This window comes from Cupriavidus sp. 05T313, assembly GCF_056396665.1.
Map to the genome: position 1 here is coordinate 57672 of NZ_JBFTLX010000008.1, position 53499 is coordinate 111170.

42 protein-coding genes (1 of these 42 cut by a window edge) are annotated in these 53499 nt (G+C 65.2%); 17 read left to right on the plus strand and 25 right to left on the minus strand.

Going from position 1 to position 53499, the window contains the following annotated elements; translation table 11 throughout:
- Nucleotides 1–92, minus strand: partial view of a peptide deformylase gene (def, locus tag AC1DKD_RS03305; protein ID WP_477142929.1) — the 5' end (the start) only. 424 nt of this gene lie to the left of the window's left edge; the window shows 92 of its 516 coding nt (coding positions 1–92); its start codon is at nucleotides 90–92; its stop codon lies beyond the left edge, outside the window.
- Between the two features lie 162 nt (nucleotides 93–254).
- On the opposite strand from def, the gene AC1DKD_RS03310 reads away from it, so the two are divergent.
- The 4 genes from AC1DKD_RS03310 to AC1DKD_RS03325 all read left to right on the plus strand — a co-directional run bounded on the left by AC1DKD_RS03310 (nucleotide 255) and on the right by AC1DKD_RS03325 (nucleotide 5976).
- A complete protein-coding gene (locus tag AC1DKD_RS03310; protein WP_441637274.1) occupies nucleotides 255–1427 on the plus strand; it encodes a LysM peptidoglycan-binding domain-containing protein in 1173 nt (390 codons plus the stop codon).
- The gene (dprA, locus tag AC1DKD_RS03315) at nucleotides 1424–2566 is read left to right on the plus strand and encodes a DNA-processing protein DprA (RefSeq protein ID WP_441637270.1); all 1143 of its coding nucleotides are present in this window, start codon (nucleotides 1424–1426) and stop codon (nucleotides 2564–2566) included. Before AC1DKD_RS03310 ends, dprA begins: the two co-directional genes overlap by 4 nt.
- A gap of 94 nt (nucleotides 2567–2660) precedes the next feature.
- Nucleotides 2661–3077, plus strand: coding sequence for a thioredoxin family protein (locus AC1DKD_RS03320; RefSeq protein WP_441637272.1), 417 nt, complete (start codon nucleotides 2661–2663; stop codon nucleotides 3075–3077).
- A gap of 214 nt (nucleotides 3078–3291) precedes the next feature.
- On the plus strand, nucleotides 3292–5976 hold the full coding sequence (locus AC1DKD_RS03325) for a DNA topoisomerase III (RefSeq protein ID WP_441637268.1): 2685 nt from the start codon (nucleotides 3292–3294) through the stop codon (nucleotides 5974–5976).
- A gap of 63 nt (nucleotides 5977–6039) precedes the next feature.
- On the opposite strand, the gene AC1DKD_RS03330 is transcribed toward AC1DKD_RS03325, so the two are convergent.
- Nucleotides 6040–6942: a LysR family transcriptional regulator gene (locus AC1DKD_RS03330; protein ID WP_045241972.1), complete on the minus strand. Its 903-nt coding sequence runs from the start codon at nucleotides 6940–6942 to the stop codon at nucleotides 6040–6042.
- A 192-nt stretch (nucleotides 6943–7134) separates the two neighbouring features.
- Between AC1DKD_RS03330 and AC1DKD_RS03335 the strand changes: the two genes are divergently transcribed.
- Nucleotides 7135–7440: a hypothetical protein gene (locus AC1DKD_RS03335; protein ID WP_441637266.1), complete on the plus strand. Its 306-nt coding sequence runs from the start codon at nucleotides 7135–7137 to the stop codon at nucleotides 7438–7440.
- Nucleotides 7441–7836: 396 nt separating this feature from the next.
- Here the strand turns inward: AC1DKD_RS03335 and AC1DKD_RS03340 are convergent, their stop codons facing one another.
- The 3 genes from AC1DKD_RS03340 to AC1DKD_RS03350 form a co-directional block, all read right to left on the minus strand.
- Nucleotides 7837–8313 carry a hypothetical protein gene (locus AC1DKD_RS03340; protein ID WP_477103009.1) on the minus strand — a complete coding sequence of 159 codons (477 nt, stop codon included), beginning with the start codon at nucleotides 8311–8313 and terminating at the stop codon, nucleotides 7837–7839.
- A 157-nt stretch (nucleotides 8314–8470) separates the two neighbouring features.
- Nucleotides 8471–8665, minus strand: a complete 195-nt coding sequence (locus tag AC1DKD_RS03345; RefSeq protein ID WP_013958452.1) for a YbdD/YjiX family protein — start codon at nucleotides 8663–8665, stop codon at nucleotides 8471–8473.
- 58 nt (nucleotides 8666–8723) lie between these two features.
- Nucleotides 8724–10796 (minus strand): carbon starvation CstA family protein, encoded by a 2073-nt coding sequence (locus AC1DKD_RS03350; RefSeq protein WP_477142930.1) that lies wholly within the window; start codon nucleotides 10794–10796, stop codon nucleotides 8724–8726.
- Between the two features lie 393 nt (nucleotides 10797–11189).
- Here AC1DKD_RS03350 and AC1DKD_RS03355 point away from each other — a divergent pair, with 393 nt between their 5' ends.
- Complete coding sequence (locus AC1DKD_RS03355) at nucleotides 11190–12596, plus strand: cache domain-containing protein (protein WP_441634303.1); 1407 nt, start codon at nucleotides 11190–11192, stop codon at nucleotides 12594–12596.
- Nucleotides 12593–13255: a response regulator gene (locus AC1DKD_RS03360; protein WP_035865578.1), complete on the plus strand. Its 663-nt coding sequence runs from the start codon at nucleotides 12593–12595 to the stop codon at nucleotides 13253–13255. Before AC1DKD_RS03355 ends, AC1DKD_RS03360 begins: the two co-directional genes overlap by 4 nt.
- Nucleotides 13256–13362: 107 nt before the next feature.
- Here the strand turns inward: AC1DKD_RS03360 and AC1DKD_RS03365 are convergent, their stop codons facing one another.
- Nucleotides 13363–15219, minus strand: coding sequence for a phosphoenolpyruvate carboxykinase (GTP) (locus AC1DKD_RS03365; protein WP_441634305.1), 1857 nt, complete (start codon nucleotides 15217–15219; stop codon nucleotides 13363–13365).
- 565 nt (nucleotides 15220–15784) lie between these two features.
- Here AC1DKD_RS03365 and AC1DKD_RS03370 point away from each other — a divergent pair.
- Entirely contained in the window at nucleotides 15785–16798 is a 1014-nt protein-coding gene (locus AC1DKD_RS03370) for a D-2-hydroxyacid dehydrogenase family protein (protein ID WP_477142931.1), read from the plus strand.
- A gap of 3 nt (nucleotides 16799–16801) precedes the next feature.
- On the opposite strand, the gene AC1DKD_RS03375 is transcribed toward AC1DKD_RS03370, so the two are convergent.
- From AC1DKD_RS03375 to AC1DKD_RS03385, 3 genes are read right to left on the minus strand one after another with little or no spacing between them, the layout of a single operon-like run.
- Nucleotides 16802–18715 carry a hypothetical protein gene (locus tag AC1DKD_RS03375; protein WP_441634307.1) on the minus strand — a complete coding sequence of 638 codons (1914 nt, stop codon included), beginning with the start codon at nucleotides 18713–18715 and terminating at the stop codon, nucleotides 16802–16804.
- A 40-nt stretch (nucleotides 18716–18755) separates the two neighbouring features.
- Nucleotides 18756–19148, minus strand: a complete 393-nt coding sequence (locus AC1DKD_RS03380) for a GtrA family protein (RefSeq protein ID WP_477142932.1) — start codon at nucleotides 19146–19148, stop codon at nucleotides 18756–18758.
- Complete coding sequence (locus AC1DKD_RS03385; protein ID WP_428178334.1) at nucleotides 19145–20140, minus strand: glycosyltransferase; 996 nt, start codon at nucleotides 20138–20140, stop codon at nucleotides 19145–19147. Before AC1DKD_RS03385 ends, AC1DKD_RS03380 begins: the two co-directional genes overlap by 4 nt.
- Before the next feature lie 247 nt (nucleotides 20141–20387).
- On the opposite strand from AC1DKD_RS03385, the gene AC1DKD_RS03390 reads away from it, so the two are divergent.
- From AC1DKD_RS03390 to AC1DKD_RS03405, 4 genes are all read left to right on the plus strand, one after another.
- Nucleotides 20388–21563 carry an MFS transporter gene (locus AC1DKD_RS03390; protein WP_441634311.1) on the plus strand — a complete coding sequence of 392 codons (1176 nt, stop codon included), beginning with the start codon at nucleotides 20388–20390 and terminating at the stop codon, nucleotides 21561–21563.
- A 120-nt stretch (nucleotides 21564–21683) separates the two neighbouring features.
- Nucleotides 21684–22313 carry an MOSC domain-containing protein gene (locus AC1DKD_RS03395; RefSeq protein ID WP_441634313.1) on the plus strand — a complete coding sequence of 210 codons (630 nt, stop codon included), beginning with the start codon at nucleotides 21684–21686 and terminating at the stop codon, nucleotides 22311–22313.
- Between the two features lie 195 nt (nucleotides 22314–22508).
- Nucleotides 22509–23744: an efflux RND transporter periplasmic adaptor subunit gene (locus AC1DKD_RS03400; RefSeq protein WP_477142933.1), complete on the plus strand. Its 1236-nt coding sequence runs from the start codon at nucleotides 22509–22511 to the stop codon at nucleotides 23742–23744.
- A gap of 18 nt (nucleotides 23745–23762) precedes the next feature.
- The gene (locus AC1DKD_RS03405; RefSeq protein ID WP_477142934.1) at nucleotides 23763–26966 is read left to right on the plus strand and encodes an efflux RND transporter permease subunit; all 3204 of its coding nucleotides are present in this window, start codon (nucleotides 23763–23765) and stop codon (nucleotides 26964–26966) included.
- 178 nt (nucleotides 26967–27144) lie between these two features.
- On the opposite strand, the gene AC1DKD_RS03410 is transcribed toward AC1DKD_RS03405, so the two are convergent.
- The 7 genes from AC1DKD_RS03410 to AC1DKD_RS03440 form a co-directional block, all read right to left on the minus strand.
- Complete coding sequence (locus AC1DKD_RS03410) at nucleotides 27145–29223, minus strand: peptidase domain-containing ABC transporter (protein WP_441634319.1); 2079 nt, start codon at nucleotides 29221–29223, stop codon at nucleotides 27145–27147.
- Nucleotides 29220–30737, minus strand: coding sequence for a S41 family peptidase (locus AC1DKD_RS03415; RefSeq protein ID WP_441634321.1), 1518 nt, complete (start codon nucleotides 30735–30737; stop codon nucleotides 29220–29222). Before AC1DKD_RS03415 ends, AC1DKD_RS03410 begins: the two co-directional genes overlap by 4 nt.
- Entirely contained in the window at nucleotides 30737–31681 is a 945-nt protein-coding gene (locus AC1DKD_RS03420) for a cupin domain-containing protein (RefSeq protein WP_441634323.1), read from the minus strand. Before AC1DKD_RS03420 ends, AC1DKD_RS03415 begins: the two co-directional genes overlap by 1 nt.
- Complete coding sequence (locus AC1DKD_RS03425) at nucleotides 31678–32700, minus strand: radical SAM protein (protein WP_477142935.1); 1023 nt, start codon at nucleotides 32698–32700, stop codon at nucleotides 31678–31680. Before AC1DKD_RS03425 ends, AC1DKD_RS03420 begins: the two co-directional genes overlap by 4 nt.
- A 108-nt stretch (nucleotides 32701–32808) precedes the next feature.
- A complete protein-coding gene (locus AC1DKD_RS03430; protein ID WP_441634327.1) occupies nucleotides 32809–33048 on the minus strand; it encodes a hypothetical protein in 240 nt (79 codons plus the stop codon).
- Nucleotides 33049–33168: 120 nt separating this feature from the next.
- Nucleotides 33169–34443, minus strand: a complete 1275-nt coding sequence (locus tag AC1DKD_RS03435) for a beta-barrel domain-containing protein (protein WP_441634329.1) — start codon at nucleotides 34441–34443, stop codon at nucleotides 33169–33171.
- 446 nt (nucleotides 34444–34889) lie between these two features.
- The gene (locus AC1DKD_RS03440; protein WP_441634330.1) at nucleotides 34890–35021 is read right to left on the minus strand and encodes a hypothetical protein; all 132 of its coding nucleotides are present in this window, start codon (nucleotides 35019–35021) and stop codon (nucleotides 34890–34892) included.
- Between AC1DKD_RS03440 and AC1DKD_RS03445 the strand changes: the two genes are divergently transcribed.
- The 5 genes from AC1DKD_RS03445 to AC1DKD_RS03465 all read left to right on the plus strand — a co-directional run bounded on the left by AC1DKD_RS03445 (nucleotide 35020) and on the right by AC1DKD_RS03465 (nucleotide 43149).
- A complete protein-coding gene (locus tag AC1DKD_RS03445; RefSeq protein WP_441634332.1) occupies nucleotides 35020–37296 on the plus strand; it encodes a TonB-dependent hemoglobin/transferrin/lactoferrin family receptor in 2277 nt (758 codons plus the stop codon). The two genes, AC1DKD_RS03440 and AC1DKD_RS03445, sit on opposite strands and share 2 nt — an antisense overlap.
- A gap of 21 nt (nucleotides 37297–37317) precedes the next feature.
- Nucleotides 37318–41367, plus strand: coding sequence for a cobaltochelatase subunit CobN (gene cobN / locus AC1DKD_RS03450; RefSeq protein ID WP_477142936.1), 4050 nt, complete (start codon nucleotides 37318–37320; stop codon nucleotides 41365–41367).
- 6 nt (nucleotides 41368–41373) lie between these two features.
- On the plus strand, nucleotides 41374–41883 hold the full coding sequence (locus AC1DKD_RS03455) for a MotA/TolQ/ExbB proton channel family protein (protein WP_035865554.1): 510 nt from the start codon (nucleotides 41374–41376) through the stop codon (nucleotides 41881–41883).
- The gene (locus tag AC1DKD_RS03460) at nucleotides 41880–42200 is read left to right on the plus strand and encodes a DUF2149 domain-containing protein (RefSeq protein WP_477103012.1); all 321 of its coding nucleotides are present in this window, start codon (nucleotides 41880–41882) and stop codon (nucleotides 42198–42200) included. The genes AC1DKD_RS03455 and AC1DKD_RS03460 overlap by 4 nt, the downstream gene beginning before the upstream one ends.
- Nucleotides 42201–42267: 67 nt before the next feature.
- Nucleotides 42268–43149, plus strand: a complete 882-nt coding sequence (locus AC1DKD_RS03465; protein WP_441636775.1) for a ChaN family lipoprotein — start codon at nucleotides 42268–42270, stop codon at nucleotides 43147–43149.
- 13 nt (nucleotides 43150–43162) lie between these two features.
- Here the strand turns inward: AC1DKD_RS03465 and AC1DKD_RS03470 are convergent, their stop codons facing one another.
- The 9 genes from AC1DKD_RS03470 to AC1DKD_RS03510 all read right to left on the minus strand — a co-directional run bounded on the left by AC1DKD_RS03470 (nucleotide 43163) and on the right by AC1DKD_RS03510 (nucleotide 53140).
- Nucleotides 43163–44656, minus strand: a complete 1494-nt coding sequence (locus AC1DKD_RS03470) for an FAD-dependent oxidoreductase (RefSeq protein WP_441636773.1) — start codon at nucleotides 44654–44656, stop codon at nucleotides 43163–43165.
- Nucleotides 44657–44739: 83 nt separating this feature from the next.
- Complete coding sequence (locus AC1DKD_RS03475) at nucleotides 44740–45672, minus strand: patatin-like phospholipase family protein (protein WP_441636771.1); 933 nt, start codon at nucleotides 45670–45672, stop codon at nucleotides 44740–44742.
- Nucleotides 45673–45702: 30 nt separating this feature from the next.
- Entirely contained in the window at nucleotides 45703–46131 is a 429-nt protein-coding gene (locus tag AC1DKD_RS03480) for a PaaI family thioesterase (protein ID WP_441636769.1), read from the minus strand.
- A 51-nt stretch (nucleotides 46132–46182) separates the two neighbouring features.
- Complete coding sequence (locus tag AC1DKD_RS03485; RefSeq protein WP_441636767.1) at nucleotides 46183–47241, minus strand: AbrB family transcriptional regulator; 1059 nt, start codon at nucleotides 47239–47241, stop codon at nucleotides 46183–46185.
- A gap of 154 nt (nucleotides 47242–47395) precedes the next feature.
- Nucleotides 47396–48910: a tripartite tricarboxylate transporter permease gene (locus AC1DKD_RS03490; protein ID WP_441636765.1), complete on the minus strand. Its 1515-nt coding sequence runs from the start codon at nucleotides 48908–48910 to the stop codon at nucleotides 47396–47398.
- A gap of 13 nt (nucleotides 48911–48923) precedes the next feature.
- A complete protein-coding gene (locus AC1DKD_RS03495; protein WP_035865703.1) occupies nucleotides 48924–49397 on the minus strand; it encodes a tripartite tricarboxylate transporter TctB family protein in 474 nt (157 codons plus the stop codon).
- Nucleotides 49398–49656: 259 nt separating this feature from the next.
- Nucleotides 49657–50625, minus strand: coding sequence for a Bug family tripartite tricarboxylate transporter substrate binding protein (locus AC1DKD_RS03500; RefSeq protein WP_441636762.1), 969 nt, complete (start codon nucleotides 50623–50625; stop codon nucleotides 49657–49659).
- 371 nt (nucleotides 50626–50996) lie between these two features.
- Nucleotides 50997–52466 carry a sensor histidine kinase gene (locus tag AC1DKD_RS03505; protein WP_477103013.1) on the minus strand — a complete coding sequence of 490 codons (1470 nt, stop codon included), beginning with the start codon at nucleotides 52464–52466 and terminating at the stop codon, nucleotides 50997–50999.
- Entirely contained in the window at nucleotides 52466–53140 is a 675-nt protein-coding gene (locus tag AC1DKD_RS03510; RefSeq protein WP_035865540.1) for a response regulator, read from the minus strand. Before AC1DKD_RS03510 ends, AC1DKD_RS03505 begins: the two co-directional genes overlap by 1 nt.
- Nucleotides 53141–53499 lie beyond the last annotated feature (359 nt).

Sequence of the window (53499 nt, forward strand, 5' to 3'; positions counted from 1 at the left end):
AGCTTGCGGATGCGGTCGTCCACCACGGCAACCGGTTTTGCCACGGTATGCAGGCGGGGATCGGGGTAGGTCAGGATATCGAGTTTAGCCATGATGCTGGGGCGCAACGCCTGCCGCTCACACATGTGACCCGCGCGTTGCGGCTACGGGTGTTTACATGCAGAATCGGGGCGCAAGTACAAAAATTCAAGGCGCGCCGCAACAGGCACGCTCTCCAGGGTCAATCCGGCTGTTCTGCCAGCCGGTTCGAGAAAATGCGCGATCTTACCAAAGAACACCAGGCGGCGCCGGGCCGCAGGCTGCACGCGTTTGCCCGATTGATGTTGTGTGCGGCTGGCATCACTGCCGCCGCCGGGGCGCCAGTCCATGCCGCTGAGCTTACCGTCACCCCTGCCCAGCTGGCCCAGGCCACTGTCACCGGGCAGCAAGGCATACCCGCCACCGACCTGGCACCGGACGCGCCACAGCAGTACGTGGTGCGCGGTGGCGACACGCTCTGGGGCATATCGGGCCGCTTCCTGCGCCAGCCCTGGCGCTGGCCCGAGCTGTGGGGCATGAACCGGCAGCAGATCCACAATCCTCACCTGATCTATCCCGGCCAGGTCCTGTACCTGATTCAGCGCGACGGACGCGCCTGGCTCTCGACCAGCCCGGACGCCGGCGGCACGGTGCGCCTCACGCCGGGCGTGCGCGGCGAGGGTGGCCCGGAAGGCGCCATCGCCAGCATTCCCGCCAAGGACATCGAGTCCTTCCTGATCCGCCCGCTGGTGGTGGACCAAGGCACGCTGGAGACCTCGGCGCGCATCTTCGCCCTGCCCGAGTCGCGGGTCTACCTGGCCATGGGCGACATCGCCTATGCGCGCGGCATCGCCCCGCCCGAGGCGGTGATCGGCAGCGACTGGCAGGCCTTCAAGCCGGTCAAGCCGATCAAGGACCCCGTCAGCGGTGTTGTGCTGGGCTACGAGGCCGAATACCAGGGCAATGTCCGCGTGTCGCGCCATCCGGAAGGCTTCGACGCGGTGACCACCATCAAGGTGACACAGGCGCAGCAGGAGATGGGCACCGGCACCTTGCTGATGCCCCAGCCCGCGCGCGAGCCGGTGCGCTATGTGCCCCGCGCCCCGGAAGTCGCGCTCGATGGCCGCATCGCGGCGGTCTATGGCGGCGTGCAGTTTGGCGGCGCCAAGCAGGTGGTGGTGCTCAACCTCGGCACCACCGCGGGCCTTGAGCCAGGCCACGTGGTTGCGCTTTCCCGCGCCGGCCAGTTGGTGCCCGATCGTACCGACGGCAATCGCCCCATCCTGCTGCCCGACGAGCGCTACGGCCTGGCCTTCGTGTTCCGGGTGTTCCCCGGTGTGGCCTATGCCCTGGTCACCGATGCCACGAACGCGATCGAGGTTGGCGACCGCGTGACCTCGCCACGTTGACCAGGCCAGCAGCAGCCTGCGCCGGTCCGGTGCAGGCGCCGGCCACCACGCGCGACGCCGCGGACATCGAGGCGTGGCTGCGGCTGACGGGCGCGCGCGGCCTCGGTACGGGCGCCCTGCGCCAGTTGCTGGCCGTCTTCGGGCTGCCGCGGCAACTGCTGGCGCAGAGCGTCAGCGCGCTGGCGGCGGTCATCCCCGAGAAGCAAGCGAGCGCCTTGCTGGCCCCGCCCGACGCTACCACCATGGCGCTGGTCGAGCGTACCGTGGCCTGGGCCGCCGAGCCCGGCAACCATGTGGTGACGCTGGCCGACGCAGCCTATCCCCGCCCCTTGCTGGACCTTTCCGACCCCCCGCTGGTGCTGTACATCAAAGGCCGGCTGGACGCGCTTGGCGCTCCGGCCGTCGCCATGGTCGGTGCGCGCAGCGCCACGGTGCAGGGCGTGGAAGATGCGCGGCGCTTCGCCCGCGTGCTGTCCGATGCCGGGCTGGCCGTGGTGTCGGGGCTGGCGCTGGGGATCGATGGCGCTGCCCATGACGGCGCGCTGGCGGGCATCGGCGGCACCGTGGCGGTGATCGGCACGGGTGCCGACCTGGTCTATCCCGCCCGCCATCGCGAGCTGGCCCACCGCATTGCCACCCATGGCGCCATCGTCAGCGAGTTTCCGCTCGGCGCGCCGGGGCGCAGTCATCATTTCCCCCAGCGCAACCGCATCATCGCGGCGCTGGCGCGCGGCGTGCTGGTGGTGGAGGCGGCGGCGCGCTCGGGGTCGCTGATCACGGCGCGGCTGGCCGCCGAAATAGGGCGCGAGGTCTACGCCATTCCCGGCTCGATCCATGCGCCGCTGTCCAAGGGCTGCCACCTGCTGATACGCCAGGGCGCCAAGCTGGTGGAAACCGCGCACGATGTGCTGGAGGAACTCGGTTGGGGCGGCGCCGGTGTCCGGACCGTGTTGCCTGCGCCGATGCCGGCACTGGACGATGTCCTCGGCCTCACGCTTACCCACGATCCCGTCACGCTCGATGCACTGTGCGCCCGCACCGCCCTGCCACCCGAGCAGGTGGCAGCCGTCCTGCTGAACCTGGAACTGGCGGGCGCCGTGGAGCGGCTGCCGGGCAATTTCTATCGCCGGGTAAGCTAGTGGGTGCCGCAAGGCCGGTCGAAGCACGGTTTTCCCCGCGACCGCTACAATCAAACGATTTCCCGTGCCTGAAAAGGCTCATGTTTATCCCGCCATGACCGTTTACTTTCCGGAGCAGGACCCGGGCGCGATCGCCCAGGCGCTGGCAGCGCGTCCGCAAGGCCGCCTGGTCGCGTGCCTGTGCGCGGCCTGGTGCGGCACCTGCGAGACCTACCAGGAGGCGTTCACATCCCTGGCGGCGCGCTTTTCCGGCGATTGCTTCGTGTGGATCGATATCGAAACCCATGCCGACCGGCTGGGCGACCTCGACATCGACAACTTTCCCACGGTGCTGGTGCAGCCGGCCGCAGGGGGCCGGCCGCAGTTCTACGGTACGCTGTTGCCGCATATCGAGGTGCTTGAGCGTATGCTGGCGCGCGGCGCCGCCATGCCGGTGGCGGCCGGGGCCGAGGTGCCGGAAGTGCTGGACTGGCTGGCGCAGGGTGCCGGCGACGGCCTGGATTCGCATTGAAAAAAGAACCGACAGCAACCGCACCGGGCCTGGCCCGCATGCTGGCAACGGCTGTTTGACGAAGGCGCCGGCGGCGTGCTTGCTTGCACCGCCGTCGGAACCGCGCTTATTATTGGCGCCTCAAAGCCCCGAGCTCGCTGTTTACATATAGTGCAGAGCCCTTAGTGGCAATAATTCGCAGGCCGCCAGAGTGCGGCCAGCAAGGACCCGATCCATGTCAAAAGCCCTCATCATCGCGGAAAAGCCATCGGTTGCTGCCGATATAGCCCGTGCCCTCGGGGGCTTTACCAAGCATGACGAATACTTCGAAAGTGATGATTACGTACTTTCGTCGGCCGTCGGCCACCTGGTTGAGATTGCCGCCCCGGACGAATACGAGGTCAAGCGAGGCAAGTGGAGCTTCGCCAACCTGCCGGTGATTCCCCCGCACTTCGATTTGCGCCCGATCGCCAAGACCGAATCGCGCCTGAAGGTGCTCAATCGCCTGATCAAGCGCAAGGATGTCACCGCCCTGGTCAACGCCTGCGACGCGGGGCGCGAAGGGGAGCTGATCTTCCGCCTGATCCAGCAGCATGCCAAGGCCAAGCAGCCGGTGCAGCGCCTGTGGCTGCAGTCGATGACGCCGCAGGCAATCCGCGACGGCTTCGCGCGCCTGCGCGACGACGCCGACATGATGCCGCTGGCCGATGCCGCGCGCTGCCGCTCCGAGGCCGACTGGCTGGTGGGTATCAACGGCACGCGCGCCATGACCGCCTTCAACAGCAAGGGCGGCGGCTTCTTCCTGACCACAGTTGGCCGGGTGCAGACCCCTACCCTGTCGATCGTGGTGGAGCGCGAGGAGAAGATCAAGAAGTTTGTCCCGCGCGATTACTGGGAAGTGCGCGCCGAGTTCATCGCCGCCGCCGGCCTGTACGAAGGGCGCTGGTTCGATCCCAAGTTCAAGAAGAACGAGTTCGATCCCGAGGCGCGCGAGTCGCGCCTGTGGAGCGAGGCCGAAGCCAAGAGCATCGTGGCGGCCTGCCGTGACAAGACCGGCACCGTCACCGAAGAGTCCAAGCCTTCCACGCAGCAGTCGCCGGCGCTGTTCGACCTGACCACGCTGCAGCGCGAGGCCAACTCGCGTTTCGGTTTCTCGGCCAAGAACACGCTTGGCCTGGCGCAGGCGCTGTACGAAAAGCACAAGGTGCTGACCTACCCGCGTACCGACGCGCGCGCGCTGCCAGAGGACTACATGGACACGGTCAAGCAGACCATGGACATGCTTGCCGAGAGCTCGCCCAACTACCTGCCGCATGCCAAGAAGGTGCTGGCGAGCGGCTGGGTCAAGCCGAACAAGAAGATCTTCGACAACAGCAAGATCAGCGATCACTTCGCTATCATCCCGACGCTGCAGGCCCCGAAGAACCTCTCGGAGCCGGAGCAGAAGCTGTATGACCTGGTGGTGCGCCGCTTCCTGGCGGTGTTCTTCCCGGCGGCCGAGTTCCAGGTCACCACGCGGATTACCGAAGTGGCCGGCCATCATTTCAAGACCGAGGGCAAGGTCCTGGTCAATCCGGGCTGGCTGGTGGTCTATGGCCGCGAAGCCCAAGGCGACGACGCCAACCTGGTGGCGGTGGCCAAGGACGAGCGCGTCAAGGTCGACAAGGTCGACAGCTTTGGCCTGACCACCAAGCCGCCGGCGCGATACAACGAAGCCACGCTGCTCTCCGCCATGGAAGGCGCAGGCAAGCTGGTGGACGACGACGCGCTGCGCGAGGCCATGGCCGGCAAGGGCCTGGGCACGCCAGCCACGCGCGCGGCCATCATCGAAGGCCTGCTCGCCGAGAAATACCTGGTGCGCGAGGGCCGCGAACTGATCCCCACCGCCAAGGCCTTCCAGCTGATGACGCTGCTGCGAGGCCTGGGCGTGCTCGAACTGACCCAGGCTGAGCTGACCGGTGAATGGGAGCACAAGCTGTCGCAGATCGAGCGCGGCGGCCTCAAGCGCGACGAGTTCATGCGCGAGATCGCGCAGATGACGCAGCAGATTGTCAAGCGCGCCAAGGAGTACGACAGCGACACCATCCCGGGCGACTACGCCACGCTGGCCACGCCGTGCCCGCAGTGCGGCAGCCAGGTCAAGGAGAACTACCGCCGCTTTGCCTGCACCGCTTGCGAGTTCTCGATCAGCAAGATCCCGGGCGGCCGCCAGTTCGAGATCGACGAGGTCGAAGAGCTGCTGCTGAAGAAGGAAATCGGTCCGCTGCAAGGCTTCCGCAGCAAGATGGGCCGGCCCTTCGCCGCCATCCTGAAGCTGGGCAAGGACGACGAAGGCCATTACAAGATGGAATTCGACTTCGGCCAGAACGACGACGATAACGATGGCGAGCCGGTCGATTTCAGCGGCCAGGAACCGGTTGGCACCTGTCCCAAGTGCAGTGGCTCGGTGTTCGAGCATGGCATGAAGTACGTGTGCGAGAACTCGGTTGCCAGTCCCAAGTCTTGCGACTTCACGACTGGCAAGATCATCCTGCAGCAGGAGATCTCGCGCGAGCAGATCGGCAAGCTGCTGGGCGCGGGACGCACGGATTTGCTGACGGGATTCAAGTCATCGCGCACCGGGCGCAATTTCAAGGCCTTCCTGGTCAAGCAGCCTGATGGCAAGATCGGCTTCGAGTTCGAAGCCCGCGAGCCCAAGGCAGGTGCGAAGACGGCTGCCAAGACCGCTTCCGCCAAGGCGGGCGGCGAGGACGTTCAGGACGCTGAAACGGCGAGCAAGGCCAAGGCACCAGCCAAGAAGGCGGCTGCCGTGAAGAAGGCGCCCGCAGCCAAGAAGGCCGCAGCCAAGGCGCCGGCGGCCAAGCGTGCTACCGGCAAGTCGCGCGCCGGCGGCGAGGCCACCGCCGACGCCGAGGAGTGAGCCGCCGCGGAACCGGCTTCGCGCCGGTTCCGCGAATCCTGTCCTTGCGCCAGTCTCGATCCTTTACTGATCGTTGCCGCGGATCTTGCCTTCTTCCAGCAGGAAGTCGATAAAGGCGCGGACCTTGGTCGGCAGGAACTTGCGGCTGGGATAGACCACGCTGACATCGCGCCGAGGCAGTCGGTATTGCTGGAGGATGTGCGTCAACCGCCCTGATTCGATATTCGGCCGCGCCAGATAGGCAGACAGCATCGCCACCCCCATATCGGCCAGCGCCGCCTGGTGCGCCAGCTCGGCATTGCTGCACAGCAGGCCAGGCCGGATCGGCACCGTCACCTCGCCCTCCGGCCCCGACAGCGTCCATTCATGCTCCGCGGTGGGAATCCGCATCGCGATACAGCGGTGGTTGGCCAGTTCGTGCGCGTGGCGCAGCGGCGGGTGCTGGCGCAGATAGCCTGGCGAGGCGCACAGGATGATCTCTGCCGAGATCAGCGGGCGCGCCACCAGGTGCGAGCCCAACCCCAGGTCAGACAACACCACGCCTACGTCGCGGCCCTCTTCCACGATATCGACGATACGGTCCGATAAGAGCACATCGAACACCACTTCGGGGTACAGGGCCTGAAAACGCGCCAGCGTGGCCGGGAGCAGGTGCAGGCCGAACATCACCGGCGCCACCAGCCGCAGTGTGCCCGAGAGCGACTGGCTGCGCGCCGTCACTACCGATTCGGCCTCCTCCACGTCTTCCAGGATCTGCTGGCAACGCTGCAGGTAGGTTTCGCCGGCGTCGGTCAGCGACAGGCTGCGGGTAGTGCGATTGAGCAGCCGGGTGCCCAGGTGGCTCTCCAGGTCGGCCACATAACGCGTCACCACCGCATTGGACATTTCCAGTTGTTGCGCTGCACGAGCAAAGCTGCCCAGCTCGACCACTTTGGAAAAGACGCGCATCGATTGCAGCCGGTCCATGACATAGTCTCCAGTCTTGCCCGCGAACTTTTACGAGAAGTGGGTTATTTATTGTTAAAACTACAACTAATCATTGTCGGGGGCAATCTTTATTCATATCAGGGAAATACCTAATATGGAGCCATCGGATGCCGCATTGCAGCGAAGGCTGCTGAGAAGACAAGGCATCCTGCCTGTGGAAAGGACTCAATCATGAAAAACCAACGTTACGCCCTGATCGCCGCTGCCGCCACGCTCGCCGCTGCCCTGACCGCCGCGCCCGCTTTCGCCAAGACCGGCAAGTTCGACCCCTATACCGATGGCGCCCGCGCCACCCAGACCTCGGTTTACAGCAACGGCGGCAGGGCCGGCAAGTTTGACAGCTTCACCGACGGTGCCCGCGCCGGCAAGTTCGACGCATTCACCGATGGCGCCCGCGCCGGCAAGTTCGACCCGTACACCGACGGCGCCAAGGCCGGCAAGTTCGACGTGTTCAGCGACGGCGCAGCAAGCCTGTAAGGCCGCTGGCCAGCCGGCAGGCATCGTCTCTGCCGGCGGTTTTCACCCCTTTCGGCTGATCTCCACAGGCCGACGGGGAGGGAGCGGAAGCTCTCTCCCCGTACTAACCGGAGGACATGCCCGTACCGCGCCGGTACGGGCATGTTTGTTTTTGGGCACCTCATTGTCCGGCATTGCCCCTGCCCTACTATCCCGTCCGCGTGGTGTCCTGCTACGGACGTAGCCTGCAGGTGATGCATCATACGCCCCGATGCTCATCCCTTGCCTTGTCCTCTTTCCTGAAATCTCTGCTGACGGGCCTCGCGGGCATAAAAAAACGGGCCGCGAATGGCCCGTTTTCCTGCCGGCATTGCACACCGGCCGCCTGCGCGCGGGGCAACGGCCCCACCAGGCCGATCAGTCGTCGTGATCGTGATGGTAGTGGCCACGGCCATGCTTGCGCTTGTAGCCGCTGCGGTAATAGCGGTCGTCGCGATAACCGCGGGCGCGCTCGTCCGCATAGGAGTTGCTGCGCGAGACGTTGCCGCCTAGTGCGGCGCCAGCGCCGCCACCTACCGCGGCACCCAGCAGGCCGCCGGTGCGCCCGCCCATGGCGTTGCCTGCTGCCGTACCCGCGCCGCCGCCCAGCGCGCCACCGATGATGGCACCGGTGCGCTCGCGCCGGTTGGAGGTGACCGCGCCGCCAGCGCCGCCGCCTACCGCGCCGCCGATCACGGCACCGGTCGAGCCGCCAAGCGCGCCGCCCACCGCCGCCCCGGCGACACCGCCGAGCGCGCCGCCGAGGGCATTGTTCATATCGCCCGCGAACACCGGCAGCGCGGATGCCGCCAGGGCGATGGCCAGGGTGAAACTGCGAACGGTGTGGCGAGACATGTTCTTTTTCCTTGGGTTAGCAACGATGGCGCAAGTGTAGAGAAGTCGCTCCGGACTTGCTGTAACCACGTGTAAGGCCCTGTAACCCCTGGGGAAACGTAAAACGGGCCGCCTTTTGGGGCGGCCCGTCCACGATGTTACGTGGATATCATGCGGTTCAGCAGCACTTGCCCTGCCCGCCGCCGTAACGCGCTTCCTGGCGTTCGCGGAAGAATGCCTCGTAGCTCATGGGCTCGCGGTCGGGGTGGGTTGACTCCATATGGGCCACATAGGTCTGGTAGTCCGGCAAACCCACCATCAGGCGCAGGGACTGGCCCAGGTAGCGTCCCATGGTTCCAAGTTGCTCAAGCATGCTGGATCTCCTGTTTCCAAATATCGGGTTTGCGCTTGCCAGTGGCTGCCGCGCGAACTCAGGACTGCGCCGAGGCCGAAGCCGGCATCGGTTCGAACGGCGTCTCGCGGTCGGTCGGGCGGTTCACCGCGCGGGCCTTCATGGCGGTCTTGAAACCGTAGAACACGATCGACAGCACCACGAACATGAACAGCGCGCACAGGCCGGCGTCCAGGTAATCGTTGAAGACGATTCGGTGCATCTGCTCCATCGACTTGGCCGGCGCCAGTACCTTGCCCTGGGCGATGGCGTCGCTGAACTTGGCCGCGTGGGTCAGGAAGCTGACCTTGGGATCGGCGTCGAACAGCTTTTGCCAGCCGGCGGTCAGCGTGCAGATCAGTAGCCAGATGGTGGGCACCAGGGTAACCCAGGCGTACTGCCCGCGCTTCATCTTCACCAGCACGCAGGTACCGAGCACCAGCGCCACCGCGGCCAGCATCTGGTTGGAGATGCCGAACAGCGGCCACAACGTGTTGATCCCGCCCAGCGGGTCAACCACGCCCTGGTACAGGAAGTAGCCCCAGAACGACACGGTCAGCGCCGTGGCGATCAGGTTGGCCGGCAGCGAGTCGGTGCGGCGGAACGAGGGCACGAAGCTGCCCAGCAGGTCCTGCAGCATGAAACGGCCGGCACGGGTGCCCGCATCCACCGCGGTCAGGATGAASAGCGCCTCGAACAKGATGGCGAAGTGGTACCAGAASGCCATCATGGCCTGGCCGCCCACCACCTGGTGCAGGATGTGGGCGATGCCCACCGCCAGCGTCGGCGCACCGCCGGCACGCGAGATGATGGTGTTTTCGCCGACATCCTTGGCGGTCTGGATCAGCACGTCCGGGGTGATGACGAAGCCCCAGCCAGATACCACCTGGGCCACGGATTCCGGCGAGGTGCCGATCACGGCCGCCGGGCTGTTCATGGCGAAGTACACGCCCGGTTCGATCACCGAGGCGGCCACCAGCGCCATGATGGCGACGAAGGACTCGGCCAGCATCGCGCCGTACCCGATAAAGCGCATATGCGCTTCGCTTTCCAGCAGCTTGGGCGTGGTGCCCGACGAGAYCAGCGCGTGGAAGCCCGATACCGCGCCGCAGGCGATGGTGATGAAGAGGAACGGGAACAGGTTGCCCGACCACACCGGCCCGCCGCCCTTGGCGAACTGCGTGAACGCCGGCATCTTCAGCTCCGGCGCCACGATCAGGATGCCGATGGCCAGCGCGATGATGGTGCCGATTTTCAGGAAGGTGGACAGATAGTCGCGCGGGGCCAGCAGCAGCCACACCGGCAGCACGGCGGCGATAAAACCGTAGATGATCAGCATCCACGTGAGCGCCTTGCCGTCGTAGGTGAACAGCGGCGCCAGCACGGCGCTTTCATGCACATACTGGCCGCCGATGATGGCGAGCATCAGCAGCACGAAACCGATTACCGACACTTCGCCGATGCGGCCCGGGCGGATGTAGCGCGTGTAGATCCCCATGAAAAGGGCGATGGGAATCGTCACCGCCACCGTGAAGGTGCCCCAGGGCGAGTCCGCCAGCGCCTTCACCACGATCAGCGCCAGCACCGCCAGGATGATGATCATGATCATGAAGCAGCCGAACAACGCGATCATGCCGGGTATCGTGCCCATTTCGGACTTGATCAGGTCGCCCAGCGAGCGGCCGTCGCGGCGCGTGGAGATGAACAGCACCATGAAGTCCTGTACCGCGCCGGCAAACACCACGCCGGCCAGGATCCACAGCATGCCCGGCATGTAGCCCATCTGCGCCGCAAGCACCGGGCCCACCAGCGGGCCGGCGCCGGCGATGGCGGCAAAGTGGTGGCCGAACAGCACGGCCTTGTTGGTCGGCACGTAGTCCAGCCCGTCGTTGTGGCGCCAGGCTGGCGTCATGCGTTTGGGATCCAGCTGCATCACCTTTTCGGCGATGAACTTGCTGTAGTAGCGGTAGGCGATCAGATAGATACAGACCGCGGCGACCACGATCCACAAGGCACTGACGGCTTCGCCGCGAGACAGTGCAACGGTGGCAAAGGCGAAGGCGCCAAGGATGGCGACGGCCAGCCACACCAGGTGTTGCCCGATGCGATTCATGATGAGGATCTCCTCAGACCATTTATTGGGAGCCAGCGGCGGCAGGGCAGGCAAGCAAGCGGGACACGCGGTTGGTGTCCCTGGCGGCGGCGGGCGAAGGGAGGCGGGCGGCACAAGCTGTTCCCTGCCAGATCTTTCGCCGGCGCCCGGTATGTCTCGCAAGTTCCGGTTCCGTCGTCGCAGGCGGGCGATGCAAACAGCTTTGTCGCTGGGCGCACCCACTGCGCAGGACGCATGCAAACCACTGCCGGGCAGAGATCGCGCGTCCGGCGTGTAGTATTGACACCCGTCCCTGGCGGCACAAGCGCGGAACTACGCAGCGGCGCTGCGTGTTACTACGCAGATCGACGATCACATGCCGCTTGCGCGTTATCCGTGTTTACCCCGGTACCGATGAAACTCCGTCAAAAAATCCTGTTGCTGGCCGTCGCGCCGCTCGCCGTCGCCATGCTCGGCATCGCCCTGGCCGTGCGCTACCAGGCCAGCGAACTGGCCCGCCATGAGCGCGTGCTGGTCGAGGCAGCCTACCTGCAAAGCAAGGAAACCGAGCTGCGCCACTACGTGGAACTGGCGCAAAGCGCGATTGCGCCGATGGTGCATTCCGGCCGCATCGATGCCGCCACGCGCGATGCCGCCATGCAGGCGCTGGCGCGCCTCGACTACGGTCCCGATGGCTATTTTTTCCTCTACGACATGCAGGGCCGCAACCTGATGCACCCACGCCAGCCCGAGCTGGTGGGGCAGGATTTGTGGAGCATGCGTGACCCGCAGGGCGCTCTCACCATCCAGAAGCTGATCGCGGCGGCCCGGGCGGGCGGCGGGTCGGTGCGTTACCAGTGGAAGAAGCCCTCCTCGCAGCAACTGGCCCCCAAGCTTGGCTATGTGGTCGCCGTGCCGGAATGGAACTGGATGTTGGGCACGGGCATTTACCTCGACGACGTCGAGCGCACGCTGCGCCAGCTGGATGCGCGGGCGGAGACCGACATCCGGGAAACCATGGCGTGGATCGGCGTGATCGCCGCCATCAGCATCCTGCTGGTCGCCGCCAGCGGGCTCGCCCTCAACGTCAGCGAGCACCGCGAGGCCGACGCCAAGCTCCGGCAACTGGCGCAGCGCGTGGTGCAGTCGCAGGAGGAGGAACGCGCGCGCCTGTCTCGCGAACTGCATGACGGCATCAGCCAACTGCTGGTGTCGGTCAAGTTGCTGCTGGAGACCGCCGCCAACCGCCTGCGCATGGCGCCGGCAGAGGGCACCTCGGTTGCGCCCGTGCTTGGCACGGCGCTGGTCCGTCTGGACACCGTGTTCAATGAAGTGCGCAGGGTGGCTCGCAACCTGCGCCCCGCCCTGCTGGACGACCTCGGCCTGTTCGCCGCGCTTGAGCATCTCGCTCGCGAGATGCAGGAGGGCAGCGGGCTGCAGATCACGGTATCGCGTACCGGCAAGCCGCGCGAACTGGCCGACGAGCAGGCCACCGCGCTGTTCCGCATCGCCCAGGAGGCGCTTACCAATGTGGAGCGTCACGCGCATGCGCGCCATGTCACCCTGGTGCTGGCGTTCGACGCCAACGCTACCCGGCTGACGGTGCAGGATGACGGCGCCGGCTTCGACGTGGCGCGCATGCAGCATGATCCCAAGCGCGGCATTGGCCTGCGCAATCTGCGCGAACGCATTGCCGCGCTGGGCGGCGAGTTCGATATCGTCTCCGCGCCGGGCACGACCCGGCTGCACGCCGCGGTGCCGGTCGTGCCCGCCCCATCGCGGCAGGCCCCCCAAGACTTACCTGGAACTACACACTCATGAGCCATGCACCCGCCCGTGTCCTGCTGATCGACGACCATGCGCTGGTGCGCGACGGCATGCGCATGCGCCTGGGCCTGCAGCCCGAACTCGCGGTAGTGGGCGAAGCCGACGACGGCGAAGCCGCGCTGGCCTGGCTGGCGCACGCCGGCGCCGAGCGCATGCCGGACCTGGTCATCACCGATATCGGCATGCGGGGCATGGGCGGCATCGCGCTGGCTGCCGCTCTGCACGAGGACTATCCCGAACTGGCCGTGCTGATCGTGTCGATGCATGACAACCTCGAATACGTGCGCCAGGCGATCCGTGCCGGCGCGCGCGGCTATGTGCTCAAGGATGCGCCGGCCGACGAGCTGATGGCCGCCATTGCCGCGGTGCTGGCCGGACGCGTCTTCTACAGCGCGCGCATCGCCCGCAGCATGGCCGAGCAGACGCCTGCCGCCGGCCCGCTCGACGCGCTCACTCCGCGCGAGCGGGATATCTTCAACTGCATCGGCCAGGGGCAGGCCAACAAGGACATCGCCGCGGCGCTCGGCGTGTCGGTGCGCACCATCGAGACGCACCGGCTCAACCTGCGGCGCAAGCTCGGCATCGAAGGCCGCGCGGAACTGGTGAAATATGCCGTGGAGCATGGCGATGCGCAGGGCGGCAGCCCGGGCTGACGCTGCCGGCGGCGCCACAATGGAAAAAGCCCACCCCGTTGCCGGGGTGGGCTTCCTTTTGCCGGTGCCCGGGACGGACCCGGGTTGCCAGCCAGGTTGCCTGCTATTTAGGCAGACAGGCGCTTGGCCAGCGCGGCCTTGGCATCCACCAGGGCTTGCGGCAGGTTGTGCTTGAGTTGCGTGAACAGTTCCTCGTGCAGCGCCAGTTCCTGTTGCCAGGCGGCGTGATCGATGGAGGTGACCTGGTCGAACTGCTGCTTGGTGAAATCCAGGCCTTGCCAGTTCAGGTCCTCGTAGCGCGGCGAGGTACCGAACACGTGGTCACTGCCCTGGCCACGRCCTTCGACGCGGTCGATCATCCACGACAGCACGCGCATGTTCTCGCCGAAGCCCGGCCACACGAAGTTGCCGTCCGCGTCCTTGCGGAACCAGTTGACGCAGTAGATGCCCGGCAGCTTGGCGCCGCTGGCTTCCAGCTTCTTGCCCAGCGCCAGCCAGTGGCCGAAGTAGTCGCTCATGTTGTAGCCGCAGAACGGCAGCATGGCGAACGGGTCGCGGCGCACCACGCCTTGTTGGCCGGCAGCGGCGGCGGTGGTTTCCGAGCCCATGGTGGCGGCCATGTAGACGCCTTCGGTCCAGTTGCGGGCTTCGGTCACCAGCGGCACCGTGGTGGAGCGGCGGCCGCCGAAGATGAACGCGTCGATGGCGACGCCAGCCGGGTTGTCCCAGTTCTCGTCGATCGACGGGCACTGCACGGCCGGCGCGGTGAAACGGGCGTTCGGGTGCGCGGCCTTGGCGCCGGTTTCCTTGGCGATGGCCGGCGTCCAGTCCTTGCCCTGCCAGTCGATCAGGTGGGCCGGAGCTTCCTTGCTCATGCCTTCCCACCACACGTCGCCGTCGTCGGTCAGCGCGACATTGGTAAAGATGACGTTTTCCTTCAGGGTGGCCATCGCGTTGAAGTTGGTCTTCTCGCTGGTGCCCGGCGCCACGCCGAAATAGCCGGCTTCCGGGTTGATGGCGTACAGGCGGCCGTCCTGGCCCGGCTTGATCCAGGCGATRTCGTCGCCGATGGTGGTGACCTTCCAGCCCTCGAAGCCCTTGGGCGGGATCAGCATGGCGAAGTTGGTCTTGCCGCAGGCCGACGGGAACGCCGCGGCCACATGGTATTTCTTGCCCTCGGGCGAGGTCACGCCGAGGATCAGCATATGCTCGGCCAGCCAGCCTTCATCGCGGCCCATGGTCGAAGCGATACGCAGTGCGAAACATTTCTTGCCCAGCAGCGCGTTGCCGCCGTAACCCGAGCCGTAGGACCAGATCTCGCGCGTTTCCGGGAAATGCACGATGTACTTGGTGGCGTTGCACGGCCACGCCACGTCCTTCTCGCCGGCAGCCAGCGGCTTGCCCACGGTATGCACGCACGGTACGAACTCGCCATCGGTGTCCAGCACGTCGAACACGGCGCGGCCCATGCGCGTCATGATGCGCATATTGACCGCAACATATGGCGAATCCGACAGTTCCACGCCGATGTGGGCGATCGGCGAGCCCAGCGGGCCCATCGAGAACGGCACCACATACAGGGTCCGGCCGCGCATGCAGCCATCGAACAGGCCGGCCAGCGTCTGGCGCATTTCCGCCGGGGCGGTCCAGTTGTTGGTGGCGCCGGCATCTTCCTTCTTCTGCGAGCAGATGAAGGTGCGGTCTTCCACACGCGCCACATCGGACGGATCGGACAGCGCCAGGAACGAGTTCTTGCGCTTGGCCGGGTTGAGGCGCTTCATGGTGCCGGCGGCGACCATCTGCTCGCACAGGCGGTCGTACTCTTCCTGCGAGCCGTCGCACCAGTGGATATTGTCGGGTTTGGCGAGGGCCGCGAACTCGGCAACCCAGGCAATCAGCTTCTGGTGCTTGACCCAGGCTGGAACGTTGAGTGCGGGCGTGCCCTGCATTGTGGGGTGGTTCATACTGCAACTCCAAAGCGTAGAGAGAATTCTTGCAAAGCCTGGCCCGCACTGCCACCGCCGGAAACGGCTGGCGGCGAGCCTCCTTGCCAGAGCAGACCGCGGCGGCTCGCCGCTGGTTCCGCGCCGGGCCGGTGGATCGTCACATCCCGTTACAACTCCACAGCGACCGGAACTGCGCAAAAGGTCGCGGCTGGCCCTGCGGCTGCGCTACAGTGGCGCTTCGCCCATGACAGGGGCCGGCAAGCATTGTCCGACGCGGTCCGGGTGGCGGGAGCGAGGCTCGACCGACAATCCGTTCCCGAATCGGAACCGGCAAGGATACCACTGCCGCACGCCGCTGTTTTTTGCTCCGCAGCAATGTTCGTGCGCGATTCCGGCCTTGTCGTTTTGTCCCGTTTCCCTGTCTGGCGGCGCACTTCCGTTGTTGTGCCGAATTGTTCTCGCCGTTCCCGCTGCGCCCCGCATCCACCGCGGTGTCGCGCGACAGGTGGTAAAAACTATAACGTTGATGGGTGCCCTGTTCTGTGGGTGGGCGCACCTTGCGATTGCCAAACCAGAGTTTCCGATGAAGATTGCCGTACTCGACGATTATCAGGATTCCGTGCGCAAGCTGTCTTGCTTCAGCCTGCTTGACGGCCATGACGTCAAGGTGTTCAACAACACCGTCAAGGGCGTCGGCCAGCTGGCCGCGCGCCTTTCGGACGTGGAGGCCGTGGTGCTGATTCGCGAACGTTCGCGCATCACCCGCCAACTGCTGGAAAAACTACCCAAACTCAAGATCATCAGCCAGACCGGCCGCATTGGCAGCCATGTGGATGTCGAAGCCTGTACCGAGCGCGGCGTGGCCGTGCTCGAAGGCGCGGGCTCGCCGGTGGCCCCGRCCGAACTCACCTGGGCCCTGATCATGGCGGCCCAGCGCCGCATTCCGCAGTACGTGGCCAGCCTCAAGCATGGCGCCTGGCAGCAGTCCGGGCTCAAGTCCACCACCATGCCGCCCAACTTCGGCCTGGGACAGGTGCTGCGCGGGCAGACGCTCGGGATCTGGGGCTACGGCAAGATTGGCAAGTTGCTGGCGGGCTATGGCCGCGCCTTCGGCATGAACGTACTGGTCTGGGGACGCGAGAACTCGCAGAAAAGCGCCCGCGAGGATGGCCTGGCCGTGGCGGAGTCGCAAGAGCAATTGTTTACCGAAAGCGATGTGTTGTCGCTGCATCTGCGCCTTAATGACGAGACGCGCGGACTGGTCAAGCTGGCAGACTTCTCCCGCATGAAGCCGACCGCGCTGTTCGTCAACACCAGCCGGGCCGAACTGGTGGAGGAAAACGCCCTGCTGACCGGTCTCAACCGCGGCCGCCCCGGCATGGCGGCGGTCGACGTGTTCGAGTCCGAACCCATCCTGCAGGGCCATGCCCTGCTGCGCATGGAAAACTGCATCTGCACGCCGCACCTGGGCTATGTCGAGCGCGAAAGCTACGAGATGTACTTCCRCATCGCGTTCCAGAACATCCTCGATGTGCTGTCCGGCAAGCACGACAGCATCGCCAACCCCAAGGCGCTGACGCCGGCGTTGTCGCGCTAGGCGCTAGGCGCCAGGTGCGGCTGAACCGCCTGCCGGATGGCCCAGCTTTACCGGGCACAACTGGTAAGGCCGCGCGTCCGCGCCGATGAAGGCATCATAGGTGCGGCAGCCTCCGGCCTGGAGCACCAGACCATAGCGCAGCAGGCCGGGGCTTTGCAGCGCCACTTCCGCCCGATCTTCGGCGGCAAGGTCGCTCAGGTCCTGCGGCAGCGGGGCCAGGGTGCAGGTGGCGCCTTCGCCGCCCGGCTGTGGCGCGGCCAGTTGTGCATGGACGCGCAGCCGGCCAAGTGCCGAACCCAGCATCTTGCAGAGGCTGCCATTGGCCGACACCCCGATTCCCGCCAGCGAATCGTTCATCCGCGCCACGCTCTGCGCACGCCAGTTCACATTTGCGGGCAGCAGCGCGTAGGCCTGGCCCGGCCGCTGGGCCAGCATGGCTTGCACGCGCCCGACATAGGCTGGCCCTTCCGGAAAGTTGGAGTTGAGCGCTGCAAATGTCACTGCAGCCGGAAATTGCGTTGCCAGCCATCCTTGGGCCACAGCCCCGCCAGTCAGGAAGACGGTGGTATTTGTGTCAAGCGGCACATCCGGGAGCGTGAGTCTGAAGGCCTGCCGTGCCCAGGATTCGTGGCCCCAGGTTTTCATGCCAGTCAGTGCGGCAAGCGCCACCATGGCGAGCGCAATGGCACCCGTGCGCCCGGCCGCACGGGCTGGCAGCAGGCGTTGCACCACCAGCCAGACGGCGAGGGGCGCCAGCAGCTCCATGGCGACGCAATAGCGGTAGATGCTGAACAAAGCCAGCCAGGTCAGGAATGCCGCTGCCACGAACGCCAGCACCAGGCGCGCTTGCGGCGCGAGCGGCGGCAAGTCAGCGCTGGCGGCGCCTGACGGCTTGCCGCGCCACGCCCGCCAGCCGGCGCGCACAGTCCAGCAGCAGACCAGCGCATACAACAGCGGCCACACGAACGGCCGCGTCGGCACCTCGCCCACGCGCTTGGCATCGGCGACGATGACGAAGGGAAACATCACGGCTTCCATCGCGCTGCGTGGCAGCCACCGCGTGTCCGCCACCGAGATCGGCGCCGCCAGCGTGTTGTGGAAAAACGCATTGAACTGCGGAAAGAGCGGATTGGCGAAATTCGACCACATCAGGGCGAACCAGTATCCCGCGGTCAGGGCGATCCCCGCCAGCACGCCCAGCCCGAACACCCAGGCCAGCCAGAGCCGGCGCGGCCAGCGCAGCGGCAGGCTCAGCATGGCAGCGCAAAGCGCTACCGCGTAGATGGCATTGGTCAGCTTCAGCCCGGTGGCTGCGCCCACCAGCACACCGGCTGCCGCGGCCAGAGCCCAGGCGGCATGGGCGCTCCCCAGGCGCTCCCAGCCGTGCAGCAGCACGGACAAGCCGGCCAATACGAGCAGTGCCGTGGCATTGTCGCCCATGGTGTTGCCCAATTCCGACAGGTAGCCCGGTCCCAGGCAGCCCGCCAACGCAAGCAACAAGGCCACTGCGCTGCCATGCCGCGTCTGTTCCTGGCCTGCCCCGGCCGGCACCAGTACCCGCCGGGCAATGCCAAACACCAGCACGAAGGCGAGCCCGTGCAGCACCCCCATCGCAAACCCCGCCAGGGGCGCGGGCCAGTACTGCGTCATCAGCCAGTACGGGATATCCAGCAGCGGGTTGAAGTAGCTCTGCATTTGCGCTGGCGCCAGGTCGGTGCCGATGCGGCCCTTCAGCAATGCGTACGGGTTGTACAGGTGATAGTTGAGCAAGTCCCAGTTGCGGTCCTGGCCCAGCGCGAGAGAAAACAGGCCGAAGGCGAGCGGTACCAGGATGCACGCCAGCAACGGGGCGCGCGGCTGCTGCAGCCGCATGAAGGTCCGGGACACAAGCGCGGCGAGGCGGGGGAAGACGGGCATGGTTGACGGGGTGGGCTGCCGCGCCAAGGGCGGCAGGGATTCAGGACTTCTTGCGGAATACCCAGTATTTGGCGGACAAGAAGTTGAAGACCAGGCCGCAACCCGTGCCGAAGGCAACCGCCAGCAACGGCGCCCAGGCGGCGGCGGGCAGGCGTGCGATCACGACACTGTAGGCGGCCAGGTTGATGACGCCGCCGGCGGACATCGCCACCAGATAGCGCCACCACTCGTGCCAGGCCGATTCTCCTGGCCRCGTCGGGAACGTAAGGCGGCGATTGATGCGCCAGGTGACGAAGACCGCGACCAGGAAGGACAGCAGGCGCCCCAGGTAGTGGCCGGCGCCCAGTGCCAGGGCGCCATATAGCACGCCGCTATCGACGACGAACCCGGTTGCCCCCGCCAGGGCGAACGTGAGCAGTTGCTTGCGAATCACGGTGCGGCAACTGGCTCGGCGGGCGGCGTGACCGGTGCCTGCGCGGTGACCGCCGGGGGGGCAAGCGGCGCGGGTAGGCTCAAGTAGGCGAGCCGTTTCATCTCCAGGCGGCCACGCGTAACCGTGTCGAGCACGATGCCGCAAGTGAGCAGGATGATGCCCAGCAGGACCAGGGCCACGCACACCAGCGCCGTTGGCAGGCGTGGCACCAGGCCCGTGCGTAGGTAGGTTTCGAACAGCGGCACAGCCAGGATCACTGACAGCAGTGAGCAACCCATGAAGCCGGTGGAGAAGAAAGCCAGCGGCTTCTCCGACTTGAACAGACGCAGGATGGTCATCAGGATGCGCCAGCCGTCCCGGTATGTATTGAGCTTGCTCTCCGAACCGGTCGGGCGCGAATAGTAGATGGTTTCCTGTTCCGCCACGGGCATGCGCTGCTCCAGCGCGTGCACCGCCAGTTCGGTCTCGATCTCGAAGCCGGACGAATGCGCCGGAAACGACTTCGCATAGCGGCGCGAGAAGATGCGGTAGCCCGACAGCATGTCCGTGAAGGTGCGGCCAAACAAGGTAGCGGCAAAACTGGTCAGCAGCACGTTGCCAAAGCGGTGGCCGAAGCGATAGGCCGCTTGCTCTTCGCTGACGCGCGCGCCGACCACCATGTCCAGGCCCTCGGCGCACAGGCGGTGGACCAGTTCCGGGGCGACGCTGGCGTCGTAGGTGCCATCGCCGTCCACCATGACATAGACGTCGGCATCGACATCGGCAAACATCCGGCGTACGACGTTGCCCTTGCCCTGCAGGGGTACCGAGCGTACCACTGCGCCAGCGGCGCGCGCCTGGGCGATCGTGTCGTCGCTGGAATTGTTGTCAAAGACGTACAACCCGGCATCCGGCAGGTATTGGCGGAACGATTGCACAACGCCGGCAATGGTCGCCGCTTCGTTGTAGCAGGGGATGATGACCGCCACGCGGGGCGGATTGAGTTCGGGCATACAGGGTGGGGAATTACAGCAGAAAGTGCCGGAGCGGCCGACGGCCAGGCGCTCGGGAAAGCCGATACGCTACCGACTGGCGCGGGATTAATCAAGTCGGATACCCGGCACCCGGTCGTTCCCCCTGCCGCGCCTGAGTGCGCTGCGCTCAACGCGAACGAAACAAAACCGCTACACTCGGGAGATTCCGCGCGGCCTCTGGCCGCGCTTTTCGTCCTTCCACCGTCTCCTACCTGCCCCGGTCGCCATGGATCCCAGGCTCTTGATGCTGTGCCTTGGCAATTTTGTCATCGGTACGGGCGCGATGATCGTCACCGGCATGCTGAATCACATCGCCGGCGACTTCCAGCTTGGCGCCGGCACCGCCGGGCAGCTGATCTCCGTGTTCGCGCTGGCCACCTGCGTGGGCGCGCCGCTGTTCGCCACGCTCGGCTCGCGCATCGACCGCCGCTTGCTGCTGGCGGGCTCGCTGCTGGTGTATGCCGTGATGCATGTGGCGGCGGCCTTTGCCCCAAGCTTCGCCAGCCTGATGGCGATCCGTTTCCTGACCGCGATCGGGGCTGCCATCTACACGCCGCAAACCGCCGCGACCCTGCCGCTATTGGTCAATGCGCAGACGCGCGGGCGTGCCATCAGCTTTGTATTCCTGGGGTGGAGCGTCGCCAGCGTGGTCGGCGTGCCACTGGGTACCTGGATCGCCAGCACGCTGGGATGGCGCTTCAGCATGGGGCTGGTGGGCCTGCTGGCGCTGGGCGCGGCGGTGGGCGTATGGCGTGCGCTGCCGCCCCGGCTCTACGTCGAACCGGTGGGGCGGGCAGCCTGGGGCGCGGTGCTGCGCCACACGCCGATGGTGCTGGTAGTGACCACTACCATGATCCAGTCGGCCGGCATGTTCACCCTGTTTACCTATATCGCGCCGCTGCTGCGCGACGTGCATGGCATCAGCGGCGGCGCGCTCAGCCTGATGTTCCTGGCCTACGGTGCCTGCGGTGTCAGCGGCAATGTGCTGGCGGCTTCGCGCATGGACCGGGTAACGCCCGCCCGCATTGTCCTGTTTGCCATGCTGACTTCGCTGGCGGCCATGCTGCTGTGGCCGCTGGCGACGCTGGGGCCGGTGGCGCTGGTGCTGATCTTCATGCTGTGGGGCGTGGGCGGCTTTGCCACCAACAGCGCGCAACAGGCGCGGCTGGTGGCTTTGGCGCCAGAGCGCGCTTCGGTATCGATCTCGCTCAACTCCTCCTCCATCTATCTCGGCCAGGCCCTGGGCGCCATGGGCGGCGCGGCGATCTACGCCACCGCCGGCGCCAATGCCCTGCACTGGGGCGCGGCGGCGCTGATGCTGCTGGCGGTGGTGGTTTCGCAACGGGCGAGTGCCTTGGGCTGCCTGTGGCGCAGCCGAAAAGCGGTGCAGCCGCAGGCCTGACGCAACCCGGCGCCTCCCGGCCGCCTGGCCGTGCGGCGCCGCACACGGGGCATCCGCCTGGCGCCGCCCTCCCCAGACTCGCCGCGCTAAGATGGGAGAAAAACGACCAGGGGAGACGTCATGAGCACACCCAACGGCATGCGCCTGCTCGCCATCAATGTCGGCAGGGCCCTGCCGCTCTTCGTGGCGGCGGCGGGTACCGAGGCGGTCGTGATGTCGGGCATCCGCAAGCACCCGCTCAGTACCCTGCTCCATCCGCTCGCGGTCGCGGTGCGCCCGCTCGGGCTGGCGGGTGACGAACAGGCCGACCTGAGCGTGCATGGCGGGCTGGATAAAGCGGTCTATGCCTACCCCGCCGAGCACTTCGCCTGGTGGAACGAGCGGCGCCGGGAAGCTCACCTCCCCGACGCCGCCAGGCCGCTCGCCTACGGTGCCATGGGCGAGAACCTGACCCTGGAAGGCGTGCTGGAGACCGATTTGTGGGTGGGGGACCACCTGCGGATCGGCGATGTGCTGCTCGAAGTGGAGTCCCCGCGCCGGCCCTGCTACAAATTGAATGCGGTGATGGGCTACCGGCACGCGGTCCAGCACATGGTGCAAAGCGGCTATTCGGGCATCTATCTCAGCGTGGTGACGCCGGGCCAGCTCCGGGCGGGCGAAGCGGTACGCATCGAGCCGGGACCGCGCGAAGTATCGATTGCCAGCATCAATGCCAGGCAACGCAATGGCCGCCAGAGCCAGCTTTTCTGATAATGTTTGACTCTCGATACAAGCAGGCATCCATCCCTGTAATACTTTGTAATGGCATGGATGGCAGGGGCACTAGCGGTCGAAGCCCCTGATCCTGTACTAGTAGCAGTTTTGTCGCGGCGCGGCACCGGACCCCAGAAGCCGGGCCGCCGGGGAGCGGGCGCATTCGTGCGCGCACTGTAAGAGAGTCCACACATGAAAACGAACGGGATCGACCAGGCCAAGGGCTTTGTCGACGGCAAGTGGAGTCCGGCCATGGGTACCGGGAAAGGACGTGTTTCACCATGGATGACCGGCGCGGTCCTGATCGCGCTGACCATAGGTGGATGGTTCGGCTGGCGCGCCTGGATGGCGCCCAAGCCGGCGGCCAAGGCGCCCCCCGTGGTGGTGGTCAGCACCGCCCTGGTGCAGCAGGGCGACGTGCCGCTGCGGGTCACGGCCAACGGCACGGTGAGCGCGCTCGCCACGGTGGAAATCCGCCCGCAGGTGTCGAGCACGGTGCGCACTGTCCATATCAAGGAAGGCCAGACCGTCAAGCCTGGCGACCTGCTCTTCACGCTGGATACCCGCATGGACGAGGCCAACCTCGCCAAGGCGCAGGCCCAGCTGATGCGTGACCAGGCCGACTTGTCCGATGCGCGCCGCACGCTGGCGCGCAGCAAGGAACTGCTGGAGCGCAACTTCATCTCCAAGAGCGCGGTGGATACCGCACAGGCCAAGGTCGACGGCTTCGAGGCCACCATCCGCGCCGACCAGGCCGCCATCGAGGCCAGTCGCGTGGCGGTCAGCTACGGCGCCATCCGCGCCACCATCGGCGGGCGCACCGGCGTGATCAACATGTTCCCCGGCTCGCTGGTGATGCCCAACAGCGCTCTGCCGATGGTCACCATCGCCCAGGTACAGCCTATTGCCGTCACCTTTACCTTGCCCGAGCGCCAGCTCGCCGCGCTGCGCGAGGCGCTGCACGCCGGCCCCGTCGCTGTCACCGCCCTGCCCAACGACGGCAGCAAGGTCCCGGTGACCGGCAAGATCAGCTTTGTCGACAACACGGTGGACCCGCAGTACGGCAGCATCCGCATCAAGGCGCAGTTCGATAATGAATTGCAGCGCTTGTGGCCGGGCACCTACGCCAACGTGGAGGYGGTGGTGCAGACGCTGAAGGATGCGCTCTCCGTGCCGCCGCAGGCGGTGGTGACCGGACCCGAGGGGCGCTTCGTCTACGCCGTGCAGCCAGACAGCCGCGTCAAGCCGATGCCGGTCAAGGTGCAGGTCTCGACCGCCAGCGCCGCCGTGATCGAAGGCGTGGCGCCAGGCACGCGCGTGGTGGTCGAAGGCGCGCAGAACCTGCGTGCCGGCAGCCTGGTGCGGGAAGCCACGCCAGCCGCCAAGGCAGGTGCCGCCAGCGCGGCGGCCGCCGACGCCAGGCATTGAGCCCGGGGCGCTGACATCATGACCCTGTCCGAGCTCTGTATCCGCCGTCCGGTGATGACGATCCTGCTATGCCTGGCAGTGATCGTCACCGGTATCGCGCTCTATCCCACCATCCCGATCGCGGCGCTGCCGTCATTCAATTCGCCGGTGATCCAGGTCACCGCCACGCTGCCAGGGGCCAGCCCCGAGACCATGGCGGCCTCGGTGGCGACCCAGTTGGAAAAGCAGTTCGCCACCATCCCCGGCGTGTCGGTGATCAGTTCGTCCAACACGCTCGGCAACTCCAGCATCACCATCGAGTTCAACAACGACCGCGACATCGATGCCGCGGCCGTGGACGTGCAGGCGGCGCTGTTCCGCGCGCAGCGCGCGCTGCCCATCGAGATGACGGTGCCGCCGTCGTACCGCAAGGTCAACCCTGCCGATGCGCCGGTGCTGCTGCTGGCGATCAACTCGCCGGCCATGAGCCTGGCCGAGCTGAATGCCTTCGGCGACAACCTGATCTCGCCCAGCCTGGCTACCCTGCCGGGTGTGGCGCAGGTGCAGGTGTTTGGCCAGAAGCGCTTTGCGGTGCGCGTGCGTGCCCACCCGGATGCCCTCGCCGCGCGCGGCCTCACGCTGGACGAACTGGCCACGGCGCTGAACCGCGCCAACGCCAACACGCCAGTCGGCACGCTGGACGGCGCGCGCCAGACGCTGACCATCCAGGCCAACCGCCAGCTCGCCAGCGCCGATGCCTTCCGCAACATCATCGTGGCCAGCCAGCCCAGCGGGGCGCTGGTGCGGCTGTCCGACGTGGCGGACGTGGAAGACAGCGTCGAAACCATCAAGACCGGCAGCTGGCTCAACAACGAACGCTCGATCGTGCTGGCCGTGCTGCGCCAGCCCGACGCCAATACGGTGGCGGTGGTGGACGCCATCAAGAACGCGCTGCCGCGCCTGATCCAGCAGATGCCGGACTCGGTCAACGTGAGCGTGGTCAACGACCGCTCGCAATCGATCCGCGAGTCCATCCACGATGTGCAGTTCACGCTGGCCCTCACCGTGGGGCTGGTGGTGATGGTGATCTTCCTGTTCCTGCGGCGCGCCGCCGCCACGCTGATCCCCACCGTGTCGCTGCCGATCTCGCTGATCGGCACGGTGGCGCTGATGAAGGCCTTCGGCTACAGCCTGGACAACGTCTCGCTGTTGGCCATCACGCTCGCCGTGGGCCTGGTGGTGGACGATGCCATCGTGATGCTGGAAAACATCGTGCGGCACATCGAGGAAGGCGTGCCTCCGCTCAAGGCCGCGCTGGTCGGCTCGCGCGAGATGGGCTTCACCATCCTGTCGATCTCGATCTCGCTGGTCGCGGTGTTCATCCCCATCTTCTTCATGCCGGGCGTGATCGGCTTGTTGTTCCATGAATTCGCCGCCGTGGTGTCGCTGTCGATCCTGGTCTCGGCGCTGGTGTCGCTGACGCTGATCCCGATGCTGTGCGCGCGCTTCCTGTCGGCCGAGAACGTGCCGATCGACGAGTCCCAGCACGCCTATGGCGACCATGCCGGCGCGGCCCATGCGCCAGCCATCAAGCAGAAGCAGACCATCGGCCTGCGCTCCACCCAGTGGTTCGAAAACCTGTTCGAATTCACGCTGCACCGCTACGCGCGCGGGCTCGACTGGTGCCTGGCGCACCGCAAGTCGGTGCTGGCGGTGGCCGGCCTGACCTTCGTGCTGACGGCCGTGCTGTTCGCGACCATTCCGAAGGGCTTTTTCCCGGAAGAAGACATCGGCCAGATCCAGGTCAACGCCGAAGGCCCGCAGGACATCTCCTTCGAYGCCATGKCCGACCGCCTGCGCGATGCCGCGGAGCGCATGCGCAAGAACCCCGCGGTGCGCAGCATCGTGGTGTCGATCGGCGGCGGGCCCTCCCCCGCCATCAACACCGGCCGCATGTTCGTCGAGCTCAAGCCGCTCGGCGAGCGGCCCAAGATGGCAAAGGTAGTGGAGTCGCTGCGCAAGGATGTCTCCGGGATCGCCGGGCTGGCGGTTTACTTCTCGCCGGTGCAGAACCTGCGCCTGGGCGGGCGCCAGAGCAAGAGCCGCTACCAGTACACGCTGCAGAGCGTGAAGGCCGGCCAGCTGCAGGAGTACTCCGACAAGCTGATGGGCAAGATGCGCGCCGACCCGCTGTTCCGCGACGTCACCAGCGATTCGCAGCAGTCGGGCCTGGAAGCGCAGCTCTCCATCGACCGCGACAAGGCCAACGCGCTGGGCGTGCAGATCCAGGACGTGCGCCMGGCGCTGTAYTCCGCSTTTGGCGAGCGSCAGGTKTCCACCATCTACACGCCGATCGACAAYTACTACGTGATCCTGCAGGCGGCCGATATCGACCGTGCCGACGAGACCGCCTTCTCCAAGATCTACGTGCGCAGCAAGACCGGGCAGATGGTGCCGATCTCGGCCTTCGCCACCACCGAGCGCCGGGTCGGGCCGATCGCCGTGAACCACCAGGGCCAGTTGCCCTCCGTGACGGTGTCGTTCAACCTTGCGCCGGGCGCGGCGCTGGGCAATGCCTCGTCCAGGATCGATGCCTACAAGCAGGAGATCGCCATGCCCACCGCGATCTTCACGAGCTGGGGCGGCGACGCTGCGGTGTTCCAGTCCTCGCAGGCGACCCAGGTGCTGCTGCTGGTGGCGGCCATCGCGGTGATCTACACGTTGCTGGGCGTGCTGTATGAAAGCTACATCCATCCGCTGACCATCCTGGCAGGCCTGCCGTCGGCGGCGGTGGGCGCGCTGCTCACGCTGTTCATCTTCAACGTGGAGTTGTCGCTGATCGCCACCATCGGCGTGCTGATGCTGATCGGCATCGTCAAGAAGAACGCCATCATGATGATCGACTTCGCGCTGGCGGCGCAGCGCGAACAGGGCATGGCCCCGGCGCGCGCGATCCGGCAGGCCTGCCTGCTGCGCTTCCGCCCGATCATGATGACCACCCTGGCGGCCATCATGGGCGCCCTGCCGCTGGCTCTGGGCCTGGGCGCCGGCGCCGAACTGCGCCAGCCGCTGGGTTTGGCGGTGGTGGGCGGCCTGCTGTTCTCGCAGGTGATCACGCTGTTCATCACGCCGGTGATCTACCTCGCGCTGGATCGCTTCTCGGGCACCGGCCCGCTGCAGATCGATGCGGAGGGTAATCGGTTGCCGGCCCTGGTGGGCGGGGAAGTGGCGCCGCAGCGCTGAGCCTTCCTTTCTCCTTGGCCCCGCCGTCGCGGGGCCAAGGGATTTCGTGCGCATCCGCCGCCCAGCGGCGGTGCGGTATGCAAGATCGACCACGAACCCGAGAGAGAGAGTAAAGCTCGGCGTCCGCCGCGAAGCTTTGCTTCACCAAGACAGTGACCTTCGGCTGTGTTAAGGGCCACTAGTCAGTGGCGATGGCGGTCGATTCCAGCCGCGTGATATCAATAACTCGCTCGGCCATGGCAATCGTTTCTGGGCGATGTGCAATGGTGATGCGCGTTACCGGCAAGTTGCAAATCGCGTCATTGACTTGCCGTTCTCGCGCCACGTCCAAATGACTAGTGGCCTCGTCCAGGACAAGGACGCGTGGCTGGCGATACAGCGCGCGTGCCAAAAGGAGTCGCTGCCGCTGGCCGCCAGATAGGGTATTGCCCATGTCGCCGTTGAGCGTATGGTATCCCATTGGCATCGCAAGAATTTCATCATGTATGGCCGCAGATTCAGCTGCAGCTTGGACGCGATCCATGTCGATCTCGTCGTCAAACCCCGCGATGTTTTCCTTCAAGCTCGCTGAGAACAGCTGATCGTCCTGCATCACCGCACCTACGTGGCGCCGCCAGTTTGCAAGCCCGACGTGAGAAAGTGGATGGCCTCCCACGCGCACGGTGCCCTCCGTCGGCTCCAGAAGGCCAAGAATGATTTTGGCCAGCGTCGTCTTCCCGCATCCAGTCGGGCCAATGATCACCACGTGCTCACCAGATCGAATGGTGAGAGTGATATTCCTTAGAACCCAATCGGCACCCTCGGCGTAGCGAAAGCTCACACTATCGAGATAAATATCGGGGACCAGCCAGCCATCAGTATCGAATCGCTCAGGCATTGCACCAGTCGTCTTCTCGGGTTCGGCCATTACGATGTCAGACAGTCGCTCCACGTGCAAGCGAAGCATTCTTACCGACATCATATTGTCGATAAATCTCTGCATCCTCGACGAGAACTCGTCCTTATAGGTTATAAAGGCCATCAACATTCCCACGGTTAGTCCGCCTTGAATGGTCATGTAAGCACCCGCGCCAAGCACAGTGACAGTTTCCATACCAAACAACAATCCGTAACTCGCTCCGAAGCTCAATGTCATCCTGTTTGCCTGCATTCGCTTATTGACTGCTCGAACAACGAGATTTGACCAGCGGGAGGCTCTTTGCTCTTCCAGACCAGCAATTTTTATGGCCTGCATGGCTCGCAAACTCTCCAGGAAATGGGTTTGCGCAACCGCCTCATGTGTCATTGCCTCATCGCTAACCCGGTGAAACGCGTCGTGGGCTAATAGACGGATCGCGGCATAGCCTGCAATCGTGGCTACGACGACGGCTGCCAACGTTGGACTATAGATCGCCATCACTATGGCAGTCACAGTACCGAACAGGCCATCCAGTAGTATGTCGACGAATTTTCCAGTCACGGTTTGCTGGATGCTTTGTGCGGACTGAAAGCGCGAGAGTACGTCTCCCGTGTGTCGAACCTCGAACCATTTCGTCGGTAATCGAAGCAAATGCCCAACCACACGCGACGCCCATTGAATGCCGAGTTGGTGCATAGCAATGATTCCGAGCCAGCCACGTGTCCATTCGAGCACGACCCGCATTAGCGTTACCATCACGAAGCCCGTGATGACTACCCATATCAGTTCAGTATCTCCAGAGACAACGGGGCCGTCGATAAGCCATTGAGTGAAAAGAGGTAGTACCAAAGCCAGTACTTGTAATGCTGCTGCCAGTATAAAGAGCTGCGACAGACTACGCCTAAGACCCAAGATAGGGCCCATCAGGTCTCGCCAGTTTATCGGCGGCTTCGGCTTAATTTGTTGAAAGGCCGTGGTGGGCCACATTTCCAATGCCACTCCGGTGAAGTGCTGACTAGCCTCTGCCTGGGCCATTGAGCGCTCTCCGCGCGCTGGGTCATGTACCGTGATCCTGTTGCCAGAGACCCTCATCAGGACCACGAAATGCGTGAGATCCCAGTGAAGTATGCATGGCAGAGAGAGCCTTGAAAGTCCGTCGAGTTCAAGGCGAACCGGTCTTGCGCCTAGCCCCAAAAGACCTCCCAATCGAATCAGATCGCGCAGATACGTGCCACGGATGGAAACAGAAAATCGAGCTCGAAGTTCGCTCATCGAGAACTCATGCTTGTGGTGAGCCGCTATGTAGCCCAGGCAGGCTAGCCCGCACTCTGCTGCAGTAGTTTGCAGATAGGTATTCACTTGGTTGAAATTTTTGTGATGGATGGCAACACGCGATCAATCACCCATGCCTGAACAGCCGCCGTATCGTTGAGATCGCCGTCGAAGGTGAACTTCGGCACATAAGGTTCATTGTCTGCGCGTTTACGGTTCTTCCAAACCTTGAGTGGAACCCACATCTTCGCCGTGCTTGGAAGCGATACGTGCGCTATGTCCGAATACCGCGTATCCGCGCTGGTCACGCTCCCAACGTGAACCGCTCCGGGAATGCTTAACACCATCTCCACAAAGTCCAGGCAAGCGCTCGCACAGTTCGGGCCTGTGACCAGCACAAGCTTGCCATCAAAGGGACTGCCATGCTCAGTCAGTTCATCGAGCGGTACATCCATTTGCTCGACGAACGCCTGGCCGAGTGATGCGGCTTCATTCATGCGGGACAGGAGAGTGTCCAGGAGTCTGTAAGTCAGGCTTGCCGGGCCTTCCGCCTGGCTGAACGCAGTCTTGTATGCCTCAAGCGCTTCGCGGGCGGTCGCAGAAACGCGCCAGTACGCCTTGGACTCTACTTGTTCAGATGAGGGTTTCCGCCCTACGGCATCCTTGAATAGCGCCGATAGGATTCGGTAGCCCACCAAAGTTTTTCCGCCGTTATTGCCTCGAATGTCAAGCACCACAGCATCGGCTTCTCCCAGAGCCCGGACCCTGTTCAACAGTCTTTCGAACGATGCAATGTCTTTGCTACTCGACAAGGTGAAATCCGTAGCATGAATCCAGTGGATGCCCTGCCGTGGTTGCTTGATACCTTGGCGTGGCATCGCTGGCCTGGTCATCGCTTGAAACTCCTCCGTGAAGAGCTGCGACTTCAGCAAGAACTGGCGAATTTTCCCTGAGGGGGATCGAACCTCGCAGTGTTTCAACCGCAAAGGTTCCCACAGCGTTTCGTAGTGCGGCTCACTGGTCAGATGCAGCGCAAGACGAGACAGCGAGCCCTCCAGGTCCACGCGTCTATCCACGAACGGAGCGACTTTTTCCACCAGCAAATCGTCAATGCGCTGGCCGTCGCAGGAAAGCAGTTCATCGCCTATTTGGGGCACGTCGACGGGCCAGTCCGAGGCCCGCGCCGCAACGCGGTACTTGCCATTGCGGCGCTGCACGATCCATCCCGCCCAGCGAGGGGACTCACCAACTTGGCCTTCCTTCCATACGACCAGATGTCCATCCCTATAGCCCGCGATGTAGAAGCGTAGCGCCGCCAACGCCTTGCCCTCGGAATTCGCACGGAGGGCGAGCGCCGTCGCTTCGTCGTACCCTTGCTTAAACCACTGTTGAAAGCCGTGATCCGTCGGGTCCAGAACGCCGGGATGTGCCTCCCGGATGATTTCGTGCGCGCGCGTGATGTCTTGAATGGCGCTCTTGCTCCAGTTGATGTCCGTGGACGAGTGTTCCTTCTCTTTGGCACCAAGATTCGTCGCCGTGTCCGCGTGACACGACAAGATCCAAAAAAAGGACGACAGCAGAATCACAAGCGGGCGGACCACTAACAAACTCCTTTCACTGTGGCGGATTCCCGCTCCTTCATAGATGCTGAGCTCACCAGAGACTCAAGAGAGAAGGGTTGATGGGGCGTGACTCTCGCCTTGTTCAGTTTCTCCATGAAAAGGGCAAGTTGCCTGGGATCATTCACCAGTCTCTCAATGACTTTGCCGGCCGCCGCAATCCCTTGAGTCACATCGCATCCAGGTTTTAAGGTTCTTCGCAGTTCTTCGTGTTCGCGAAGGGCATGTTGGCAAAGCCACGAAACAAAGTGCAACACGTTTGCCGTGTACATGCCGATCGCAACGTGGAACGTCTCGCCAATAGGTATGGCATCGTGCCACCAGCCTCGGGGAAGATAGAGCAGGTCGCCCGCCTCCAGGATTCCGTCGAAGACGGGTTCAGCTGGACAATCGGCCTTGTGTTCCTTGCTGGTTTGACCCGGGAGTGGCAATGGAAAAGTTGGCTTATATACCTTCCACCGTTTACGGCCTATGAGTTGGATGGCCATGACGTCGTGTGTATCCCAATGGGGCCCGAAACTGCCCCGTCCGGAAAAGGCCAGGTAACCATTCGCCAGCGTCTCGGCGTTCGAAAATTCGCCGACCTCCGCACACAGATGTCGGACTCGCTCAAGGCGGGCGTCAATACGATTGAGTACGATCGTCGCGCCGCTGGACAGCAAGCCTTGAACCACACTGGTGTTGAGCCGTTTCCCCGCAAGACCTCCGATCGAACAGTCTTCCACATAGCGTGACTCGGAGACCAGGCCATTGTGATGCACCCGGACATGGGGTGGCACGGGATCGATGTAATAGAGCGCTGCGTTGAGGTCAGACCAACTCAAGAGCGAAGGCGCAACCGCGGCTCGTACGACGTACATCTTGCGATCAGCAAAGTCGGAAATAAATTCCTCTTTGGCAATATTGAAATTGATGTGCTTTTTCATGAAATCAGTGCGACAGGAATGAACTTTTCATGGTTGTTGCGCTGGGGAAAACGTTCTGCGGGACAACGCAAGTCGCGAGAATCACCGGTTTCATAGCCTCGCATCCATTGGCCCATGAGTGGCCTGTCGAGCCGAATGCTGCCATCGTCGGTCAGATTTCCAACCGTGTTGTGCGCCTCGGACAGTGCGACCGTACACTTCTGTACACGGCCGTCCGCGCGAATCACGAACGAATTCGGCCGGCTCGCGTAACAGACCTCCCCGACCGTTGTCTTAGACGGCTCGGCGGAAGGCATGTCGCGGTACAACRGGCTTCGCATTTCACCCAGTAGCTTGGCCCGCTCCGCTTTGTTCAACGCCGCGATGCTCGCGCTGTTAGGGCCACCCAGATTTTCAATGGGCTTGAGCAGCACGGAGAACCGCGGGTCGTGGAGGAATTCTTCGCGCAACATTACCGCAAGCGCTTTCACGGATTGTGCGTTCTCTGGTGTCAGGTGCACCCGAAGCAGTACCGATACGCCCAGCTCGCTATCCCGGAGCCTCTTCAGGTTGGTCCAGATCCGATCAAATGTACCCGTGCCGGAGGTCAGCTTTCTGGTTCTGTCGTGTGCATCTCCCATGCCATCCAGGGAAATTTGATAACCCCTCTGCCCCAAGCCGAACAGCTTTTGAACCGTCTGCATGTCCAGCAGATAGCCATTGGTTGTCAAAGCACCGCCAAATCCCACACCGTGGTCCAGACACAGCTTTTGGGCGAACGCACTGAGTTCATAAACAATGTTCTTGGCAGCCAGCGGCTCACCGCCAAACCATTGAAAACTGAGGTATTTGAGGCCTTCCATACGATTGATCATGAATCGCTTCAAGGCTGCCTGCACCCTGGGACTCATCTTCCCGATGGAGAAATCCTCATAACAGTAGGTGCAACGAAAGTTGCACTGTTCCGTCGGCATAAGTGTGAGTTCAAGGCATCTAGGGTCGAGGGTCGACCAGAGCAACTGATTGTTGGTCTGAAACATAATGTCCTGCAACTTTAATCTGACTCATCCATTTATACAGCCGACGGCCAGAGCGTTAAAAAAGTCGGTCGGAGACCGACACTCGAAGTCTGCGGCTAGTGGCTCTGTTTAACCCTCTTCATCGCCGTCCTCTCCACATTTTTTGTTGGGTTGAGGAGGAGGTCGTTCTTGGCAATAGCCGGCATTGGATTTAGGTGGGCAATAGCCAATGTTTATTTGTCCGATGGTAAAGCCTCCGCTTACAAGATCGAGCTCCTCATCTATAATGAGTTCGGTCACTTCGTAGCGGCCGAACTCATCGAATTGCATGTTTTCAATCGCCATGGGTAACGTGGTCGACTTATTCATTGGTTTTCCTTCCATGACCGTCCGTTCTAGGGCGGGACGAGTTCGCCTGCGGAGCAGGACGCTCCGTTATGCGGATTAGAGCCCGCGGAAACAGCGGACAAATCCACTGTCYATTGATAACTACAGATATCTGCTGCTTACACTCGCGACTGGGGCAAGAACCCAGTCAATAAGGCGCCGCTTCTCTTGTTCAATGTCCGCGTCGAGCAGGGTTCCTGGCAACAGATCAATCTGCCGCCCATGGGCTTGGATGCTTTGACTGTCAAGCCTGACGATGATGCGATACATGGCCTCCTTGTCAGGTAGCCCCGACATCGCCGCGACCTCTTCAGACTGCAGGGGACTGCTGGCAACCTCAACGACAGTGCCACGTTGCAGTCCGAATCTTTGATAGGGATAGGGTTGATACCGCAATCGGACTGACTGGCCGACTTGTACGAATCCGAAAGCTTTTGAGGTCGCGAACAAGTGCGCTACCAATGGCACGCCTTCCGGGATAATCACCGCAAGCGTTTGCGTGGAGACGGTCTCTCCAGGTTCTGCATTAATGGCTGTGGCCCTGCCCGTCATCGGTGCCGTGATAGCGAAGACGTCGCGGGATTGCACGTCAGTGGTCTCCTGAGAGAGCATCGCCAGATCCCGACTAATTTCAGCAATCTGAGCTGCCGTCTTGAGAGAGACCTGGTCCAGCTCACTTTTCAATGTTGCGAGGGTTCTTGAAAGCTGGGAGCGCGTTCGCTGCATCGAGAGAAATTGCGCTTGAAGAGCGGCTGCCTGATCTTCCTTCTCCTGCAATGCCACCTGAGATATGTAGTTCGATTTCGCCAGTGTTCTGTGTTTCTCGATAGATAACTCTGATGCGGTCAATCGTTTCGCGTGGAGGTCCAGTTCCTGCTTGTTGTGCCGCAGCTCGTCCATGACGTTCTCAGACTGTGCGCGGAGTCCACGCTCCGCCGTCACACCAAGTTCGTGCGCAGCTTCGCGCTGCCGCATCAGGCTTGCCCGGCGCTCACTGAGCGAAGCCGTACGTAATTCGGAGATCTTCGTATTTTCCTGCTGTCCGACATGCCTTCGTTCATCGGCAAGAACAAAGAGAACGGCACCTTGTTTCACAATTTCCCCCTCGCGAACGTGACGCTCAGAAACAATGCCGCCGGTGGGGGCAAGGATTCTAATCGCACCCCCCTCAGGAACTAGGACGCCGGTAGCAGCAGTACGAGGCCTGTAGCTACCAAAGAATAGGTACAGCAAAATCGCCAGAGACATCGCGGCAGCCAGCCCAACAAGCAGCCAACTATGGCTTGACTGCGCCAAGAGAATCGGCCCGTGTTCCTGTTGGTCGTGCCTTTGCAATACCTCTCGCCGAAAAATACTTCGTCGAGCCTTCTCGTTCATAGAGCCCTCCTTTTTGTTGTGACGACACAAGTGGACTGCCMCGAGAATCGTGGAAAAATCGGGCCAATGCTCGTGTTGAGCACCTTCGCGCGCAACAAACGCTAGAGCCCACGGAGGCGCCCATCCGCTATTGCGAGCATCCAGACGACAAGATTGCTGGGTAGTGCCCTTATTTGTAGAAAAGCAAATAGTCACCAGCCAGCAGAAATTTCCCAAAGTTACTGGCGATTTTTCTGACTCGCGCCGATGAACCCGCCTCGCGCTGTAACGGCAAAAAATGAGGATGAGCTACGCCTCGCTCCGTCAATTGGACCCGGCTGTAGCGAGGGTAGCGGGCGGCTGCGGTGGCTGAGGAATGGGTGTTGGCGGACAGTGGCTCCCAGCGAGTTGCTACCGTTCGTCGGCACCATGCGCCCTCTCCCAGGAAGGGGGGCTTTACTTCTTGCTCAAAGTTGAGAATAATTCGCATTCTCAAGTTGATCAGGCTCGCTTTGCACCTGCGCCAACACTACGCCAGCCAGCCGTTCTGACCCGGTGTCCGCCAGCCAGCGTTTCGTTTTCTTTTGGGGAAAATCCATGAAACGCCGCTGTCTGGCGCGCTTGCGCGCCTCCGTACGAGTCACGCCCATCGCCATCTGCGCCACCCTCGGTGGTCCGGCGCTGGCCGCTGAACCGGCCGTCGATCCGGTCCGCCCGCTGGGCGAGGTGGTGGTCACCGCCACCCGCACCGAGGAACGCGCCGATGCCGTCGCTTCCACCATCACCGTCATCGAGGGCAGCCGCATCGAGCGCGCCCAGCCGGTCGACGAGACCGGCCTGTTTGCCGACGAACCCGATATCGACGTACCGCGCGACCGGCGCCGCTTTGGCGCCGGCAGCATCAATATCCGCGGCATCGAGGCTAACCGCGTGCTGCTGATGGTCGACGGCGTGCGCCTGCCGGACTATTACAACGGCGGCGGCCCCTCCAACCTGTCCAGCGCCACCCGGGACGCGCCCGAGTTCTCCTTCCTCAAGCGGGTCGAGGTGCTGCGCGGGCCGGCCTCCAGCCTGTACGGCTCGGACGCCATCGGCGGCGTGGTCTCGTACGTCACCAAGGATCCCGAGGACCTGATGCGCGGCCGCGCGGTGGGCGGCGAGGCGGGCCTGTCGTGGAACGGCATCGACCGCGGTTTCGGCCAGACCGCCGGCGTGGCGGGCGGCAACGAGACCATCAAGGGCTTGTTCATGTATGCGCACCGCAAGGGGCACGAGGTGGAAAACATGGGCGGCAACGGTTCCACCTCGACCGGCCGCACCAAGCCCAATCCGCAGAACAGCGAGACCAACGCCTGGCTCGGCAAGATCGTGCTCGATCCTGCCGCCGGCCACCGCTTCAGGCTGACCTACGAGCATCGTGACAGCGACACCTTTACCGATATCCTGCGCCTGTCCACCGCGCTGCCGCGCGTGACCGCCGCCAGCGGCACCGAGGACCTGTCGCGCAACCGCGTCAGCCTGGACTACGAGTGGAAGCCGGGCAGCCACGTGATCGACCGCCTCGGCGCCACCGTGTTCTATCAGGAGAGCGAGTCCAACACCGTGACCAACCAGGTGCGCAGCAGGACCAGCTCCGGTTGCTCAGGCTCCACGGCGGGCAGCAGCCTGTGCGACGTGAACCTGCTGTTCGGCTTCCGACAGCAGCAGACCGGCTTCAACCTGCAGGCCGACAAGTCGTTCAACACGGGCTTCGTAGGCCACCGGCTGATCACCGGCGTGGATTTCCTGCGCACGCAGACCAGCGAGATGCGCGATGGCACCGCCTACAACCGCACCACCGGCGTGGTGTCGAAATCGCTGGCCGGCGACAACTTCCCGATCCACGATTTCCCCAAGGGCGAGACCCGCCAGACCGGCATCTTCGTGCAGGATGAACTGCAGTTCGCCGGCGGCCGCTTCACGCTCACGCCCGGCCTGCGCTTCGACCATTACGCGCTCGGGCCGGACGAAGACAAGCTCTACAACAGCGTCGCCGCCAAGCCCGCCATCAGCAAGAGCGATTGGGCGGTCTCGCCCAAGCTGTCCGCGCTGTGGCAAGCCACCGACCGCATCAATGTGTGGGCCCAGTACGTTTTCGGCTACCGCGCGCCGAACTACCAGGAAATCAACGGCAGCTTCCGCAACACCATCCAGGGCTACGGCGCCGCGCCCAATGGCGATCTGAATCCGGAGAAGAGCCGCTCCTTCGAGATCGGTGCGCGCTACACCGACGAGCGCGTGCAGTCCAGCGTCGCGGTATTCGACAACCGCTACAAGGACTTTATCGAACAGGTGGCGCTGAACTGCCCGTCCGACCCCGCCTGTCTCGCCGGCCTGCGAGCCACGTACCAGTACCGCAACCAGAGCAGCGTGCGCATCTACGGCGCCGAGTGGCGCGGCAGCTACCGCTTCCTGCCGCAGTGGCGCGTCGACAGCGCCGTGGCCTATGCGCACGGCAACAACGAACAGACCGGCCAGCCGCTCAACAGCGTCTCGCCGCTGCGCGCCAGCGCCGCACTGACCTGGGAACGCGGCAGCGACAGCCAGGGCCAGGGCGCTAGCCTGCGCTGGCGTGGAGCGCGCCCGGTGACGCGCACCGACGACACGTCCTTCACCTACTTCAAGCCGGGCGGCTATGGTGTGGTCGATCTGCAGGGCTGGTGGCGCTTCAACCGCTACGCCAGCCTGGTGCTGTCGGTGAACAACGTGTTCGACAAGAAATACTGGCTGTGGGGCGATGTGCGCCAGGGCAGCGTGGCCGCCAGCGAGCCGGGCCTGGATTTCTATACGCAGCCCGGGCGTACCTTCGCCGCCAGCGTGAAGCTGTCGTTCTGACCTGAGGCGATTCGACCCGACATGTCCCCACAAAACAAAACCAAGATGCGGCTGATCCGCGCGCTGTGCCTGCTGTGGCTTGCCCTTCTGGCGCTCGGCATGCAGCAGGCGCGGGCCACGCCGAAGATTGCCGTGCTGACCACCTCGCCGGTGCCGGCGGGCAAGTTCGAGCCCCTGCAGGCGATGGCGCGCGCGCACGGCATGACGCTCGATGCGCGCTATCTCGAACGGATGAGCGCGCAGGATGTGGCGCCATTCATCGACGGCGCGGGATTGCTGATCCTCGATGCGCCGCGCGATCACATTGTCACCGAGATGCTGGCGAAGCTGGGGCCGCAATGGACCAATGCGCGCGTGCCGCGCCTGCTGATCGCCACCGACCGCTTCGAGGCGCACGGCCTCGACAATGCGCTGGGTGCGAAGCTGCATGCGTACTATGTCAACGGTGGCCGCGCCAACTTCGACGCCATGATGCGCACGCTGGCCGCGCAGCAGTTCAAGCTGCGCGCGGACGGCGCGATTCCCGCGCCGGTGGTGTTTCCAAAAGCCGCTTACTACCATCCGCGCCTGGCCAGCGTGGTGACCGAATCGCCGGACGAGGCGCTCGGCGCATCCGGCCACGCTGGCACGCCGGTGATCGGCGTCGCCATCCACCAGGCCTATGTCTCCGGCCTGGACAGCGCCTTTATCGACGACCTGATCGCGAGCATCGAAGCGCGTGGCGCGCGCGCGCTCGTCTTCTACAGCCCGGTGATGGATGCGGACGGCGTGCTGCGCATGGCCGCGCCCGGCGGCAAGCGCATTGTCGATGTGCTGGTCAACGGCCAGATCATGCTCAATGCGGCGGGCCGCAAGGCGGAGTTTGAAACGCTAGGCATCCCGGTGCTGCAGGTCATACCCTACCGCAAGGGCGATGCGCAGGACTGGGAGCGCGATCCGCACGGCATCAGCCTCACCGATACACCCTTCTACCTGGTGCAGCCCGAACTGGCCGGCGTCAGCGATCCCATGCTGGCCGCCGCCACTTCGCACAAGGACGGCAGCATCGTCAGCCTGCCGGCGCAGCTCGATGCCGTGGCCGACAAGGCACTGGCGCTCACACGTCTGCAGCGCACGCCCAATGCCGGGAAGCGCGTGGCGATCCTGTTCTACAACTATCCCGCTGGCGAAAAGAACCTGTCGGCATCCTTCCTCAACCTGCCGCGCAGCCTGTCTTCCACCCTGGCCGCGCTGCATGCCGCGGGCTACCGCACCGAGGCCGCCGGCGAACTCGCGCTGCAGCGCGATCTTGGCGCGTTGCTCGCGCCCTTCTACCGCGAAGGCCAGCTCGGCGCGCTGCTCGATGCGGACCGCGCCGCGTGGATGCCGATGGCGCAATACCGCCGCTGGTACGACGCGCAGCCCGCCGCGTTCCGCGCCGAGGTCAGCGCGCGCTGGGGCGAGCCCGRAGCCTCGTCGATGGCGATCAGGCGCAACGGCGTGGCCGGCTTCGCCATCCCGCGCCTGCAGCTCGGCAACGTGGCGCTGATGCCGGTGCCGCCACGCGGCGAGCGCGACGAAGCCGCCGAGAAGGCGCTTTATCACTCCACCAAGACGCCGCTCAACCATTTCTACATGGCGGCCTACCTGTGGGCGCGCGAAGGGCGCGAGGCGCTGGTGCACTACGGCACCCACGGGACGCAGGAATGGACGCCGGGCAAGGAGCGCGGCCTGTCCGTGACCGACCAGCCCTACATGGTGCTCGGCAGCGTGCCCGTGATCTATCCCTACATCGTCGACGACGTCGGCGAGGCGTTGCAGGCCAAGCGCCGGGGCCGCGCCACCATCGTCAGCCACCAGACGCCGCCGTTCAAGCCGGCCGGCCTGCACACCGACCTGTCGGCGCTGCATGATCAGTTGCACAACTACCTGCAGCAGGACAACGGCGCGGTGAAGGACACACTGCGCGAGGACATCCTCAAGCGCAGCGCGCGCATGCATCTGTTCGACGACATGGGCTGGCCGCAGGCGCGTGCGAGCGCGCAGTTCACCGAGTACCTGGATGCGTTGCACACGCACCTGCACGAACTCGCGGGCGCATTGCAGCCTTATGGGCTGCACACGTTCGGCCAGTCGCAGGATCCCGGGCTGCGGTTGTACACGGTGATGGCCATGCTTGGCCAGTCCTGGCTCAAGCGCGTGTTTCCCGATGAGCCCGAGGAACTCTTCGCGCTCGATTACAAGCAGCTGGCGCGGTCGGAACCCTACGCCATGTTGCACCGCTACGTCATCGACGGCGCGCCGTTGACGGGCCTTTCCGACGCCAGGCAGCGTGAAGACATGCGGCGCGCACGCACGCTCTACGCCAGCCTCGATGCCGCGCCTGAGAGCGAAGCCATTCTCACCGCGCTGGCGGGCCGCTACGTGCTGGCCGGCACAGGCGGCGATCCGGTGCGCAATCCCGATGCGCTGCCGACCGGCCGCAACCTGTATGGCTTCGATCCTTCCAAGGTGCCCAGCCGGGAAGCATGGCAGGCCGGACAAGCAGCGGCGCAAGCCATGATTGCCGACTGGCGCAAGCGTCACGGCAAGTGGCCCGCCAAGCTGGCCTTCTCGTTGTGGAGCGTGGAGACCATGCGCCATCAGGGCATGCTCGAAGCGCAGGCGCTGGCGGCCATGGGCATCCGCCCGAAGTGGGACGGCGGTGGCCGCGTGGTCGGGGTGGAAGCGATTCCCGCCGCGGAGCTCAAGCATCCGCGCGTGGACGTGGTGCTGTCCGCCACCGGCCTGTACCGCGATCACTTTCCCAACCTGATCAAGTGGCTGGCCGAAGCGGTCAAGCTGGCCGCCGCGCAACCCGAGCCCGACAACGCGGTGGCCGCGAGCACGCGCGCGGTGCGCGAGCGCCTGGCGCAACTCAAGGCGGCGGAGATGAATCCCGAGCGCATCGAGTCGCTGGCGCTGACGCGCATCTTTGCCAGCGAGTCGGGCAACTACGGCACCGGTCTCAACGACGCTACGCTCGCCAGCGACAGCTTCGGCAGCGGCAAGCAAGCGGACGCCAAGCTCGCCAATCTCTATCTCTCGCGCATGCAGTACGGCTACGGGCCCGACGAAAAAACCTGGGGCGAGAAGCTGCCGCAGCTCAACCTCTACGCCGAGAACCTCAAGGGCGTGGAAGGCGCGCTGCTGGCGCGCAGCTCCAACCTGTATGGCATGCTGACCACCGACGATCCCTTCCAGTATCTCGGCGGCATCGGCCTGGCCGTGCGCCATCTGACGGGCAAGGCGCCGGAGCTGCTGATCTCCAATTTGCGCGATGCGAACAGTGCGCGCACGGAAACGGCGGCTTCCTTCCTCGCCACCGAACTGCGCACGCGCTATTTCCATCCGGGCTGGATCGAAGGCATGAAGGCCGAAGGCTATAGCGGCGCGCTCAACATGCTCGACACCGTCAACAACTTCTGGGGTTGGACCGCGGTCGCGCCGGAGATCGTGCGCGACGACCAGTGGACCGAGTTCGCCGAGGTCTACGTCAAGGACAAGCACAAACTCGGCCTTGATGAATGGTTCGAGAAGCATGCGCCGCAGGCCCAGGCCCAGGTGATCGAGCGCATGCTGGAAGCCGCGCGCAAGGGCTACTGGAAAGCCGACCCCGAGATGCTCAAGACGCTGGCCGACCGCTGGCAGACGCTCTCGCAGCGGCACGATATCCGCAGCGGCAACCGCAGCTTCAACCGCTACGTGCAACAGCAGGCCACGGCCCCCGGCGCGGCGGGCTATGGCACGCAAGCTCCCGCGGCACCGCCGGCGGGCGCACCGAAGGCCGCGGCTGCGCAGGCTGCCYCGCAGCCGCCGCAGCCTGAAGCGAAAACGCAGCCCGAGCCAAAGCCCGCGCCGCCATCGCAATCCGTACCCGTGYAAGGCATGCAACTGGTGGAGCGCAAGCCGCCCGCCGCGGCGCTCGTGCCGGTGCTGTCGTGGCTCGCCGCCGGCATCGCGCTGGCCGGGGCCGTGCTCGGCGGCGCCCTCAGCGCGCGGCGCCGCGCCAGCGCCGCACCACTCTTCCGGAATCCAACAAAACCCTACTGAGGCATCATGACCCCTACCCTGCTTGAAACCCTGATGTACGACGTCGGCCAGTTGTTCCTGTACCCGACGCTTGCCCTGATCGGGCTGCTCTTCCTCTACGCCTTCTGGGCGCTCGGCGAGTTCGCCATGCAAGGCTGGCAGCGCCGCCGCAACACGATCGAAACCGGCCGCGGCTACGTGCTGGTGGCGTATGCGCTGCGCCATCGCGTGAAGGACCCGGACACACTCGACGTGACCGCGCATCGGTTGCTGGAGTGGCCGCGCATCGCCACGCGCGTGGCGCCCATGCTGGGGCTTGTAGCCACCATGATCCCGATGGGGCCGGCGTTGAAAGGCTTGTCGGGCGGCAACCTCGCCAACGTGGGCGAGAACCTCACCATCGCTTTCTCTGCCGTGATCCTCGCGCTGATCGCCGCCAGCATCACGTTCTGGGTGGTCAATGTGCGGCGCCGCTGGCTGGCCGAGGAACTGGTGTGGCTGGGCAAGCACCAGCCGCAGTGGGAGGTCGACGCATGAAGTTCCTGGAAGAAAGCGAAGCCGACGATCCCATCCTGTCGGTGGTCAACCTGATCGACGTGTTCCTGGTGGTGATCGCCGCATTGCTGGTGGCGATCGCGCAGAACCCGATGAACCCGTTCACGCATGCGGACGTCACCGTCATCACCAATCCCGGCAAGCCGAATATGGAGATCGTCTCAAAGCAGGGCGAGAAGGTCGTGCGCTACCAGGCGAGCGGACAAGTCGGCAGCGGGGATGGCACCAAGGCCGGCGTTGCCTATCGGCTGAAGGACGGCTCGATGGTCTATGTGCCGGAAGCGGCAACTGGGCAATAATAGGCAGGTCCGCGGCATGCCCGCGGACCATAGGCAAAAAACCGCAGAAACCAGGATTACCGCCGCCATGCAGACTCGCTCACGCCTTGCCATTGCCCGCGCCGCCGGCGTGGCGCTCGCCGCCGCTTTGCTTGCCGCGCTCGCCGGCTGCGCGGGTACGCCACCGGCCGCCGTGGCTGGCGACGTCGCGCACCAGTTCACCGGTAAGACCTACGTGCTGCTGGGCGAGGTCCACGACAACGCCGATGGCCAGAAGCGGCGCTTGCTTGCCTTGTCGAGCGCGCTCGAAGCGGGTTGGCGCCCGGCCATCGCAATGGAGCAGTTCGACCGCGAACGCCAGCCCGATATCGACCGCGCCCGCCGCGAGCGCCCTGGTGACGCGGCGTATGTGGTGGCGCAGGCGGGCGGCAAGAACTGGCAGTGGGAGCTTTACACGCCGGTGGTGGCCCTGGCCTTGCGCTATGACCTGCCGCTGGTGGCGGCCAACCTGTCGCGGGCGGATGCGGGGCGCATCGTGCGCGGCGGGCTCGATGGCGTATTCGATGCAGCCGAGCGCAAGCGCCTCGGCCTTGCCGCGCCCTTGCCCCAAGACATCGTGACGGAACAGACCGCGGTGCTCGACCGCGGCCATTGCGGCAATTTCCCCAAGGCCATGCTGCCGGGCATGCTCGATGCCCAGGCCGCGCGCGATGCGGTGATGGCGGCCGCGATGCGCGAATACGCCGAACGCGGCGCGGTGCTGATCGCCGGCAACGGCCATGTGCGGCGCGACGTGGGCGCGCCGCGCTGGCTCGCCGCCGAGCCGGGCAGTATCTACAGCGTGGGCTACCTGGAGCAGGCCAGCGGCCAGGAGGCCGGCGCCTACGACCGCGTGGTGCTGGTGCCCGCGCACAAGCGGGCCGATCCCTGCGCTGGCGCCAAGCCGGCGACGGGAGCCGCGCCGGCTTGAGTCCGGGGGCCGCTTAGCCGAACAGTTCCTCGGCCACGGTCGGATGCAACTGCACCGTGGTCTGCAGGTGCGACAGCCTCACTCCCAGCCGCAGCGCCACGGCGAACGCCTGCACGATTTCCGGCGCGGCGTTGTCCATCATGTGCGCGCCCAGCACGCGGCCGCTGCGCGTATTCACCACCAGCTTGACCATGGACGCCTGCTCGCTGCCGGCGAAGCGGTTCTCCAGCGAGACGAAGCGGCGCACCACGGTGTGGATGCGCTCCGGCTTGCCCGCCTCCTCAATGGCGGCCTGCTCGCTCAGGCCCACGCTGCCGATGGCCGGCTCGCAGAACACCGCGGTAGGCACCAGGTCGAAATCCGATCGGTCGCCGCGGCGGCCGAACAGGCGGTCCGCCAGCCAGCGGCCCTGCGCGCTGGCCACCGGTGTCAGGTGYGGGCCGTCGATGGTATCGCCGATGGCGTGGATCGCGCGGACCTTGGTGCGGAACGAGCGGTCCACCTGGATGCCGCCCTGTTCGGCTTTCTGCACGCCAAGCGCCTCCAGGCCGAGCCCGTCCCAATGCGGGTCGCGCCCGATGGCAGCCAGCGCTGCCTGCGCGCGCACGGTCTGGATGCGGTCCCTGCCGCCGGCGCCAGTGTTGCCAGTGTTGCCATTGCCGCCATTGCCATGCTGCCGGTAGCACACATCGATGGCACCGTTGGCCTGGTTCAGCAGCGTTACCTCGGTATTGAAATGCAGCCGCACGCCCTTGGCGGCGAGCGCCTCGGCCAGTGCCTCGGCAACTTCATGGTCGAAGCGCGGCAGCAGGCGTTCCCCGCGCACCAGCATCTCCACCTTGACGCCGTAGCGCGACAGGATCGAGGCCTGTTCCACCGCCACGTAGCCGCCTCCGATCACCACCAGCGAAGCCGGCAGGCTTTGCCAGGTGAAGATGTCGTCGGAGGTGCAGGCGAGTTCGCCGCCTGGCACCGGCAAGGCACGCGGCCGCGCGCCGGTGGCGATCAGGATGCGTTTCGCCTGGATGACCTCCGCGCCCACCTGTACCTGGTCCGGCGCGATCACCGTGGCATCGCCGCGCAGCAGTTCCACGCCGGCTTCCTGCAGGTGGTGCGTATAGGCCACGTGCAGCCGCGCCATCTCCGCATTGACACGCACGATGGCATCGCTCCAGTCCTCCTTGCCGCCGGTGTGCGACAGGCAGCCCGACAGGACGGCGGCCAGGCTGGCGCCATATGAGAGCATTTTCTTGGGGACGCAGCCGCGATTGATGCAGGTGCCGCCGATGGCATCCCGCTCCACCAGCACCACGCGCGCGCCGTGCGAGGCCGCGCGCCGCGAAGCCGCCACTCCGCCCGAGCCTGCGCCGATTACCACGAAGTCCGCTTCGCGCTGCGCGCCGGCGCGGCGCTTGCCGCGGCGGGGAACGTGCTCCACCACTTGCTCGGATGTCGCCCTGCGCGCGCTGCGGCGCTCGGTCGTGGGTCTTGCCTGGCGTTTCGTCATCAATGCCTCCTGTTGCGGCGCGAAGGCCGCATTGCACATCGTGATGACGGAGCCGCTAGGGCGGCCGTCGCGCTGGTTGAACGCTACGCGGCGGTGCCAAGCTCCGTCTTCAGGACAGACGGCCATTCGCGCAGAAAGGTCTCCCCATCGCGCTGGCCGAGATCGTAGGCACCGGTCATCGCGCCGGGCTGGGTGTAGTCCCAGCTCGAGATCGGTACCCGTTGCGAAGGTTGCAGGTAGAGCCGGCGCTGCGCGCCGTGTTGCAGAACAAAGCGCCGTGGACGCGGATAGAGCCGCGTCACCAGCACCAGTACGTCGCCGGGCGTTGCGTCGAGCGCGTCGACCGGCACGTTGTCGACCATGCCGCCATCGAGCACGGGCCGGCCGTCGCGCCGGAGCACCGGCGTGAAGGGTGGCGTCGAGGAAGATTGCAGCAACAGGTCGGCCAGTTGCTCGGGCGAGCCGCAGTCCTGCGCGCGCACGAACTCCGGATGGAAGCCCAGCTTGCGGCCCAGCCGCGGGTGCAGCGTCTTGAGCCAGTGCTTCTCGATGTTGTAGGCCACCAGGCCAGCCATGACCGCCAGCCGCGGACCGCTCCAGCGCGGGATATGGGCCACGCCGATGCGGATTTCCGGCGCCGCCTGCAAGCGCGCCAGGCGGCCCTCGCCGAAGATGCTCAGCAGGGCGGTGCGGTAGATGCCGTAGTGCGGGAACACGCGCTGCCTGTTCAGCAGGTTGCCCCAGTAGGCATTGCGCCGGTTGCCGGCAAGCACCTCGCGGTAGTACGCCATCACCTCGCGGGAATCGTGCGTGTAGACCATGCAGGCCGTGGCGGCGCCGGCGGAAATTCCCGTGATCACGCGCGGGCGCAGGCCCAGCTCGGGCGCCACCCTATCCCACCAGCCCGCCTGCCACCAGCAGCGGTTGCCGCCGCCGGCGAACACCACCTGGTCGAACGGAGAGGCTGCCGCGGCGGGCTGGACGGAAGCAGGAACTACGCTGCGGGGCTCATACATGGATTGCATGCAATTCAGTGATGGCGCCGCTCACAGCAGCGCATAAGTGGTGGTGGCCTGCACGGCCAGCTTGCCGTCGGTGCCGGTCAGCTCGATTTCGCCGAACACCACGGTCTTGCCCAGGCGCAGCACGTTGGCGCGCACCAGCACGTCGCCGTCGATCACCGGGCGCATGAAGTTGGTTGTCAGCGTGACGGTGGTCATGGGGCGGAAGCCGCCCGCCGCGCTGGCGACCGCCACGATCATGGCGGTATCGGCGGCGGCCATCAGCACCTGGCCGCACACCACGCCACCCGCATGGCGAAACGATTCGTCGAAAGGCAGGCGCAGTGTTACGCCCTGCGCATCAACGGCTTCGGCACGCAGGCCGAGTTGGCGCACCCACGGCGCCAGTACGCGTTGCAAGATGCCGTCGATATCGGCAAGCGTCAGGCTGGATTCCGGCTTGGGTCTTGGCATTGACTCTGGCATGGCACTCCCGTTTGTCTGGGGTGGGGCCGGGCCAGGTTGCTATTCCGTCTCCTCCGGCGCGGCGCGATGTTTGAGCCAATGATACAGGGGGCCGGTGCACAGCACCACGAACGCCATCCGGATCACGTGGAAGGCCGTCACCAGCGGCACGCCCAGTTCCAGCACCTTGGCGGTGATGCACATCTCCGCGATGCCGCCGGGCGTGGTGCCGAGAATGGCGGTGGCTGGATGCACGCCAGACAGCGCCGACAAGGCCCAGCCGAACAGCGCGGAGAGCACCAGTGCGACCAGCGTGTACAGCGCCACGCCGGTGAGAAAGCGCGGCGCCGTGTGGAGGAAGTCGCGCGAGAAGCGCGCCCCCAGCGAGACGCCGATCAGCAACTGGCCGGCGCGGCTCATCCAGGTGGGGATGGCCGACAGTTCCACGCCCGAGGCGGTCAGCACCGCTGCCGCCAGCAGCGTGCCGATCACGAAGGGATTGGGCAGGTTGAAGCGCTTGAGCACCAGCGCTGCGCTGACGGTGATCGCGATCAGCCCGAGCAGCCCCAGGTAGTCCACCGTGCGCGGACCGGGGATATAGGGATCGAGCCCATGGATGCCGCCGTACTGGAACAGCGCGGGCACCGCCACCACCACCATTAGCACGCGCAGCGAATGCGCGGCGGCCACCTGGTCGATGCGCGCGCCGTTGCGCTCGGCCAGGTTTGCCATCTCCGAGGCGCCGCCGATGGCGGTGGAGAAGTACGCCGTCTTGAACGCCACGCCCGTGCTCCTGCGCAGCAGGAACGCGCCCCCGCAGCCGAGCACCAGCGCGAACAGCGAACCCGCCACGATATACGGCAGGAACTCCAGCAGACGTTCCACCACGTCGGACGTGAAGTACAGCCCGAGCGAAGTCCCGATGGCCCACTGCCCGGCATTGCGCGCCTGCGTGGGCGCGCGCAGGTCGGCGCCGCGCATGCGCGCGGTGGCCACCGCCAGCAACGGCCCGATCATCCATGGCAGGGGCGTGTGAAGCAGCGTGCAGAGCAGCGCGGCGGCCAGGCCGAGCAGCAGCGTCAGCAGGACCGGACGCCAGCGGTGAAGAAGAGAAGGCATGTCGCAGCGGCCTGGCGCGCGGGCGCCGGCGCGGTGTTCTTGTGATGAAGCGGAATGTAGGGACAACAGCGCCGATGCGATGGCCTGYCACGGCGCCACAAACGAAAAGGCCCGGCACCCTGGAGTGCCGGGCCTTGCCCGCATTTTGCGCCAATCAACCGGTGGCGTCAGCCACTTTGCCGCGCGCCGAGCGCCGGGACAGCCAGCCCAGGATGCGCGGGATCAGCACCACCGCCACCGTCATGGCCAGGATGGTGGCCGAGATCGGCTGGGTCACGAAGATCGACCAGTCGCCCTGGCTGATCGACAATGCATTGCGCAACTGCTTCTCCGCGATCGGTCCCAGGATCATGCCCACGATCACCGGCGCGGTGGGGAAGTCGAAGCGGCGCATGGCCATGCCCAGCACGCCGATCACAAACAGCAGCAGCAGGTCGAACCACGACTGGCGGATGCCGTAGGCGCCCAGGCCCGCGAAGATCAGGATGCCGCCGTACAGCAGCGGCGTGGGAATGCGCAGCATGCGCACCCACAGGCCGATGGCCGGCAGGTTCAGCACCAGCAGCATCACGTTGCCGATGTAGAGCGAAGCCAGCAGGCCCCACACCAGGTCGCCCGAGGTCTGGAACAGCATCGGGCCCGGCTGCAGGTTGTAGTTCTGGAACGCCGCCAGCAGGATCGCGGTGGTGTTCGAGGTCGGGATGCCCAGCGTGAGCAGCGGTGCCAGCGTGGCAGTCACCGCGGCGTTGTTGGCGGCCTCGGGGCCGGCCACGCCTTCGATCGCGCCTACCGTGCCGAACTCGCCCTTGTGCTTGGACAGCTTTTTCTCGGTGGCGTACGACAGGAAGGTCGGGATCTCAGCGCCGCCAGCCGGGATCAGGCCGAACGGGAAGCCGATGATGGTGCCGCGGATCCATGCCGGCACCGAGCGCTTCCAATCCGATTTGGTCATCATGATCGAGCTGAGCCTGTTGAAGCTGCCGTCCGGCTGCGGGAAGAAGGCATTGAACAGCGCCTCGCCCACCGCGAACAGGCCCACCGCGACCACCACGATATCGATGCCATCGTACAGTTCCTGCACGTTCATCGAGTAACGGGTCTGGCCCGACAGCGAATCCATGCCGATCAGGCCGATGCCCAGGCCAAGGAACAGGCTGGTCATGCCGCGCAGCAACGACGAACCCAGCACCGCCGACACCGTGGTGAAGGCCAGCAGCATGATCATGAAGTATTCGCCGGGACCGAACTGCAGCGCCACGTCGGCCGCCACCGGCGCGAACATCGACAGCAGCACCGTGCCGATCGTGCCCGCCACGAAGGAGCCGATGGCCGCGGTGGCCAGCGCCGGGCCGGCGCGGCCGCTCTTGGCCATCAGGTTGCCTTCCATCGCCGTGACCATGGTCGACGACTCGCCCGGCGTGTTCATCAGGATGGAGGTGGTGGAGCCGCCGTACATGGCGCCGTAGTAGATGCCGGCGAACATGATCAGCGCCGCGGTGGGTTCCACCTTGGCGGTCAGCGGCAGCAGCATCGCCACGGTCAGTGCCGGGCCGATGCCCGGCAGCACGCCGATGGCGGTGCCCAGGAAGCAGCCGACCAGGGCCCACATCAGGTTGATTGGCGTGATGGCGATGGCAAAGCCATGCATCAGCAGGTTGAGAGTATCCATGGATCAGCTCCGGTCAGAACCCGGCGACGGGCAGCAGCGGCAAATTGATGCCGAGCAGGAATTCAAACAGTGCCCACATCGGCAACGTAATGCACAGGCCAATCAGGCCATCGCGCAGGAAGCGCTTGCTGCCATAGCCGCGTGCCACGCAGATCATCAGCAGGGTCGACGCCAGCACGAATCCAAGCGTGCCGATCAGCGCCATATTGGCCACCAGCCCGGCAGCCACCCACAGGAAGCCACGGAAGTTATGCGGTGCGGAGGGCAGCTCGGCGTCTTCCTCGGGCATATTGCGAAAGCCGCCGCGAATGCCCTGCCAGGTCAGCGCCGCGCCGCACACGGCCAGGCCGATGGCGACCAGCGTCGGCATGAAGCGCGGCGACAGGCCGGCATAGCCTTCGTCGCCGGAGATGCCAGACAGGCCGACGAAATAGAAAACGGAGAGCAGCAATACGGCTATGCCGATCGCCAGGTGCGAGGGTTTCATGATGTGAAGTGGCTCCTTCATGCGGCGCCTGCGGTCGTGTTGGCCGACCCTTGGCTTGCCGCGGTTTGTCGTCCCCGCTTAAGGCGGGGGCCCGGCGATTTGTAGTTTGGTCTTTTGGGTATCGCAGGTGGACACCGGACCCCCGCCAGCTGCATGCGCACCGGGCGTTATGGTGCGCCGCAGGCAGGGCCGACAGGTAAAACGTTCGAACAGTGAAGCGGTGAAGCGGTGAAGCAATGAAGCGGTAAGACCGGGCTGCTTACTTCGCCACGCCCAGTTCACGCAGCGTGCCACCCAGGCGGGCCGACTCGCTGTCCACGAACTTGCCGAACTCGTCGCCGGTCAGCAGGAACGGGGTCCAGTCGTTCTTGGCCAGGGTTTCCTTCCACAGCGGCGTCTCGGTTGCCTTCACCACCGCATCCACCAGCGCCTTGCGTTGCTCGGCGGTGATGCCGGGCGCGCCGTACACGCCGCGCCAGTTGTAGATCTCCACATTGATGCCCTGCTCTTTCAGGGTCGGGATATCGGCGGTGCGCTCCTTGGAGGTCACGGCCAGCGCGCGCATCTTGCCGCTCTTGATAAAGGGCAGGAACTCGGACACGCCGGCAATGCCGACCGTCACGTGGCCGCCCAGGATCGAGGCCGAGGCTTCGCCGCCGCCCTGGAACGGCACGTAGTTGATCTTCTTCGGATCCACGCCGCTTTCCTTGGCCACCAGCCCCGCGAGGATGTGGTCGATCGAACCCTTGGAGCCGCCGCCCCAGCTGACGCTGCCCGGGTTGGCCTTGAGCTGCGTGGTGAGGTCCTTGATGGACTTCAGCGGCGAGCTGGCCGGCACCGTGATCACCATGGTGTCGGCGAACAGGCGAGCGATCGGGGTTGCGTTCTTCAGCGTGACCGGCGGCTTGTTGGTTTCGATCGCGCCCACCATCACCGCGCCGGTGACGATCATCGCGTTCGGGTTGCCCTTGTCGGTATTGACGAACTGCGTCAGGCCGATGGTGCCGCCCGCGCCGCCCTTGTTGTCGTAGGAGGCCGTCTTGGCCACGCCGGCGGCAACGAGCGCCGCGCCCAGCGAGCGGCCGGTCTGGTCGAAGCCGCCGCCCGGGTTGGCGCCGATCATGAACTTCACGCTGTCGAGCGCGAACGCGGGCGCGGCAGCCACGCTGGCGGTGATCGCGGCCGAAGCCATGACGACGTGGGCAAAGCGATGAATCGAACGACGCATTACGGTCTCCTGTTCTTTTTCAGAGGATTGCCGGTGAACGGTTGCCGGCGATGCTGGCGAGGACCGACCCGGAGGTGTCCGGCTGGCGGTGAAGCTGGCTGTCGGGGGCGGGAGAGTCGTGCGGTGCGCCGGCGCTGCCTGCGTTGGGCGGCCGGCTTGGCGTTGTCTCCTGTCCCCGGCAGCGCTTGCATGCCGGACTTGTTCTTTGGTTTTCTGACTTGGTCTGGCCCGTACGGCGACCATGGCGCGATTCTATGGGGTGGAAACTGTCAAAAGGCTGTCAATTTGTCAGGGAATGGGGTGGGGTTTACGTGGGGGTGGATGTATGGACATTTGGTTCTTTTGGACTTTCTGGTCTTTCTGGCGCCGTCTCACTCCCCGATCGGCAGCGCCAGCACCGCCCGAACCCCTTTGCCCTGCACCGCGACTCCCAGCTCCACCGTGCCACCGAACCGCGCGGCCATCTCGCGGGAAATCGCCAGCCCCAGGCCGGAGCCCGGTTCGACATTCCCGACCCGCCGGTAGAACCGCGCAAATACCTTTTCGCGCTCCTCGACGGGAATGCCCGGCCCATCGTCCTCCACCACCAGGCAGGCGCTATCCGCGAAACGCGCGGCGGAAAGCGTGATCCTGCTGCCGCGCGGCGAATACTGGATCGCGTTGTGGACAAGATTGGCAAATGCCTCGCGCAGCAGCGCGGCATCGGCCCGTACCGGCAGCACCAGCCCCTGCGGCCGCTCCCAGCCAAAGTCCTGCTGCTTGCCGCGCGCCAGCGGCAAGTAGTCCAGCGCCACCTGCTCTGCCACGGCCACGGCATCGATCAGGTCCGGCGGCTCGGCGTCGCCAGGTGTGTCGCTGCCCGGGTGTTGCCGTACGCGCGCCAGCGCCAGCAGCTGGTTGGTCAGGCGCGCGGCCTGCTCCAGCTGCGTGACGATGCCGCCTACCGCCTCCCCGGCGGCATCCCGCGCGTGAGCGGGATCGGCGCCGGCGGAAAGCTGGCGCTGGGCAAACTCGGCTTGCGTCTTGAGGATGGCCAGCGGCGTGCGCAACTGGTGGGCCGCGTCGGCAATGAACTGCGCCTGGGCCTGCGTCATCGCGTCGGAGCGCGAGACATGCAGGTTGACGGCGTCCACCAGGGGGCGGACTTCCATCGGCACGTGGTCGAAGGCCAGCGGCGTCAGGTCGCCGGCGGAACGTGCCTGCACATCGTCGCGCACGCGTGCCAGCGGGCGCAGCACATAGGTGATGCCGGCCACGAGGATGCCGGCGCTGACCAGGATCAGCAGCACGCCGCGCGCCAGCGCGCCGCGCCACACGGTGGCGATGAGTTCGAAGCGCGGCTCGGCGGTTTCCGCCACCTGCACGATGACGCGCATATGCGCGTTGGGCCGGTACACCGGATGCGCAAGCACGGCAATGCGCACCGGATCGCCGCGATAGTCGGCATCGTAGAAATGCGGCTGGTTGCTGGCGATCCCACCCTTGGGCAGCGGCAGGTCATCGTAGCCGGTGACGGTTTCGATCCGGCCATTGCGTTCCAGCGATACGCGGTAGAAGACGTGGGTCTGGGCCGCGGTCTCGAACATCTCCATGGCGGCGTCCGGCAGTGCTATCTGCACGCTTTCGCCGGCCATGCCGATGGCGTTGTCGATGGCGCGCACGGAGCCGTAGAGCGAGCGGTCGTAGGCGGCGTTGGCGGCGTCGCGCAGCGTGCCGTAGGTCAGCCAGGTGTCGAGCGCCATCATTGCCGCCAGCGCGGGCACCAGCAGCAACAGCAACTGGCGGCGCAGGCTGCCCTGCAGCCAGCGCCGCAGCCAGTGCCGTGGCAGGCGGCGCAGCATCAGGGCTGACCTTCCGGTTCCAGCAGGTAGCCGAAGCCGCGCAGCGTGACGATGGTCACGCCGTGGCCGGAGAGCTTCTTGCGCAGCCGGTACACCAGCACTTCGATGGCGTCCGGGCTGACGTCGGCATCGAGTGAGAACACCTTGTCAAGCAGCTGCGCCTTGGTGAGCGGCTGGCCGCTCTTGGCCAGCAGCGCGCCCAGCAAGGTCGACTCGCGCGGCGTCAGCGCCAGCGGCGCGCCGGCCAGCGTGAAGCTGCGGGTCTCGCCGTCGAATACCAGCGTGCCGCATTGCAGGCGCGGGTGGGCTCGCCCCCGGCTGCGCCGGATCAGCGCCAGGATGCGGGCTTCGAGTTCGGCAATGGCGAAGGGCTTGGGCAGGTAGTCGTCGGCGCCGAGGTTGAGGCCGCGCACGCGCTCGTCGAGCGTGTCCTGCGCGGTCAGGATCAGCACCGGCGTTCGGTCGTCGCGCCCACGCATGGACTTGAGCACGGCCAGGCCGTCCTTGCCGGGCAGGCGGAGATCCAGCACCACCACATCGTATTCCTCGGCCATCAGCCGCGCCTCGGCCTGCAGGCCGTCGGCCACGTGCTCGATCACGAAGCCGCCCTGCTCCAGTGCGCGCGCCACCCAGCGCGCCAGTTCAATCTCGTCTTCCACCAGCAACAAGCGCACGGCGGTCCTCCCCTGCTCGATAGGCGTCCGTTTCAACAAATACGTTTCGCGGCGCTGCCAAGCCTGGCAACGCCGCGCCCGCCGCGGGGACACGCCGCGGGCGCCTATAATACCTCCGCCCCGGGCCGCGCGCGGCGAGCGTGCCATGGCCCTTTCCAGCCACCGATGTCAGCACCGATGGTTCCTGCCTTGCGCAAGCTGCCCCCTTTCCTGTCCCCGTACCTGTCCCCTCACCTGTCCCAGCTGCCCGTACAGCCGCCGGCTTCGCCTTCGCTCCCGGCGGCGTCCGCTGTCGCCGGTATGCCGGCAAGCTGGAAGCGGCGCCGCGTGCTGGCCGGCGCCGCCGCGCTGGGTGCCGG

Excerpts from the sequence above, each read along its gene's own strand:
- AC1DKD_RS03310 (WP_441637274.1), top strand. The coding sequence starts at position 255 with ATGCGCGATCTTACCAAAGAACACCAGGCGGCGCCGGGCCGCAGGCTG.
- AC1DKD_RS03320 (WP_441637272.1), top strand. The coding sequence starts at position 2,661 with ATGACCGTTTACTTTCCGGAGCAGGACCCGGGCGCGATCGCCCAGGCG.
- AC1DKD_RS03325 (WP_441637268.1), top strand. The coding sequence starts at position 3,292 with ATGTCAAAAGCCCTCATCATCGCGGAAAAGCCATCGGTTGCTGCCGAT.
- AC1DKD_RS03330 (WP_045241972.1), bottom strand. The coding sequence starts at position 6,942 with ATGGACCGGCTGCAATCGATGCGCGTCTTTTCCAAAGTGGTCGAGCTG.
- AC1DKD_RS03335 (WP_441637266.1), top strand. The coding sequence starts at position 7,135 with ATGAAAAACCAACGTTACGCCCTGATCGCCGCTGCCGCCACGCTCGCC.
- AC1DKD_RS03340 (WP_477103009.1), bottom strand. The coding sequence starts at position 8,313 with ATGTCTCGCCACACCGTTCGCAGTTTCACCCTGGCCATCGCCCTGGCG.
- AC1DKD_RS03345 (WP_013958452.1), bottom strand. The coding sequence starts at position 8,665 with ATGCTTGAGCAACTTGGAACCATGGGACGCTACCTGGGCCAGTCCCTG.
- AC1DKD_RS03355 (WP_441634303.1), top strand. The coding sequence starts at position 11,190 with ATGAAACTCCGTCAAAAAATCCTGTTGCTGGCCGTCGCGCCGCTCGCC.
- AC1DKD_RS03360 (WP_035865578.1), top strand. The coding sequence starts at position 12,593 with ATGAGCCATGCACCCGCCCGTGTCCTGCTGATCGACGACCATGCGCTG.
- AC1DKD_RS03375 (WP_441634307.1), bottom strand. The coding sequence starts at position 18,715 with ATGCCCGTCTTCCCCCGCCTCGCCGCGCTTGTGTCCCGGACCTTCATG.
- AC1DKD_RS03385 (WP_428178334.1), bottom strand. The coding sequence starts at position 20,140 with ATGCCCGAACTCAATCCGCCCCGCGTGGCGGTCATCATCCCCTGCTAC.
- AC1DKD_RS03390 (WP_441634311.1), top strand. The coding sequence starts at position 20,388 with ATGGATCCCAGGCTCTTGATGCTGTGCCTTGGCAATTTTGTCATCGGT.
- AC1DKD_RS03395 (WP_441634313.1), top strand. The coding sequence starts at position 21,684 with ATGAGCACACCCAACGGCATGCGCCTGCTCGCCATCAATGTCGGCAGG.
- AC1DKD_RS03420 (WP_441634323.1), bottom strand. The coding sequence starts at position 31,681 with ATGAAAAAGCACATCAATTTCAATATTGCCAAAGAGGAATTTATTTCC.
- AC1DKD_RS03430 (WP_441634327.1), bottom strand. The coding sequence starts at position 33,048 with ATGAATAAGTCGACCACGTTACCCATGGCGATTGAAAACATGCAATTC.
- AC1DKD_RS03435 (WP_441634329.1), bottom strand. The coding sequence starts at position 34,443 with ATGAACGAGAAGGCTCGACGAAGTATTTTTCGGCGAGAGGTATTGCAA.
- AC1DKD_RS03445 (WP_441634332.1), top strand. The coding sequence starts at position 35,020 with ATGAAACGCCGCTGTCTGGCGCGCTTGCGCGCCTCCGTACGAGTCACG.
- AC1DKD_RS03440 (WP_441634330.1), bottom strand. The coding sequence starts at position 35,021 with ATGGATTTTCCCCAAAAGAAAACGAAACGCTGGCTGGCGGACACCGGG.
- AC1DKD_RS03455 (WP_035865554.1), top strand. The coding sequence starts at position 41,374 with ATGACCCCTACCCTGCTTGAAACCCTGATGTACGACGTCGGCCAGTTG.
- AC1DKD_RS03460 (WP_477103012.1), top strand. The coding sequence starts at position 41,880 with ATGAAGTTCCTGGAAGAAAGCGAAGCCGACGATCCCATCCTGTCGGTG.
- AC1DKD_RS03465 (WP_441636775.1), top strand. The coding sequence starts at position 42,268 with ATGCAGACTCGCTCACGCCTTGCCATTGCCCGCGCCGCCGGCGTGGCG.
- AC1DKD_RS03475 (WP_441636771.1), bottom strand. The coding sequence starts at position 45,672 with ATGTATGAGCCCCGCAGCGTAGTTCCTGCTTCCGTCCAGCCCGCCGCG.
- AC1DKD_RS03480 (WP_441636769.1), bottom strand. The coding sequence starts at position 46,131 with ATGCCAAGACCCAAGCCGGAATCCAGCCTGACGCTTGCCGATATCGAC.
- AC1DKD_RS03485 (WP_441636767.1), bottom strand. The coding sequence starts at position 47,241 with ATGCCTTCTCTTCTTCACCGCTGGCGTCCGGTCCTGCTGACGCTGCTG.
- AC1DKD_RS03490 (WP_441636765.1), bottom strand. The coding sequence starts at position 48,910 with ATGGATACTCTCAACCTGCTGATGCATGGCTTTGCCATCGCCATCACG.
- AC1DKD_RS03495 (WP_035865703.1), bottom strand. The coding sequence starts at position 49,397 with ATGAAACCCTCGCACCTGGCGATCGGCATAGCCGTATTGCTGCTCTCC.
- AC1DKD_RS03500 (WP_441636762.1), bottom strand. The coding sequence starts at position 50,625 with ATGCGTCGTTCGATTCATCGCTTTGCCCACGTCGTCATGGCTTCGGCC.
- AC1DKD_RS03505 (WP_477103013.1), bottom strand. The coding sequence starts at position 52,466 with ATGCTGCGCCGCCTGCCACGGCACTGGCTGCGGCGCTGGCTGCAGGGC.